The organism is Marivirga sp. (assembly GCF_051117495.1).
Classification (GTDB): domain Bacteria; phylum Bacteroidota; class Bacteroidia; order Cytophagales; family Cyclobacteriaceae; genus Marivirga.
In genome coordinates this window covers 1-57,671 of record NZ_JBNPEF010000025.1, presented here as the reverse complement: position 1 = coordinate 57,671, position 57,671 = coordinate 1, and the positions used below count along the sequence as shown (strand labels likewise).

Here is a 57,671-nt window from a genome sequence, read left to right as displayed (position 1 = left end):
CTAATCCTCCTTTTCCTCCCATTAAACCTATTAGCAATTGATCCTGACAAAGAATATATTTTAACTCCCGATTCCATTGGCTGGGAATATGAAGAGTTAACGGTTACCACAGAAGACGGATATGGTTTAAATACTTGGATTTATGCACCTAATACTGATAGTGAGAAAGATGAGGTTTTGATTTTGGCATATCCCGATGCTGGGAATATGTCCTATTTTGTATATCATGCTTCCATTTTGGCGAATTTAGGCTATACTGTCATCACCTTTGATTATCGAGGATTTGGCAAAAGTTCTGATTTTGAAATTAAGCCTAATAATCTATTCCATCTAGAGTTTTCATATGACTTAAAAGCAATGGTAGATTTTACCGATAAAAGATTTAAAGATAAAAGTCTAGGGATTTGGGGATTGTCAATGGGCACGATGGTCACGACCTATGCTTATGAGAAGATCAAGAATAAAATAGACTTTCTGATTTACGATGCATTTGTCTATAGTCCAAATGAGCATATTCAAAGGATAAAATCTCTAAAGGGAAAAGAAACTTTTTCACCAATTGAATCTGATGACTATATCCAAAAATGGAAGGCAATCAATATTCCGATTTTGCTTTTTACAGGAGAAGATGACAAAATAACCACAGCTCAGGATGCTAATTCAAATAGACATGAATTTAGTGTAAAATCAGAAATAGAAATTTATGATGGAGGGCATTTAATGGGATTTCAGCACAACAAAGAACTGGGTTTTGGAACTTGGTATTCAACCCAAATGGATGAATTTATTCAGAAAAATTGATTGCTTTAATTTAATATTTCAACAACTTTAATCAACTTGTTTCTGTTGATTAGATAAATACACAATAAAATGTTGAAGGAAAAATTAATTCAAAGGATTAAGCAAATTGAAAATGAAGATTTGCTTAAAGAGATTATAGACTTGATTGATTTTGAGTCAAGTTCTAAAGATGTTTTTCAATTATCTGATGCTCAAAAGGATGTAATTGAAAATGGAATTCAATCTATTGAATCAGAAGGGTCTCATTCAAATGAGGAGGCAAAAAGTATAGTTGAGGAATGGTTCAAAAAGAAATAAGATGGTCTAAAAGAGCCATTTATGATAAACTGGATATTTACGAATATTGGAGTAATCGTAATAAGAACTTTGATTATTGCTATAAACTTGAACAGCAATTTGATCATTCTGTATTTCAACTAAGCCTTTTTCCTGAATCTGGAAAAATCACAGATTATAAAAATGTTAGAGTTAAACCATTGAAAAAGTATTTGATCTTTTACAGAAATACATCAGATGCCATAGAGGTATTGCGATCATGGGACACTAATAAAGATTTGGAATATTTGCAATTACCTAATGATTGAAAGAAGTGTTAATTTCAATAACCTTTCTCCTCAAAATCCGATAAGCAATTATGATTTGGCTAAAAGATGTTATAAAAGACTTAAAAGAAATAGAAGAAACTACTATCAATGAGTTTCAAGATTTAAGCGAAGATGAATTAATTTGGAAACCAGCACCAGATAAATGGTCGATAGCAGAGTGTTTACAACATATCATCATTGCTAATTCGATTTACATTAAAGACATTGAGAAGCGATTGCAAAAAGCTGAAGTTAAAACGATTGAATACCCTATCAACTTTTCTATTACTGGAAAATTGTTTCTTTATGGTGTGGATCCAAAATACAAATGGAAAGTACCCGCTCCGAAGCTTTTCAAACCCGTAAAGGAAAATAAGGTGGAAAACGGAATGGAAACCGTTAAAGAATTTTTACAATTACAAGAGGAAATTATTAGCATTGCCCGCAAGGCTTGTGCTTATGATCATCAGCATGTGCATACTTATAGCCCCTTGAGTAAATTATTGAAATTTAATGTGGGCGAGCAATTGTATATTATGATGCGTCATACTAAGCGACATATCAATCAGGCGAAACGAGTGAAAAGTCAATTACCAAAAACAGTAGCATAATGGAAAATACAATAAGAAATTCAGATAGAGCACCTCTTCCTGTAGGTTTATATCCTCATGCCCGTAAAGTGGGTAACTTATTGTTTTTATCAGGAGTTGGTCCCAGAAAAAAGGATAGTAAAAGCATTCCAGGTGTAGAACTGAATGATAAAGGTGAAATTGTTTATTATGATATTGAAACCCAGTGCGAATCTGTTTTTGAAAATGTAAGGATGATATTGGAAGACTGTGGAAGTAGCTGGGATAAATTGGTGGACGTGCAAGTATTTTTAACCAATATGAAAGACGATTTTTCCTCTTTCAATAAAGTTTATGCCAAATATTTTAAAGATATTCAACCTTGCAGAACTACTGTGGAAGTGAATGCCTTACCAACTCCAATTGCCATTGAATTAAAATGTGTGGCGGAAATCTAATTATATTTCATTTGGGAGCTCTATTTTTTCATAGAAATTGTGAATCCATAAAATCAATACTCCGAATGTGATGGCCGAAACCACTAATATATCATTTAAGATGCCATCCGTGCTAAAAGAAATTTTAATTAAAATAGTAGAAATCACAAATCCTGAATTTCTTATGACAGACCGAAAACTTGAGGTATGTGTATAAGAAACCAATAACAGTAAGACATCACTTAAAATTAGTATGGTAAAAAATTCATCAAAGAATATATTATTGGTGTCCTTAATGGAATCTATGCTATGGGAGGCAGTAAAAAATACTTGATAAAAATAATCCCCAAAACTATAAACAGCCAATCCAAATAAAACAGGGATTAACAATACAGCAAATCTCTTCTTGGTTTCAATAAATTTTTGAGTCTGTTCTCTTTGAGGAATTTCTCCTTTTTGAACGGAAGCTCTTTTACCATTTAGATAGTAGAATATAAATATTAATGAGAAAATTATAAGTGAGGCTCCTATGTCGTAGGTGAACTGCAAATCATCCTTACTGCTAAACCAACTGCTTTCTAGATCTAGCTGAGATAAATCTTTAAATAACCTGCGAATTAACACCAAAAGAATGATTTCATACTGCTTACCAATATAAATGGTGATTGATTTTGGAAGAAAATATACTAATAAATACACTTCATAAACTAAAATAAACGAAAAAGGAGTATAAATAGAAGCTATTGGATTATCCAGAAGACTGCTTGAATAAGTGGATTCAAATAATCCGATTTTATTTAATATAATTAAGCTTAAATGAATAAAAAATCCAATTATGGCTATGATGATGATCACCTTTTCGCTTCTTTCTTTCATTTTTTCTGAAAGCAGGCGCTGATAAAGGTTTCCCCAGAAGACAGAGGTTTGTTTATTCATTTTAATTGTTTCAGTATTAACTAAGAAAATGACAAAACGTTTAAAATGAATGAGTTAAAACAACAGTTATTTAGGGTTTGCTTAAAAAAAGCCAACTGAAAAAGTATATTTAATATAGTGCTTTAGCCTCATGCACGCCATGTAGTGCCCGGCCGAAGATTGAGGTATAAAACATACATCTTCAATTCGCTCGATTGTACATGACGCGCCCGATACTTTTTAAGCAGACCCTATTTAATTTTAATAAATCTTGTTTTACATTAAGTTTTTGAAGAAATGGTCATGAAATTAAACTTTTACACTTCTTAATAGTTCAATTCAATGTACCGACATAGAAAAAGTCTAATGAAGTATATCTTAATTTCAGTAATATCCTTATTATTTATAAATCCAGTTTTTTGTCAAAATGCAATGGTTGAAGGGGTGGTTTCGGATCCAGATTCCGGGAAAGTGATTCCTTTTGCTCAAGTCGCTTTTTATCAAGAAAATTCTAATTCTCCTGTTACGGGTGCCACCACAAAAGATGATGGTAGTTTTAGCATTCCCATTGAACCCGGCAAATACAGAATTGTGGTTTCATTTGTAGGTTATAAAGACTATGAAGAACAAGTAAATATTCCTGAAAGTGGTTTGGATGTGGGTGAAATAGGTCTTTCTGTTGAGGAAGAAATTATGGAAGAAGTGGTGGTGAAAGGAAACGAAAGAAAAACACCCGTTTTGGCGACTATGGAAGGAATGACTATTAAACCAGACCAAACCATAGCCAATGTTGGAGGATCTTTACTGGATATTCTAAGAAATACGCCATCCGTAAATGTTTCCGATGATGGGAGTGTGTCTTTGCGTGGAAGTGGAAGCACTAATGTACTGATTGATGGTAGGAATTCAGCATTAGCTACAGATTTAGAGCAAATTCCGGCAAGTGCAATAGAAGAAGTGGAGATCATTAATAATCCCAATGCAAAATATGATGCTTCCTCAGATGGTGGTGTTATAAATATCAAGTTGAAAAGAGGGGAAGACTTGGGCACAACTGCAAGAGCAGAACTTACTATGGGAACCAGAATGCGAACCAATTCAAACGTTAGTTTATCAAGAAGGACTACCAAATTTGCGGTTTATGGTGGCTATAGCTTTAGGCAATGGCCAAGAGTGGGTAGTAGAGAAACTGAAAGAAGAAGTTCATTTGATGGTGAAAATGAACTTTTCAGACAAGAACAGGAGAGTAGAAACGAGGATCAAGAACATACAATAAATTATGGTGGTGATTATTTTTGGGGTCAAAATAAGCTGAGTATTGAGGGTGTATTTAATACGGAGGATGAAAATGATTTTCAATCCAGCAGTGCGTTTATACAAAATCTTGATACGGAAGAGTTTTTGACTCGATATGTCAGAAATAATACCGAAACTGAAGAGAATTACACCTATGACAATGCCTTGATTTATGAAAGAGATTTTGATGATAAAGATAAATTTTTCAGAGCCTCAGCAAGTGTTTCTATCCGAGATCAAGTGGAAGATCAAAATATAGCTATCTTTAACAATAGACTGATTGCTGAAGGGGATCCTAACAGAACGGAAGGAAGTACTACCGATGAATTTAGAAATACATCAGTTATTCAGGTGGACTATGCAACGCCTATTATAGGAGGTCTTTTAGAAACGGGATATAAATCAATATTCAGGAAATTTGATAATGATTATATCTATGGACTAATAGAAAATTCTGGTGAAATCAGTCCTTATGATAGTATAAGTAATAGGTTCATTTATCAAGATCAGATTCATGCATTGTATGGTATTTATTCGGATAGCTTGCCAAATTTTAATTATGCAGTCGGGTTAAGAGCAGAGCAGACAATTTTAGAGAATGAGTTATCAAATGTTAATACTTCTTTAGTAGAAGAAGAGGATCTGTTTAATAGTCAACAATATTTAAATTTCTTTCCAAGTGTACAATTAGCTTATCATGTAAATGATAATAATACAGTAAAAGCTACTTATTCCAGAAGAATTGATCGTCCTAGAGCTTGGCGTTTAAACCCATTCCCTGATTTTGCCGATTCATTAAATGTAAGGGTAGGAGAACCCAATCTTCAGCCGGAGTATATTAATTCTTTTGAACTTGGGCACATGTACCAAAATGGTGGTTTTACCTTAACAACAAATGCCTTTTACAGAAGAATAAACAATCAAGTTGATTGGATTGTAAGGGTAGAGGATGGTATTTCTTATCGAGGTCCTCAGAACTTGAATACTGGTAACTTCTATGGTTTGGAATTTATAAATACCACGGAAATAGCCAACTGGTGGAATGTTAATGCAAGTTACTCAATATTTCAATCTATTATTGATGGTACAAATATTGGAGCAGAGGAGCCTAATAGTGGACTTTCTTGGTATGCAAAGGTAACAACAGATATTAGTTTGCCTTTGGATATTAACTTACAATTCACTGGTAATTATTTTGCTCCTGAGATTGAGGCACAAGGTAGAGATTTAGCCCGTTATTATATAGATGGAAGTTTGCAAAGATATTTCTTTGATAAGCAATTGACCTTAAGTGCTAGTTTTAGGGATTTATTTGATACCCGTAATTTCAGGGGAGAAAATTTCGGTCCTGGTTTTGAACAAACTTTTACCAGAAAAAGAGAAACTCAAATTATGTTATTTACTGCGTCCTACAATTTTAAAGCGGATTAAAGTCAAAAAAATCCCACTTGTTTTGCAAGTGGGATTTAATTATATTTTTTGGGATGTTTTTATGGAATTATAGCTTTCCCCAAACATCTCCCAAATACTTCTCAAATGGAACATGTTCTAAGTCATAAGCTTCTGCAACAGCATCATAAACCACATCACCTTTTATTACATTTAATCCTAAAGCCAATTCCCTATTTTCTTGGCAAGCTTTTACCCATCCTTTATCAGCAAGTTGAATTGCATAAGGAAGTGTAGCATTGGTTAAAGCCAAAGTAGAAGTGTAAGGTACAGCTCCCGGCATATTGGCCACACAATAGTGCACTACATCATCAATGATATAAGTAGGATCTTGGTGAGTGGTCGGTTTACATGTTTCAATACATCCACCTTGATCAACGGCAACGTCAACAAGAACAGTTCCTGGTCTCATTTCTTTCAACATATCACGAGTGATTAAGTGTGGTGCTTTTCCACCTGGGATTAAAACTGCTCCAATAATTAAATCAACTCTATGCAACATCTCACGAATGTTATATTCGTTTGACATAAAAGTGTTTACGTTAGCAGGCATCACATCATCCAAATATCGTAAACGCTGTAGGCTTACATCCATGATAGTAACATCAGCGCCCATACCGGCAGCCATTTTAGCAGCATTTGTTCCTACAACGCCACCACCCATAATCATAACTTTAGCTGGACGAACACCAGGTACACCGCCTAATAGGATCCCTCTACCTTTTAATGGTTTCTCTAAGTATTTTGCGCCTTCTTGAATAGACATTCTTCCGGCTACTTCCGACATAGGTACCAAAAGCGGTAAGCTTCTATCTGGTTTCTCTACTGTTTCATAAGCCAAACAAATCGACTTATTTTTGATCATTGCTTTGGTTAAATCTTCGTAAGCCGCAAAATGGAAATAAGTAAACACCAACTGATCTTCTTTAATCAATTCATATTCTTCTTCAATAGGCTCTTTTACCTTCATAATCATCTCAGCTTTCGCATAAGTGCTTTGAATGTCAGGTAAAATTTGAGCACCTGATTCTACATAATCTGCATCCAAAAAACCACTACCTTCTCCGGCAGTAGCCTGTACAAATACTTGGTGGCCTCTTTTGACCAACTCCTGTGTACCGGCCGGTGTCAAGGCGACACGGTTTTCATTGTTTTTGATTTCTTTTGGTACCCCAATGATCATAACAAAATAATTTTAATGTTTCCTAATGGGGGCAAATATAAAGCAAACAAAAGAATTTCCTGTATTTGCTCACGGTTTTTTAAGGTGGTATATTGAATATTTTTTAAATCAAATTAATATTTTATTTTGAATACATATAGTTGGTTAATGTTTGGTGGAATATTATTTTGACAGAATGAAAAAAGCCGAAAATATAAACTGACTTATGCTTTCCAAACAGTTGTTAGGCTCAACTGTCAAATTAGGATTTGAAAGCCTCATCATTTTGGTTATTTTTGTTGAGCTTACTTAAAAAGTAAGTCTTTAAATTTGATAAAAACACAAAGCTGATGACAACCACCAAAAGCAATAAAAAGAATAAATTGAGTATTTCTAAGAAAGAAGTTCTAAACGATTTCCGTTTAGGATGGGAGAGTAGGCATGCCAGTTTGATGGGAAGAAAAGAGGTTTTTATGGGCAAGGCCAAATTTGGCATCTTTGGAGATGGTAAAGAATTGGCTCAATTGGCAATGGCTAAATCCTTTCAGAATGGAGATTTCCGTTCTGGTTACTATCGAGATCAAACTTTCATGTTTGCTATTGGTGAATTGAGCATACAGGAATATTTTGCGCAGCTTTATGCCCATACAGACGTAAATGCCGATCCTGCTTCGGCAGGAAGACTAATGAACGGTCACTTTGCTACCAGAATGTTGGATGAAGCTGGGAAATATACGAAGTTAACGGAAAGTAAAAACAGCTCTTCTGATGTTTCGCCTACTGCTGCACAAATGCCAAGATTGGTGGGTTTGGCTTTTGCTTCGAAGTTATTCAGGGAAAATAAAGAATTAAATAAAAAAGAATTTGAACAATACTCCATTAATGGAAATGAAGTGGCTTTCGGAACCATAGGTAATGCTTCTACTTCGGAAGGAATGTTTTATGAATCTATAAATGCAGCTGGGGTACTCCAAATCCCAATGTTGATTTCCATTTGGGATGATCATTATGGAATAAGTGTCCCTCAAGAATTTCATACTACAAAAGGTAGTATTTCTGAGGCCTTAGCTGGTTTTCAAAGATCAAAAGATAAAAATGGTTATGAAATCTTGACTGTCAGAGGTTGGGATTATGAAGCATTGATAGATACTTATCAAAAAGCAGCTAAAATTTCTCGTGAAGAACATGTTCCGTCAATGGTTCATGTATTGGAAATGACACAACCTCAGGGGCATTCTACTTCGGGTTCTCATGAGCGTTATAAGTCAAAAGAAAGACTGGAATGGGAGGCAGAATATGATTGTTTAAATCAATTCAGAAAATATATCCTAGATAATAAACTGGCTTCGGCAGATGAGTTGGATAAAATTGAAGAGGAAGCAAAGAAAACAGCTAAAGAGGCTAAAGATGCCGCATGGAAAGCATTTATTGGTGAAATTAAAGATCAGCAGAAAGAAGCTTTAGGCTTATTAAATAATTTAGCTGAAGAAACGGGTCAAAATGAGATTTCTGAATTAGCTTCAGAACTAAAAGCAGCCATGAATCCATTAAGATTGGATAATATAAAGGCTGTAAAAAAAGCATTGCGATTGGTTATCAAACACGAAGGAGAAGCAAAGCAAAAGCTAATTAATTGGTTGAAAGCGGTAAATGAAGAAGGACATGATCGTTACAGCTCTCATTTATATAGTGAATCGGATGAATCTGCTTTAAAAGTTGAAGTTGTAAATGCTGAGTATTCTAATGATCCTAAAAAAGTAGATGGTAGAGAAGTATTGCAGGCTTGCTTTGATGCAGCTTTAGCTCGTGACCAAAGGGTTTTTGCTTTTGGAGAGGATGTTGGAAAAATTGGAGATGTTAACCAAGCTTTTGCTGGTTTACAGGAAAAGTATGGTGATTTGCGAGTGATGGATACTGGTATTCGCGAATGTACCATCTTAGGGCAAGGAATTGGAACAGCTTTAAGAGGTTTAAGACCGATTGCTGAAATTCAATATTTGGATTATTTATTATATGCCATTCAGATTATGTCTGATGATTTGGCTAGTCTTCAATACAGAACTAAAGGCGGTCAGAAAGCACCATTAATTATCCGAACCAGAGGACACAGATTAGAAGGCGTTTGGCATTCAGGCTCGCCAATGGGTATGATTTTAAATGCAATCCGCGGGATTTATGTATTAGTTCCAAGAAATATGACTCAGGCAGCTGGATTTTACAATACAATGTTGCAATCCGATGATACTGCATTAATTATAGAATGCTTAAATGGCTATAGGCTAAAAGAATCCTTACCAGAAAATGTTGGGGAATTTACAGTTCCTTTAGGTCAGCCAGAAGTGATTAGAGAAGGAAGTGATGTAACCATAGTGACTTATGGATCAATGTGTAGAGTGGTAATGGATGCAGCCAATCAATTGGCAGATCAGGGAATTTCTTGTGAGGTAATAGATGTACAGACTTTATTGCCATTTGATATTAATCACAGCATTGTGGAATCGGTTAAGAAGACCAATAGAGTGGTCTTTGCTGATGAGGATGTTCCGGGTGGAGCTACTGGTTTTATGATGCAGAAAGTATTGGAAGAGCAGAAAGCTTATAAATACTTAGATGCGCAACCTATTACGATTTCTTCAAATGAGCACAGACCAGCATATGCTTCAGATGGAGATTATTTCAGTAAACCACAAATAGAGGATGTTTTTGAAAGAGTTTATGCCATGATGCATGAGTTTGATCCAGAGCAGTTTCCTGCTTTGTATTAATCCTTCTTTTTCATATTTGTGCCTTTATCAAAACCTGTCAGGTTTATCTAAATTAAAGTAGTAAAATGATCGTGTTTTCATCTTTAATTTTCAATTACAAACCTGACAGGTTTCATTTCTAATGCAAGCTTGGCGAAGTAGTATTAATTTTTGTCACTTTAATTAACATTTCCAAAGTTCTAAACTTTGGAAAAGTTGATTTTTTAAAAAATCCCTTCAGCAATTCTATAAATAGGGTCAGATTTACCCATTGAATAATAATGTAAACAAGGTGCTCCAAATTCAATCAATTCTTTTGATTGTTGAATGCACCATTCAATTCCCACTTCCTTTGCAGCGGCATTATCTTTACACTTTTCCAACTCATCTACCAAATCATCTGGCAAATCCAAATAAAACGTTCTCGGTAATGCAGACATTTGCTTAAGTGATGTAATAGGTTTCAAGCCAGGGATGATGGGGACATTTATCCCCTCTGCTCGACATAAATTTACAAATTCAAAGTATTTTTGATTATCGAAAAACATCTGAGTCACCACATATTCCGCTCCTCTTTCTACTTTTTGTTTTAAAATCTTTAAATCAGATTTCATACTGGGCGCTTCGAAATGCTTTTCCGGATAGCCGGCAACACCTATGCAGAAATCTGTAGGAGTAGCTGATTGCAATTCTTCGTCAATGTATCGACCGTTATTCATATCTACTACTTGCTCCATGAGTTCAATAGCATAAGCATGTCCATTGGGATCGGGAACAAATTTATTTTCTGATTTTATAGGATCTCCTCGCAAAACCAAAACTGAATCTATACCCAAGAAATCTAAATCTATTAATGCATTTTCTGTTTCTTCTTTGCTAAAGCCACCACAGATGATATGGGGCACTGTGTCGATATCGAATCGGTTTTTAATGGCAGCACAGATTCCGACCGTTCCTGGTCTTTTACGGGTGGTTCGCTTTTCTAATAAGCCGTTACCTTTATCCCGATATACATATTCCTCCCTATGGTAAGTTACATCAATAAAAGGAGGCTTAAATTCCATCAGTGGTTCAATATTTTCAAATAAAGCCTTAATATTCTGTCCTTTCAAAGGAGGTAAAATCTCAAAAGAGAATACGGTATTTTTTGCGTTATTTATATGTTCTGTTACTTTCATAAGTTAGATTTTAGATTCAAGAACCTAGAATCAAGACATGTCTATTGTCTAGGTTCTAGGATCTATATTCTGTTAGAAGTTTAGATTTGGTCGCAACCATCTTTCTATTTCTTCAAATGTCTGGTTTTTTCGTTTGGCTATGTCCTTTACTTGATCTTTTCCGATTTTTCCAAGACCAAAGTAGCGACTTTCAGGATGACCAAAATAGAATCCGCTAACTGAAGCGGTTGGCAACATGGCTAGGTTTTCGGTAAGCATGATGCCTGTTTTCTTTTCTACATCCAATAAATCAAATAAAGTGATCTTTTCGGTATGGTCAGGGCAACCAGGATAGCCTGGAGCCGGTCTGATTCCTTTATATTGTTCTTTTATCAAGCTTTCGTTATCTAATGCCTCATCTTTAGCATAGCCCCAGTATTCAGTTCTTACCTTTTTGTGCAAGAGCTCAGCAAAGGCTTCGGCTAATCTATCTGCCAATGCTTTTGCCATAATGCTATTATAATCATCATGTTCAGCTTCATATTTTGCTGTTATTTTATCCAGTCCAATTCCTGTAGTCACGGCAAAACAGCCCATGTAATCGGTATAGTTAGCTTCAGAGGGAGCTAAGAAATCAGAAAAAGCATAATTAAGATTTTTCTCACCCTTTTTATTTTGCTGTCGGAGCGTATGGAATTCAGTTAGCTTTTGCGTTTTATTGGCATCCGCAAAAACTTCTATGCTATCATGATTTTTAGTATGCGCAGGGTATAGCCCAAAAATAGCATTTGCAGACAGTAATTTATTATCAATGATTTCCTTCAACATCTGCTGCCCATCAGCAAAGAGTTTTCTAGCCTCAACACCTTTTTCAGGATCATCTAATATTTTCGGATAACGCCCTTTCATTTCCCAAGTCTGGAAAAAAGGAGTCCAGTCGATATATTCCGCTATTTCCTTAAGGTCATAATCCTTTAATACCTGTGAACCAATTTTTTTAGGAGCATGCGGTTGATAACTGTCCCAATCAACTTGATATTTATTGGAACGTGCTTCATCTATGCTTACATAATTCTTGGCTTCACCTCTTTTGCCATGGCCGGCTTTTGCTTCAGCATATTCCTTTTCTATTTCTTTATAAAATTCTTCTTTATCTTTCCCTAAAAGCTTACCCGCGACTGTCACAGATCTAGAAGCATCATTTACGTGAATTACTGGCCCATTATAATTCGGTTTAATTTTCACGGCAGTATGAATACGAGAAGTAGTAGCTCCCCCAATCATAACCGGAGTTTTTAAGCCTCTTTTTTCCATTTCCTCCACCACGTAAATCATTTCATCTAATGAAGGTGTAATCAATCCGCTCAATCCTATGATGTCAACTTGGTGCTTTTCGGCTTCTTCCAATATTTTATTTAAAGGCACCATCACCCCCAAATCAATAATCTCATAATTATTGCAAGCCAAAACTACACCTACTATATTCTTACCTATATCATGTACATCGCCTTTTACGGTGGCCATTAGAATTTTGCCTTTTCCGGCCTTCTGCTCTCCCGATGGGTTTGCTTTCTTTTCTGCTTCTATATAGGGTAAAAGGTAAGCCACCGCCTTTTTCATTACCCTAGCACTTTTGACCACTTGAGGTAAAAACATTTTACCAGCACCAAATAAATCACCCACCACATTCATTCCGTCCATCAATGGACCTTCAATAACATCTAAAGGTTTTGCTGCTTTTTGTCTAGCCTCTTCAGTGTCTGAATCAATAAATTCTGTGATTCCTTTCACTAAGGAATGTTCTAATCTTTTATTAACCTCTAAACTTCTCCATTCTTGGGCTGCTTTTTCAGCTTTCTCCCCCGGCTTTAAATTTTCAGCATAGGCCATTAATCGCTCGGTTGCATCTGATCTGCGGTTGAACAATAAATCCTCTACATAATCCAGTAATTCTTTATCGATTTCATCATAAACCTCCAACATTCCCGGATTGACTATCCCCATGTCCAAGCCGGCCTTGATAGCGTGATATAGAAAAGCCGAATGCATGGCTTCTCTTACCACATTATTTCCTCTAAATGAAAAAGAGATATTACTGACTCCACCACTAGTTTTGGCATGTGGTAAATTTTCTTTTATCCATTTAACCGCATTGATAAAATCCACTGCATAATTATCATGCTCCTCCATTCCTGTTCCAATAGTAAGGATGTTGGGGTCAAAGATGATGTCTTCAGGGGGGAATTCTGCCTCATTGACTAGTAAATCATAGCAACGCTTACAAACTTCGATTTTTCTTTCAAATGTATCCGCTTGACCTACTTCATCAAAAGCCATTACCACTACAGCCGATCCATAACTTTTGATTTTTTTGGCTTTGGCAATAAAATCTTCTTCTCCTTCTTTAAGACTGATGGAGTTAACAATTCCTTTACCTTGTAAGCATTTTAGGCCTGCCTCAATCACTTCCCATTTGGATGAATCAATCATAAAAGGAAGCCGTGCTATATCTGGTTCAGAAGCAATAAGATTGACGAAATTTGGAAGTACATTGACCGCATCCAACATACCATCATCCATATTGATGTCGATAATTTGAGCCCCACCTTCTACTTGGTCAACGGCAATGTCAACAGCCTCTTCAAATTTCTCATCACGGATAAGTCTGGCAAATTTTTTAGAACCCGAAACATTGGTTCTTTCACCAATATTAACAAAATTCAGTTCAGGAGTGATGGATAAAGGCTCCAGTCCACTTAATCGCATTAATTTTTTCTGACCGGAAATTTTATGTGGCTTCGAATTTTTTGCGTAGTCAGCTATGGCTTTTATATGTTCGGGTTGAGTACCACAACATCCGCCAATAATATTGACCAATCCTTCATCAAAATAACTTTTGATAATCCCGCTCATTTGACCAGGTGTTTCATCATACTCACCAAATTCATTGGGCAGACCAGCATTAGGATGGCAGGAAATGGCTACATCCGCAATTCTGGCCAATTGTTGCAAATAGACTTTTAATTGGTCGGCACCCAGCGCACAATTGAAGCCTACGCTTAGCAGAGGAAAATGACGAATACTATTCCAAAAGGCTTCTACTGTTTGCCCAGAAAGCGTTCTACCACTGGCATCGGTTATAGTTCCGGAAACCATAACCGGAATATCAATACCTTTCTCATCTTTCAATTCCTGAATGGCCATTAAAGCGGCTTTGCAATTGAGAGTGTCAAAAACAGTCTCTACCAGAAATATATCTACTCCACCAGCAGCCAAGGCCTCAGCTTGTTCTTTATAAGCTATTTTCAGTTCATCAAATGAGGTGGCTCTATACCCAGGTCTGTTTACATCTGGCGATAAAGAGGCTGTTCTGTTGGTGGGGCCAATAGAACCCGCTACAAATCTTGGCCTATCTGTAAACTCTTCCGTAACTTCTTTAGCTAATCTTGCAGATTGCTCATTGAGTTCCCATACCAAATCTTCCATTTGGTAATCGGCCATGGCAATAGTAGTTCCACTAAACGTATTAGTTTCAATGATATCTGCTCCGGCATTAAGATACGCTCTGTGAATATCTTTAATGATTTTAGGTTGGGTTAAAGAAAGTAAATCATTATTACCTTTTAAATCTGAAGCGTAATCAGCAAAACGTTCTCCACGGTAATCGGCTTCCGTGAGTTTATAGTTTTGAATCATAGTGCCCATTGCACCATCCAACACTAAAATTCTTTCCTTTAAAATATCTTTTGAAAATCGACTCATTCTGAATATTTAATTATTTGCATCCAGAAAGGGCCGTGAGAAAGGCTGTTTCTTATCTTTTCCTGACCTATGATTTGGTCAAGATGGGAGTTAGCACCGTTTCCTTTTGCTAATGCATTGGAAGGGTTGCTAAGACTTCAAAGGGCCCAATCCCTCAGTCTTTCTGGATAAGTATTCCAAAGTAAAGCATAAAAACTTAAATGGTAAAGTGAAAGTTCAAAATTTTATTTTTGAATGGATTATTTGAGGAGGGTTTAAATTTCTTTAACCATGATTTCATACAGGAATCCAATCAGAATAGCAAAACCAAAGCTAAGTAATGTTCCAATTAGAATGTATTCAGTGAGTTTTCGGTCTTTTGCGCGTGACAAATCACCAAATCGAAATACGGATTTGGCAGCGATTAAAAATCCTATGGCTTGCCATTCTTGCATTACAACAAAAGAAAAAACAAAAAGCCTTTCTAAAATGCCAATGTATTTCCCTGCTTTTGATAATGAATCTTTATCTGAATCTTCCGGTAAATCCCATTTCGACATGATTACTTTTATCAATACGGCTACTCCATAAGTAAGTATTAGAATACATAACGCCAGAAAATAAATAGAATCGGAAAGATGAAAATTGAAAACTAATTCTTGGGGATAATAATGCCAGCTCATAGCTAGCATGACTGATAAATGGGCTAGTTGATCCAAGCTAAATAGATATCGAGAATTGATTCTTTCTTCAAGATGGATTTTAATGAGGTCAATTACATAATGACTCATAGGAATTACAATAAAGGCTAACCAAAATTCAATATTGAATTTAAATAAAAGCAATAATATAATACAATGAATGGCAATATGGAAATAAAGGAATTTTGATTTCGCTTTATTTAGTTGTTTATCTTTGATCCATTGGTCGGATTGAAATACAAAATCACCTAATACATGAGCAATTAAGGTTTTGAGGAGAAATGTAATCATAGTAGTTGGGTTTGCTTCTTATAATACTCAAGTACTCTTTGCAGGCCATCGTATCCACTTCTGTCCAGAGAAATACTTATGGTGCTTTGAGTTTTTTCTAATAGTTTGGCAAGTTGGTTTTGATTTTTATCAGGGTTTTCGATGCTTGTTTTTATAAGTTCAGCCTGGCTTTTAGTCCATTTGTCTGCAATTAAAAGTACTAATTCAAGCATTATATTTAAAGGCTCATCCCAGTTAGCATCATTTGATTTAATTGCGATATTACTTTTCTTTAGCGACTCAAAGCATAAGCCAGAATTTCGATAGGCAGCACCATTTGATTCTGATATTTTTTCAGATATATTATCTTCCTTTCCGACTCCAATCCCCATTCTGACATCCTTGTTTTTAATTTGTTTAATGGTGGCTTTGATATGGAAGGCGGCTATAATTGCTTTTTCAAGGGGGAGTTTCAACTGAAAGCTGTCTCCCCTATAGATTTCCCATTTTTCTGGACTATTTCCATATTGACTTAAAACTGATTTCAGTTCTTTTAACCAATTTACAGATGCTTTTTCAGTGGAATTAATAATGTCTCCTGTTATGACTGCTATCATTAGAATGCTTTAACTAGTATAAATATCGTTATTATCATCAATAAATAAAAATATTGATGTATTTATCGATAATAATTAATATTGATGTTTATGTAAATAATTTTTTTTAAATTATAGTGCTATTTTTGAAATATTATAACATAATAGCGTTATTTAATTTGACTATCAAGCCTAATTACTTTGAAAAATTTTATCAGAATTATTTATCTTCTGTTATTTATAGCAATACCTATAAAACTTTTCCCCCAATCCTATTCCAGACAATCTAAAGTTCATATATCTGCATTCCCTGGTTTTAGTAATCATACAGTAAATGAGATATCTAATCATTATAAACTGTCACTAAATCTAACATCGGGAGTTACAGGAAGTGTAAGCGGTATTGAATTAGGACTTATTTCCAATTATAATTATGATAAGTTTCAGGGTATTCAGTTCGCTGGTTTTGCCAATATTTCAGGAGTTAATAATAAGCTTAACCCGAAGGAGAAATTAGAGAGTACATTTAAGGGCTTTCAATTTGCCACAATCGCCAATAAAACATTTGGGGATGGGACAGGAGCTCAAATTTCAACGTTTAATACAGCAGAATCAGGTTTTACGGGTTTTCAGTTAGGTTTTCTTACCAACAAATCAAGATATTTAGAAGGAGCTCAAATAGCAGGATTAATTAATACATCTAAAATCGGGATGGTAGGTTTTCAGATTTCTCCTTTATTTAATTATTCAGATGGGCAGACCAATGGCTTGCAATTAGGATTGTTCAATTATGCACGCACTGCAGGTTTTGGTCATGAGTTTAGTAGTCTTTTAAGCGATACTTGGCAGATTGGTTTAATCAATTTTAGCAAAGTAAATAATGGTAATCAGATCGGTTTGATTAACATAAGCCGAAAAAATAACGGAGTGCCTTTAGGCCTGTTGAATATTGATGCAAGTGAAGGTCGCCTAAGTTTCAGGTCAACAGATTTGTTTTTATCTAATGTCTCCATAGCCACAGGAAGTCGTTTTTTTAGCAATATGCTGCAATTTGGTTATAATTTCTCTATCAATGGATTGCCAGTTTGGGGAATGTCCTATGGATTAGAAAAGGAATGGAGTAATCCGGAAAAAACAAAATTTGTTTCTATAAGTGCTGTTGTATGGCAGCAAAAAGCAAAAGAAATGAAATTCTTAAAGGGACCAAAAATACTAAGGTCAGAATTAATCTATGGCTTTGAACTTACTAAGTTAAGAGACTTAGAAATAGGAGTCGCTATAAATTACAAATTAGCTACAGTAGAAACTCAAGAACCATCCTTATTGACCATGGGTAATTTCTTTCCGGGTATTGTGTTGGGGATACAATAAAAAATGGCAGTCGATTAAACTGCCATTTTCATATCTTTAATTTTGAATTCGGTTATTCGTCTTTCTTGGCTTTCTCTTTATTCTTTACTTCAATTAAATCTCCATCTTTTAATGTTTTCGAAATAGCTAAGAATGGTCCTTTTACCACTTTCTGTCCAGGTTCTAAACCATCTATTTGAATGAATTCAAAATCGCTGATGCCGGTTTTTACTTCCGTCATTTTTACTGTATTATCATCCAGTACTACAAAAACTACTTCTTTCTCTTTTTTAGGAGTTCTTATATCTACCTCTTTAGCAGCTGAATCGTTCTTATTTTCCGGAGTTCTTAAAGTAACGGAAGAAAGCGGAACAGTTAAAATATCCTTTTTGGTCTCGGTCATGATTTCCACACTGGCTGTCATGCCTGGCCTAAATGGAGAATCTCCTTCTTCAGTGATTAAATCCTCATAAGAAGAATTCAAGATTTTTACTTTTACTTCAAACTCGGTAACCGCATCTTGTGAAGCTTTTTCATTTGCCGTATTCGCTATGGCAGTTACGACCCCTTTGAATTCTTTTTCCATATAAGTATAAGAATCTACTTCTATGTTAGCTGTATCACCAATATTGATTCTGATGATGTCATTTTCATTCACATCTACCCGAACTTCCATATTATTCAAATTGGCAATACGCATCATCTCTGTTCCTGCCATTTGCTGGGTTCCAACCACACGTTCCCCTAACTCAACACTCAATTTTGAAACAGTACCATCCACCGGAGAGTAAATGGTAGTTCGTCTTAAGTTTTCACTAGCTTCATCAACGGTTGCCTGACTACTTTTCACAGTGTATCTGGCAGCTAATACGCTTTTTTCTGCTGCTAATTTATCATTTTGGGAGACTTGGTAATTCGCAAGAGCAGATTCATAATCTGCCGTGGAAATCACCTTTTCTTCATAAAGTTTTTTCTGACGCTCAAAGATTTGTTTTGTTTGCGTCAATTGTGCTTTAGCTCTCTCTAAAGCAGCCTCGGCTTGAGCTAAGGCTGCTTTTTGCTGGTTTAAATTTGCTTGAGCTCTTTCTAAAGCACTCTGAAAATTATCCGGTCTGATTTTTACCAATAAATCGTCTTTCTTTACTGGATCTCCTTCCTCAACTGCCAATTCAGTAATTTCTCCTGCCACATCCGGGCTAAGTTTTACTTCTACTACAGGTTGAACCGTTCCACTAGCATTTACTTTTTCAATAATGGTTCTTTTTTGTACTTCATCAACTTCCACCGTTGTAGAAGGAGGTTGTCCGATTACCCCAGATTTTTTTCCTATAATGGCCGCTACTATTAAGATAACGACAATCCCAATTAGGATATATAATGTTTTTTTATTTGATTTTTTCTTAGCCATGGTTAAAAGTTTAAAGGTTTCCCTTGATAAAAGTCCAGTACTTTAAGTTTAAATATATAATCGTATTTTGCTCGAATGAGATCGGATTTTACTCTTTCGAAGTCATTTTTTATTTGTGTGAATTCAACCGCATCTGTTGCACCAAGCTCCAATCGTTGTTCTGCATTTTTAAAAGTTAGTTCCGAAGCTTCAAAACTATTTTTTAAAGCTTCATAGGATTTTGCGGCTGCTTTTACATCTAAATAAGCCTGCTCTATGGTTTGTTGCAATTGGTTCTTAGCAGCTGTTAATTGATATTCGCTTCTTTTCTGATTGATAATGGCTTGTTCTACACTATTTTTAACCTGAAATTTATTAAAGATAGGAATGTTCAAACTTAATCCTAAAAATCTTCTTTGGTTAAAGTCCAATTGATTCCAATACGTGTTTTCAGTAAATTCTGATGGAACTTCCTGTTGTGTTACTACGACTTCACCAGTATTTTGAACGACCCCAACAGGTCTGGTAATGGTAACGTTTTCAGAACCTAAAACCGGGAATTGTTCGGGTGCCGCATCAGAATAATTCGTGGATATTCCAGCATTTAGACTTAAAGAAGGATAATATCCACTTCTGGCAACGCCTATTCCTCTAACAGCGCTTTCTTTTCTGTACTTAGCCGCTTTTATCACCGGTTGATTTTGCAAGGCATATTGATAAACATTTGTGGATGTTTCCATTAATTCACCTTCATTAGGTTCCGGTAAATCTGGGATTTCAATATCAAATGGTTGTTCTGCAGGAATCTGTAAGGCTTGCTTTAATTGAAGATAAGAAATGTTTAAATTATTTTCAGCACGCACGACTTCTAATTCATCATTAGCTTTTTGTTGTCTGATTTGCAATAGGTCTGCCTGTGCTAATGCACCAATTTCCACTTGTTTTTCTACTCGATTTTCTTGACTTTCTGTGGTTTGCAACCTTAACTGAGCAGTTTCAAGCAATTCTTTATTGAATAGAATATTGGTGTAAAATGTCACTACATCCAATGTCACATTATTCTGAACATTGGCTAAATCCTGTTGAGCGGCCATTTGTCCATATTGATCCCTTTTTATACTATTATACCTTTGAAACCCATCAAATAATGGAAGGCTCGCATTTAGACCAGCATTTTGAGAATTAATTCCTCTGTCAATAATAGTGTTGGTAAAAGGATCAATCGAACGACCTGTAGAGGTGTTTACCCCCAAACTCCCATTCATATTGGGCAAATTGCTCATTTTAGAGCCAAACAGATTGATTTCTGCATTTTCAACATCTAATCCTGATTGTTTTACTTGCAGGTTATTTTCTAAAGCATAGTCAATACATTTTTGTAAAGACCATTTATCTTGTGCGTTGGCGCTAAGTACAACAAACAAGAAAAAAATTGATAAATAAATTCTAAGCATAATTAGTTAATAGTTTACATGTCAATATCGGGTATATAGATCACGTTTTTTACCCAATCCAAATTTTTCAAATATTCTAAGGTAATGGGTTTCAGTCCACTATCCATTTCTATAGCCAAACAAGCAATATCTTTTTTGCCTTTTCTGGATACACTCATGGTAGCAATATTGACCTTGTCATGAGTAATGATACTCGTGATAAAGGCAATACTTCCCTCTCTGTCGTCAGCAGTAATGATAAGCGTATGCAAGGCAGCAGAAATATTGGCAGTAAATCCATTTACTTTGGAAATGTTGATGACACCTCCCCCTAAACTTTCTCCAATAACCTCCACCTTGTTATCGCCATTCGCTAGGTTCACTTTAATCGTATTGGGATGATAAGTTCCTGCACTTCCAATAGATTTAAATGTATATTTTAATCCTGCCTCTTTTGCCAATTCAAATGATTGTTTGATTCTAACATCATCTGTCATTAAATTTAGCAGTCCACCTATAATGGCTTTATCACTGCCATGGCCTTCATAAGTTCTGGCAAATGAATTATAAAAAGTGATTATAGCCTCTTCCGGTTCCGCTCCCAAAACTTTAATAGCTGCACGTGCAATACGAACAACTCCTGCAGTGTGAGAACTTGAAGGGCCTATCATTACTGGTCCGATCATATCAAAAATACTGCTTCTTTCTCCCATTTCTTAAAATAAAACCCAATATTAGACAATTAATTGCAGCGGCAAAAGTATTATTGATGAATGGATTATGGAAGTTTTAAAAGCGATATAAGCATGATTAATTACAATGGTAAATTAACACCCTCAGATTCAGTGTCTTTGGATATATCGAACCGTGCGTTTCAATATGGAGATGGGATTTTCGAAACAATTATTTTTGATGGCAATAAAATAAAATTTCAAGAAGAGCACTGGGAAAGAATAATAGAGGGCGTAAAAGGATTGAAAATGGAAATTTCTTTTACAAAATCTGAGTTCGAAGAAATGCAATTAAATTTATTAGAAGCTAATAATTTAATAGGGCATTATGCTAGGATGAAACTTATCATTTGGCGCAAAACCGGAGGATTATACGCTCCTACAGAATCGGAAGCTGAATTTATTCTGATGGCTCAAAAAACTGAGAAAAGAGAATTGCAGAAACTGCAAAAGGTAGGTTTAGCACATTCAGTATTTTTGCAAAAATCAGCTTATAGTCATTTGAAAACAGTATCAGCTTTGCCTTATGTATTGGCGGGAATTGAAAAAAAAGAACGTGAGTTGGAAGAGCTCATTTTAACAAATGAAGACGGATATATTGCAGAAGCATCTTCTTCCAATATTTATTTTTTGGATTATGAAAATCGTGTGATTTACACACCTAATTTGAATACAGGATGCGTAAATGGTGTCAGTAGAAGGTATTTATTTAAAAATGCTTTAAAATTTGATTTAAATATTAAAGAGGTGATGTGGAAACCGGAAGAATTAAATTCTGATCTATCCGTTTTCACCATTAATGTAGCTGGGGTCAATTGTATTCAAAAAATCAATAAAACAAAAATGGGGGATTGTACAGAAGGTTTGAAGTTGTTGGAGGAGATTTTTAGGTGGTAGATTATAAATCCGAAAATTCAGGGATTTCCTCCTCAAAAACCAGTTTACTGGCATCAGGTCTAAAGCAATAATGCTCCATTCCATTGGTGATAATCATGTACTTAGCCTGAAATTTACTGTAGTAATTTGCAATTTGTGAAAAAGTTTTGTCTGTAATTTTCACATCAGGAGCCTTACATTCCACTAATAAATGAGGCTTCATTGCCCTATTATAAACCACCAAATCAGTTCTTTTATTTCGCTCATAATATTTCAGACCCGATTCCATTTTAATCAAGCTTGCTGGATAGGATTTATGATGAATTAAGAATTGCAAAAAGTGTTGCCGTACCCATTCTTCGGGTGTTAAAACCAAATATTTCTTCCTGATGGGGTCAAAAATATGTATCTTGCCGTCCATTTTACGCAAGTTCACATCATAAGGCGGAAGGTTTAATTTTTGCATTGGTTTCGCTTAACTTTGTGGCAATTTAAATTTAATTTCAAACAAAAAATAAAGTTCACCTAAATCTGTCAGGTTTTTTGTCATTAATTAGTGGTATAATAAAACGAAAAACTGATTATTCTAAAACCTTAAACTTGACAGGTTTTATAACAAGCAAAGCATAAATGAAGACAAAAAAAGAAATAGTAGATAACTGGTTGCCTCGTTATACGGGAACAGGCTTAGATGAATTTGGAGATTATATTTTATTGACCAATTTCATTAATTATGTGGAGATGTTTGCTAAACAGTATGATGTGGAGATTAAGGGAAGAGATAAACCAATGCAGACCGCTACTGCTGAAGGTATTACCATTATAAATTTTGGAATGGGAAGCTCCGTTGCCGCAACGGTTATGGATTTACTTTCCTCTATCATGCCAAAAGCTGTTCTATTTTTAGGGAAATGCGGAGGTATTAAAAAGAAATCTAAAATTGGTGATTTGATTTTGCCCTTAGCGGGGATTAGAGGAGAAGGTACCAGCAATGATTATATGCCACCTGAAGTACCAGCCTTACCGTCTTTCCGTTTGCAAAGAGCCGTTTCATCCATGATTAAAAAACATGAAATGGATTATTATACCGGAACTGTTTTTACCACTAACAGAAGAGTATGGGAGCATGATGATGAATTTAAAGATTACTTAAGAAGAATAAGGGCGATGGCTGTGGATATGGAAACGGCTACTATATTTTCTGTAGGCTTTGTTAATAGTATCCCAAGAGGTGCTTTGCTTTTGGTTTCTGATAATCCGATGACACCTGAAGGAGTGAAGACAGCCCAAAGTGATCAAAAAGTAACGGGCAGTTATGTCAATTACCACCTTCAAATTGGTATTGATTCATTAATTGAATTAAAAAATTCAGGAGAGTCAGTAAAACATTTGAAATTCACTGAAACATTGTTTGATCAGGATTGATATTTATTTATTTAAAACTCATTTCAGAATGTCATGCCTGGATTTTATGAAGTGAAACGAAATAAAATATCAGGAATCTCTTGAGATAATGGTCGGTGTGCCACCGATCAGGGAGTGCGTCCCTATGGTTGGTGGCTCACCAACCATTTTTATCACATAAGCTAACGGATTTTAAACTTAATCATAAAAATGAACAAATACTTACTCAGTTTTATATTAGTAGTCTTTTTATGTTCTTGCACTAGCAGAGAAAAGGTAGATGCCATCTTTTTCAATGGAAATATTTATACAGTCAATGATAAATTCGAAAAAGCAGAAGCCTTTGCCATTAAAGATGGAAAATTCTTAGCTATTGGAAGCTCCAAAGATATTCGAAATCAATATCAAGCCGAAAAGGAAATTGACTTGTTGGAGGCTCCTGTTTATCCTGGCTTTATCGATGGACATGCACATTTTATTCGCTACGCTAAAGATTTAGGAGATGTGAATCTAGTAGGGACAAAAACATTTGAAGAATTAATCCAGCGCTTGCAAAAGCATGCTAAAAAGTATCCAAATGCACCAGCACTATTAGGTCAAGGATGGGATCAGAATAATTGGGAAGGTAAACAATTCCCTACTAAAGATACATTGGATATTTTATTTCCTGATAAGGTGGTGATGCTAAGAAGAGTGGATGCTCATGCCATTTTAACTAATCAAAAAGGTTTGGATTTGGCTGGGGTAACTTCCAGAACCAAAGTTTCTGGAGGGGAAATATTGATAAATAATGGTAAGCCTAGTGGTGTTTTGATTGATAATGCCATGAATCTTTTGACAGATAAAATGCCGGAAATGGATAGGAGTCAAAAGTTGGAATTGATTCAGCAAGCTCAGGATAATTGCTTTGCCGTGGGCATTACTTCATTGGCAGAAGCAGGACTGGATAAATCTCAAATTAATTTGTTGGATGAAATGCAAAAGGATAGCCTTTTAAAAATGCGTATTTATGCCATGATAAATCCAACTGCTGAAAATATGGAATACTATTTCAGCAATGGCCATTACAAAACAGACTATCTAAATGTGCGATCTTTCAAAATTTACGGAGATGGTGCTCTAGGTTCAAGAGGAGCATGTCTTATTGCACCCTATTCTGATGATGAAGATAATTATGGCTTTTTGAGAAGTAAGCCTGAAGTTTTTGACAGCCTTGCAAAAGTGATTTTTGCAAAGGATTTCCAAATGAATACGCATTGCATAGGCGATTCTGCCAATAGAGCAATAACCAATATCTATGCGAAATATCTGAAAGGGAAAAACGACAGAAGATGGAGAATAGAGCATGCGCAGGTTCTAGCTGAAAATGATTTTAGTAAATTCGGGGATTACAATATCTTGCCTTCTGTTCAGCCTACTCATGCCACTTCTGATATGGATTGGGCGCATGAAAGACTGGGAGAGGAGAGAGTGAAAAATGCGTATGCCTATCAAGAACTATTAAAGCAAAATGGAAAATTGGTATTAGGTTCTGATTTTCCAGTTGAAGATATAAATCCTATTTATGGATTTCATGCAGCTGTTGCCCGTCAGGATGATGATAATTTACCTGAAGGTGGCTTTCAGCCAGAAAATTCTTTAATCAGGGAAGAAGCTTTAAGGGGAATGACATCCTGGGCTGCATTTGGCCAATTTGAAGAAAAAGAAAAGGGTAGCATTACTAAAGGGAAGTGGGCTGATTTCGTAATCTTAGACCAAGATATTATGGAAGCCCCATATGAGGAATTGAGAGATACGAAAGTTATTCTAACCTATTCAGCTGGTGAAAAAGTTTATGAATTAAAATAATGAATAGAGACATAACCATTGCAGAAGCGCAAGAACAAGTAGATGAATGGATTAAGACCATAGGGGTTCGTTATTTCAGCGAATTAACCAATATGACCATACTTACTGAAGAAGTTGGGGAGTTGGCTCGAATTATGGCCAGAAAATATGGTGAACAATCCTTTAAAGAGAGTGAAAAAGATTCAGATTTGGGAGATGAAATGGCTGATGTGCTTTGGGTATTAATTTGCCTGGCTAATCAAACAGGAGTTAATCTGACTGAAGCCTTACAGAAAAATATTGAAAAAAAGACTAAGCGAGATAAAGATAGGCATAAGGGTAATGAGAAATTGAATTAGACTATCATGAGGAATTACATTTTAATATTATTTATCGTAAGTTTTGCTGGATGTACTTCAGATCAAGAAGAATTACCCACAAAGAAATTTATAGAGTCTGTTTATATGCTTGAACAAAAAACAAATAATTCTTGGCAAGTAGATTTAAATGGTGGATTATCAGAAGAAAACCCATATTTTCATTTTATGCATGAAAATGAACTTGCTTTGGGGTTTCTTCAGTGGAACTTGATAGATGAAAAGATTCCTGATTCTATTAAATTTTCTACTAAAAGTCCTGAAGAAGTTCATAAGGATTTTATAAGTTTTACCCAGCAGGATAACGATATAATCACAGCAATACAATTATTTATCTATCCTGAAAAATTCAAAGACAAGCATCAAATCAATATAGACAGTTTAGTAAGCTTGAGTTCGAAATTGTTTTTTGTTACCGCTACTGAAGAGGGAAATGTTGGTTGGAAACTGTGTGCTGGTAAAAGCAAGTTTCCTAAAATTTATGGGGAATCGAAAAGCTATGCGTCCGTTGCCCTTCAAGCACTATGTTTTCAAGCGGTATTTGAAGAGAAATATTCTAATCCTGAGAAAACAGTTTGGTCCTCATTTAATCAAAAAATTCCTGAAGTTTCAGCAGAAATGAATAGCATCGAATATGATAATTACATAGATAAGGCAAACCAATTAATGTGGGCAAAAATGTCTGAATCTGAAGAGTTAAAGGATTTGCTTGTTGGTTTAACAACTAATGAGCATTCAAAATTATACTTCAAAGTAATTGACGAATAACTAAATGATAACTTTAGTTAAATTTAAGTAGTGAGGTAGAGTATTAATTTTAGAGATGAAAAAAGAAGAAATAGCTGAAGATCTTAAGGAAAAAGCAGATTTAACGAGTGCTGATTTAGACTATTTCTTTAAAAAAGTAGAATTTAAATCACTTCAAAAAAATGAGCACTTGATTCGGACTGGAGACCAAAATGTCCATTTTGTTTTAATTCAATCTGGTTGTTTGATGACCTACTTCAAAGACCAAAATGAGCATGTGCATGCTATTCAATTTGGTCAGGAAATGTGGTGGACTGGTGATTTAGACGCTATCTTCAATCAACACCAATCTAATTACGCTATTAAGGCTTTAGCCCCTTCAGAAGTTTATTTATTGAGTAAAGAGGATTTTGAAGACCTTAATAAAAAACATCCTGCTTTTGAGAGTTATTTTAGAAGGCTTTTTCAAAATGCATTAATTAGCCATCAGAAACGGATTATAAGGAATATATCTTTTTCAGCTGAAGAGAAATATTTAGAATTCGTAAAGCTGCACCCTAGATTGGAGTTGCTTGTTCCTCAAAAGTATATTGCTTCTTATATGGGCATCACTCCAGAATTTCTCAGCAAACTCAAACGAAAATTGGCACAATCTTAAAATTTTGAACCTATCTAGGAAAAAGGCGTTTTATTTAGAATTCTTTTAAATAATCTTTACCCCTAAATTCCAAAATCATGGTTTTAATTCATATAGTAACCAACACGGAACAACAAGCAATCGAAATAACAGATTTGCTTATTGAAAGAAAATTAATCCTCAATGCATTAATGATTGAAAAAGCAAAGATGCGTAAGCGATTAAAAGATGGAACTTATGAAACTCGCCCTCAAACTTTGGTTATTGGAAAGACTAAAGGACTTCTTTTTAATGATATAGATCTGCTCTTGAGGGAAAAATATAGTAAAGAAATGCCAACACTCTATTCTATTGCTATTGTAAATATGGATTGGGACCAGGCAGATGAACTGATGGCAGAAACACTTAAAATATGAAGTTTTCCAATAGCTCAATTACCGCAATCTTAAACTAAGTTAAGATTTATGTTCATATAGTAAACATTTGTTTAAATAGTAGAACAACCTCTATTTTCTATGGTTATCTTCATACTTATAAATTAAAATTTTACTACTATGAAATAGTCATAAATGTAGTACGCCAACCGAAATGAATATAACAGGTCATTGAAGGTTGGTTAACTAGGATGGTAAACCTTGACTATTACATGTGGCAACTTAAAAACAATTATATACACATGAATCCGAACGAATATATTACGGGCTTGCACCACTTAACCGTGAGTGTAGGAAGCGCCCAGGAAGACATTGATTTCGTGACCCAAGTAATGGGGATGCGAATGATTAAGCAAACAGTTTTATTTGATGGCTCTGCGAGTGTTTATCATTTGTATTACGCGAATGCAGATGCTGAGGTTGGTTCCGTATGGACTACGTTTCCATTCAAAAAAGCAGGAGTTTACGGTAAGAAAGGCTCAGGCCAAATTGAAGTATCAGGCTTTTCTGTTCATCCTGATGCAATACCATTCTGGAAAGAGCATTTGGATAAACACAAAGTGAAGAATTCAGGAATTCTAGAGCGATTTGGTCAGAAAATGATTCATTTTGAAGATCCTTCTGGAGTTGGAATTGGCGTTTTTGGTGATGCCAATGATAATAGAAATGCCTGGCAAACAGATGAAATCTCTAAAGATAATGGTATCAGAGGATTGCATAGTGCAGTTTTATCTGTCAGAGAAGTAGAAATGATGGATAAGTACTTAACTGAAACGCTTGGTTTTAACAAGGTAGGTCAAGAAGGTCAATATCATCGCTACCACATTAAAGATGGAGGAGCTAGAAGAGTAATTGAACTGCATCATGAGCCAGATTTACCTCAAGGAAGCTGGACATTTGGAGTGGGGATTCCTCACCATATTGCTTTTGCCACTGCAAATGACGAGCAAAGTGCTGAATTGAAAGCTTACATTGAGGGAACAGGTTATACGGATGTGACGGAAATTAAGGACAGAAACTATTTCCATTCGATTTATACCAGAACTCCAGGCGGTCAACTATTTGAATTTGCTACTTCCGATATAGGATTTGCAGTAGATGAGCCAGCCGATTTACTAGGCCATGAATTATTATTACCTCCATTCTTTGAAGATAGAAGAGAGGAATTAATTAAGCCTTTAGAGAAAATTACAGTACCTCATTATTTGAAAGACTAATGTTCTTCTAAAGAATTGAATTTGAAAAGCATATCTTGAGTTATTGGGGTATGCTTTTTTATATTAAAAATTTAATATTGATTTTCTTTTATAACCTTGACAGGTTAAAAGTTGGTCAGGGGTAATGAAAATATTATAAATAATATCAGGAAATTGGTATTCCGAATTGAAAAATAATTGCATCAAAGATTTCATTTTTAGTTTTGTCATCTTGAATAAAACCATATTTCTTTGATAACCTCTTTTTATCTATTGAACGAATTTGATGACACAATAATATAGACTCATTTTCAAGGCCATAACTATTTTCTTTTAATAAAACTTCATTAGGATATATATCTCGACCTTCTTTCCTGCTAGTGATTGGAATTACATTTACAACATTTAGTAAATCGTTTATGTAGTCTTCACTTATTATGAGAACTGGTCTAGATTTGCCTTGTTCCGAACCAATAACAGGGTCTAAATTTGCTCTAAAGATTGACCATTTCGAAAAGTTCATAAAGCATCAGAATCTGCAAATTTGAAGTCATAATTAACTTCCTTAATATCTGCCAGAAATAAAGGGTCTTTGGAAGCTTTTTTCATCAGTTCTATTTTTTTTTGATGGTCATTTAAGTCTTCTTCAATTGTAACAACTACATTTGAGATGTCATTAAAATTTTTTGGCAAATCAATTATAAGTTGATTATTCTTGACCTTATATTTCTTCTTAAATGTTTTCATTTCATGAAATTTAAATAATTAAACGGAATTTCACAAAAGTCAGTTCAGCCTTATCATTTAAATTTCTGGATTGCTAAAATTCATTTTAACATTATTACTTATTTCAATCCATTTAAAAATTCTACTCCAGTAATTTTCTCCACTTCTTCTAAACTTACTCCTGGCATTAACTCCACCAACTTAAAACCGGATTCACCCATTTTGAAAACGGCTTTATCCGTTATCACCATATCCACAGCATTCATAGCGGTAATGGGTAATTCGCATGATTTTACCAACTTCGGACTACCATCTTTATTGTTGTGGTTCATGGTAATAATGAGCTTTTTAGAACCGGAAGCTAAATCCATCGCACCACCTACTCCTAGTAGAGGTTTTCCAGGAACAGCCCAGTTGGCTAAATTTCCTTTTTCATCTACTTCCAATCCGCCCATAATGGCAACATCCACATGTTTGCCTCTTATCATACCGAATGAGGTAGCTGTATCAAAATAACTGGCACCTTTCACAGCTGTCACGGGGATTTTCCCTGCATTAACAGGATTTGTCATGGCTCCGCTACCATCCGCTGGTTCGGGGCCAACGCCTAACATTCCGTTTTCGGTGTGGAGGATAATGCCGTCTTTTTCTTTAATCAAATCAGCCACTAAAGTAGGAATTCCAATTCCAAGATTGACAATATCTCCTTTTTGCAATTCTTTCAATGCCCTTCGAGCAATATTCAGCCTGTCTTCACCGGCTTTTTTACTTCCTACTGATGCAGAAGAACCTAAATGTTCCTTCTGTAATTTGGCTTCAACCAGAAAATCCACAAAGCAAGCTTGGGTATGGATTTGATTTGGGTCTAATTCACCCACTGGCACAATTTCTTCTACTTCGGCTATCACAATATCAGCAGCGGTAGCCATAGCAGGATTGAAGTTTTGCTCGGTCATTCGGTAAGTTAAATTTCCAGCTGTATCAGCTTTCCAGGCTCTGATAAAAGCTACATTTCCTCTTATTCCTTCTACAAAAACCTGCTCTATACCATTGATGACTTTGGTTTCCATTTTTTCAGCCAAAACGGTTCCTGCTGAAGTTGGAGTATAGAATCCACCAATTCCCATTCCACCCGCTCTAATGGCTTCACCTAAGGTACCTTGAGGTAATAAATCATATTCTACTTTGCCATCTTGTGCCCATTTAACTGCATTCGGATTACTAGTGAAATAAGAGCCAATCATTTTCTTGAGCTGGCCATTGGTTAATAACCTATCACCACCCAAACCTGGCTCTCCCACATTGTTTCCAATATAGGTTAAGTCTTTGGGGCTGGTTTCCGCTAATGCATGCAATAAGTGAACAGGTGCGCCTGTCATACCGAAACCTCCGCATAAAATGGTATCATTATTTTTAACTTTGCTAGCAGCTTCTTTTGCATTAATAATGGGTATATTCTTCATTTGTATATTCTTGTTTTACGGTCAAAATATAACTCATTATATGAACATAAGTTTATTATAAGAACAAATATTTAAAAATTAAGTTAGATATTTACGGAATGGAACCATCTATCAAAAAATCAGACTTTGTACAATCTCTTGAAAAAGGATTGAAAGTAATAGCAGCCTTTGATGCAGAAAATGATAAAATGACCTTAACGGAAGTATCCAAAAAGGTGGACTTGACCAGGGCAAATGCAAGGAGGATTTTATTGACACTTCAGTATTTAGGATTTGTGCAAACAGAAGATGGAAAGCAATTTAGCTTAAGTCCGAAGGTGTTGACATTGGGCTATTCCTACTTATCCTCTTTACCCTTTCAGGAATTGGCTAAACCCTATTTGAAAACACTAGCTCAAGAAGTGAATGAATCATGTTCTATGTCGGTTTTAGATGGCTATGATATTGTGTATGTAGCCAGAGTACAAACAAACCGAATTATGACGATTTCTTTAGGAGTTGGTACTCGGTTGCCCGTTTATGCGACTTCCATGGGAAGGGTTTTGTTAGCTGGCTTAGCTGATCATGAAATGCAAGAATTTATTAGAGGAATTAAAGCGGAACAATTAACCCCTAATACGATTACTGATTCAGAGAAATTGATTGAACGCATACAATTAGTGAGAGAAAGAGGATGGGCTTTGGCTGACCAAGAATTGGAAATTGGGGTTCGTTCAATTGCCTGTCCGATTAAAGATAAAAATGGAAAAACCATTGCTGCATTGAATATTAGCGGACATGCCAGCAGAGTGAGCAAAGATGAAATGTTGGAGAGATTTCTCCCACATTTAAAGAGCACAGTAGCTCAAATTGAAAATGCAATACATAAATTATAAATCATGGACTTTATATATACATCATATCCTAATCAAGTATTTTTTGGAAAAGGTAAAACTGCTGAATTGCCTACTATTTTAGCCGATTACAAAAAAGTAATGGCGATGGGAGAGGAGCGCTGGGCTTCTCAAATTAATGCAGTGAGTGATGCATTAGGAAAAGAAAAACTTTACTATTTTCCTGAAATCATTCAACATGTTCCCCAAAAGTTGGTAGATAAAGCCATGGTGAAATTGAAAGAGGAAAAGCCGGATGTTTTATTAGCATTTGGAGGAGGATCAGCTATTGGTTTGGCAAAAGCTTTAGCTCTTGAGACAAAGTTGCCAATTGTGGCAGTTCCTACTACATATTCTGGTTCAGAGCAAACCAACATTTGGGGAATTAGCTCAGAGGAAGGCAAAACCACTGGGAAATCTATGGATGTTATGCCAAAAGTGGTGGTTTATGATTCAGAATTGACTGCTGGCTTACCTTTAAGTCTTGCCGTAACTAGTGGCATGAATGCCATGGCTCATTTAATGGAAGCTATTTATGCTCCTAATGGAAATCCAGTAACTCGGCATCATGCCTTGTTAGGGGTAGAAAAAATTAAGTCAGGTTTAGAAGAAGTGGCTCGTGAACAAAAACTGACTGAGCAAGCCAATATCGATATTCAGTTTGGGGCTTATTTAGCCGGGAAATGCCTGTGTGAAGTAAGCATGTCATTGCACCATAAAATGGCGCATGTATTGGGCGGTTCGTTCAAATTGGAGCATTCTTATGTCCACACCGTTTTACAGTCGTTTGTTTTAAACTACCAATGGGAGTACCTCTCCAAAGAAATAAAAGGCGATTTTGTACAAGTTTTAGGTACTGAGCCTGCTCATAAATTGCAAGAACTTTCAGCAAAAGCAGGAGGACCAACCGATTTAAAAAGCATAGGTTTCAAAATGGAAGATATCGAGAAAGCAGTGGAAACTGTGCTAGCTAAACCTTACGAAAATGTAGCCCCACTTGAAAAAGCTAAATTAGTGGATATGTTGCAGCATGCTTATGAGGGAAGTTTGGAGGGGTAGAATTATCTTTTCAAACTTATGTCTATTAATTTTATTTTAGAGTTATTGAAATCCAAAATTATAAGTCAGTTATCTTTTTAATCGCATTAATTAAAAAAATCGTATATTAGAATATGACTCAGAAAGAAAGTATAATTAATAAAATTCAACGTCTTTCAGATAAAAAATATCCTGATGCAGAAATCTATTTGTTTGGTTCGCAAGCAAGAGGAAATGCCTCTGTTTCCTCTGATTGGGATTTGCTAGTTTTGATGAATTCTGATAAAGTACCTTTTACCACTGAAACAAAGATGATGGATGAATTCTATGATATAGAATTGTAAACCGGTCAAATAATTTCCCCTTTAATTTATTCAAAAAGAGAATGGGAAGATAAATATAAAATTACTCCTCTCTACAACAGTATTTTAAATGAAGGTATTCGAATCAAATGAGTAGCTCAAACCAAGATTTGATAAAATATCGTCTGGAACGTGCTAAGGAAACTCTCGAGGATGCGAAGTTATTAGCTCGCAATAATAGATGGAATTCTGCTATTAACAGGCTTTATTATTCAGCTTATTATGCAGTCACAGCTCTATTATTAAAAGATAATCATTATTCTACTACACATAATGAAGCTAAAAGTATATTTTCGGAACATTTCATTAAAACGGGACTATTCACAACTGAAATAGGTAGAATATATTCTCAATTATTTACTTGGAGACAAAAGGGAGATTATTCTGATTTATTCGATTTTACCGAAGAAAAAGTAACACCTTATTTTCAACCTGTTACTGATTTAATTAAATCAATAGAAGAGCATCTTGACTAATTTTATTCTACAATAACTTCTTTTTCTTTAATATTTCGCAAGTAATCTTTTAAAATTATTCCAAACCTTCCTTTGTAAAATTTGTTGTATGTACATATATTGTTGTTGTATTAAATATTGGATGATGTCTGAAAATTTACACCTTTTTGAGAACACTATTTTTGAAGGAGCTTCATTAGAAGATGCTAAAAGTGCCATTATTATGACGCATGGTAGGGGAGATGATTCTTCTAAAATGCAGGAATTAGTAAAAAGTTTAAATATTGCGGATGATATGGCTGTAGTTTTTCCTATTGCCACTAATAATACTTGGTACCCAAAAGGATTTATGGAAGATTGGAGCGAAAATCAACCTTGGTTGGATTCTGCGTTGAAAAACCTAGCTAATATTATCAAGCATTTGAATGATCATGGTATTTCGAACGATAAAATATTTGTTTTAGGGTTTTCTCAAGGAGCCTGTCTAAATTTGGAATATACAACTCGAAATGCTCAAAAATATGCAGGTATTGCTGTTTTGAGTGGAGGTTTGATTGGTCCGCATATTGAAAAAAGCAACTACAGCGGAGATTTTCAAGGCACGGAGATTTTTATAGGTTGTAGCAATATTGACCATCATATTCCAGAACACCGCTTACATGAGTCGGAAGAGGTGGTGGCCCCAATGGGTGCTAAAGTAGATAAAAGAGTTTATGAGGGGATGGACCATATTATTTGCGAGGATGAAATTCAGAAAGTCAATGAAATGTTAACCTCATTATAAAATATCAGAAAATGAACTTTAAGGGAATAATAAAAGGATTACATCATATCACCGCAACAGTTAGCGATGCGCAAGAAGATTATGATTTTTATACCAAAATATTAGGTCAACGTCTGATTAAGGAGACGGTTAATTTCGATAATGAAAATGTTTATCATTTTTATTACGGCAATGAAATCGGTTCGCCCTCCACTATTTTCACTACTTTTCCCTATAAAGGTCAAGGTGTGAGAGATGGAATAATCGGTTCTGGACAGGTTTTTGAAACTGTATTTTCTGCGCCTGAAAACAGCTTGTCTTTTTGGAAAGAAAGATTGAAAAGCAATGGTATAAATTTCTCAAAACTTGAAAGCTTTGGAAAAGAAAAGCTTCAATTTAAAGACCCTTCAGGTCTAAATATTGCGATTATTGAAGATGCTGATGATAAAAGAACTCCTGTTTGGAAGACCGAAGATATTTCAGAAAAAGAAAATCTTATTGGTATTCATCATGTGTTATTAGCTATTGCTGATGTTGAGGAAACTTTAAAGTTTTTAAGTGTATTTGGCTACGAAGAAACAGCCAGAGAAGGTGATTCCGTTCACTTGAATAGCAGTATTGGTGGTGCTGGCAATTCCCTAGTGGTTATGAATGCTGGAGATTTACCAAAAGGAAAAAATGGAATTGGGACGGTGCATCATGTAGCTCATAGAGTGGAAAAAATTGAGGATTCGCTGAAAATCAGAGATTACTTAGTGAATGAGTTAGGCTTGAAAGTGACTGAAGTTAAAGATAGAAAGTATTTTCAATCTATATATTTCAGAATACCTGGAGGTGTTTTGTTTGAAGTGGCAACAGAAGGACCTGGTTTTCTAGTAGATGAAAGCAATGAAGAATTGGGGAGCACATTGAAATTACCAGATTGGCAAGAACCACATCGAGCTAAAATTGAAGCGGGTTTAATGGAGTATCAAAAATAATTCAATTTCATTCATAGAGATGGCAAAATCTACAGTATTCCTAATGCTCTTGGTCTTTTTGGCTGGGGCAATTTTACCTATTCAAGCAGGATTTAATATTCAAATTGGTAAAACAGTACAACAACCAGTTTTTGCAGCTTTTGCCTCTTTTTTAATAGGTACAATTGCGCTTTTTATCTATTTATTAGCTATTAAATTCAACTTTAATACCGTATCAGCAACTCAATCTGTTTCCCCTATATTCTGGACAGCTGGAATTTTGGGTGCTTTTTATGTGGCTTCAGTTATTATTATAGCCCCAAAATTAGGAACTGCTTTAACCTTTTCGCTAATAGTGGGAGGATAAATGATAATCTCCTTGATTTTAGACCATTTTGGTTTATTGGGATTCTCAGTTAAGGAAATTAACTGGCAACGGGTTTTAGGCGTTGTGTTTTTGGTTTTGGGTGTATTGTTGATTAGAAAATATTAAGATGCTTTTTGCTCATACACTTTCTTAAATCCTTCCAATCCCTTTTCAGTTAAAGTGGGTCTGACCAGATTAAAGAAGACTTGCATATAGTAATCAATTTTTTCTTGGTCTTTGCCCTTGTAGAATACTTCAGCATCTGAAATCCAAGAATTACTTACCATTAATAAAGCGTGAATTAGCATTTCTTTTTGCTTTTCATCTTTAAAGGCTTTCATATATCCATTAGCAATTAAAAATCCAGATATGGTATCCAAAATATTCCACCTTTGGTCAAATTGGTCTTGAGCGTGTTTCTTGATGTGATCAAAATGCCGCACAACTTTAGTAATTCCCAAATAGATAAACTTATACTTGTAGATTTCTTCAAAGAGAATCTTAAGTCGGCTTAACATAAATTCTAAGTTGATGACTTCTTCCTTGATATTTTTAAACTGCTGCTCTACATTCTTTTGCATATTAAGATAGAGTTGTAGAATAATATCATCCTTCTTCGGGAAATGATAGCATAAATTTCCATAACTAATCCCCATTTCTTCTGCTATAGATTTGCTGGATATAGCAGAAATTCCATGAGTATTGAATAGTATGCGAGCGGTTTCTAATATCTTTTCTTTCGTCTTCATTTGAATGGAAATCTCACACAATATTAAGCATTTTTAATTCCTAAATTAAATATTAGGCAAACATGCCTAATTCTAAGATTTCTTTATTACATTTGCTAGGCATAAATGCCTAAATTATAAAGATGTTAAAGGAGGGATTAAATAAATACCTAAAATCAGCTGAATTTATAAATGCTGACCATCCTGATGTTCAGCAATTTGCAAAGGATGTTACTTTTGGTGCAAAAAAGGATGTTGAAAAGGTAAAATACTTATACTACGCTGTTCGTGATGGCTTTAGATATGATCCCTACAGGCTTCATTTCTCCAAAGAAGATATGAAAGCTAGTAGTTTGCTTAAAAGAGATTATGGTTATTGCGTAGAAAAAAGTTGTCTATTTGCTACAGCTTGCCGCGTAATTGGAATCCCGGCTCGATTGGGTTTTGCCAATGTCCGAAACCATATAGGTACTGCAAAACTTGAGGCAATTCTTAATACTGATATATTGGTTTTTCACGGCTATGCTGAAATTTATTTACATGATAAATGGATTAAAGTGACCCCTGTTTTTAATAGAGAACTTTGTGAAAAGCTTAATGTAAAACCCTTGGAATTTAATCCAGATGATGATTCCATTTTCCAAGAGTATAATGAAAATGGAGGGAAATTTATGGAGTATCTCCATCAATATGGTCATTTCGCAGATATTCCTTATCAATTATTCATGGATGAATTATTAAAGCATTACCCTCATTTAGCAGTCCAAATACAAGAAAGAAACTTATTACTTATCAAATAAAAACTATGGAAACTAAAGAAAAGCAAATCCCTTCACAAACTGGTGGTTCATTTTTAATCAATAAAATACCAGAAAATATTTTTATAGAATCTGATTTTTCAGAAGAACAGAAAATGATGGTAGCTTCTGCAAAAGAATTTGTAGAGCAAGAAGTTTTACCATTAGCTGACGAATTAGAAAAGAAAAAAGATTTATCCCAAACTATTGAGTTGCTGCATAAAGCAGGTGATTTAGGGCTACTAGGTTTAGGTGTTTCTGAAAATTATGGTGGAATAGAAGTGAGTTTTAATACTACCTTAAGGGTAATTGAGGAAATGGCGAAAACGACTGAGTTTTCCCCAGCCATTGGTGTTCAAACCAGCATCGGAATCGCTCCAATTTTATTATATGGTAATGAAAAGCAGAAAGCTCAATATATTCCTGATATGGTTTCGGGAAAGTCAAAAGGTTGCTATTGCCTGACAGAACCTGATGCCGGTTCTGATGCCAATTCTGGTAAAACCAAAGCGATTTATAATGAAGCTGAAAAAGCCTATTATTTGACAGGACAGAAAATGTGGATTACGAATGCAGGAATAGCAGATGTGTTTACCGTTTTTGCCAAGATTGAAGATGATCAAAATTTATCCGCATTTATAGTAGAAAAGGGCTACGAAGGTTTGACTTTAGGAGAAGAAGAGGATAAAATGGGTATTAGAGCTTCTTCAACTCGACAAGTATTTTTGAATGATGTTAAAGTTCCTGAAGAAAACCTTTTGGGCAAAAGAGGAGAGGGCTTTAAAATGGCATTAAATGTTTTGAGTACGGGCAGAATAAAACTCGGAATCGGTGGATTAGGTGTTTCTAAAAAGGCAATTAATTATGCAGTTGAATATTCCGTAAACCGTAAACAATTTGGTCAATCCATAAGCTCATTTGGTGCTATACAGCAAAAGCTGGCTAAAATGGTAGTCAAAACTTATGCGCTTCAAGCTGCTGCTTACAGAACCGGAGAACTAATTGACCAAAAAGAACAAGAATACCTAAAATCAGGAATGTCTGTCGAGGAAGCAAAACCAAAAGCGGTTGTTGCTTATGGAATTGAATGTGCTATCATCAAAGTGTTCGGTACTGAAGCGCAGGATTTTGCAGTAGATGAAGGCTTACAAATTTACGGTGGAATGGGTTTTTCCGAAGAAGCACCTATGGCTCGATTATATCGTGACTCAAGAATCAGCAGGATATTCGAAGGCACCAATGAAATCAACCGCATGTTGATTGTGGATATGCTGTTGAAAAAGGCTATGAATGGAGAGCTGGATTTAATGAATGCTGCCACAGCTCTTCAAAAGGAACTGACCAATATTCCTTCTTTAACACCAAATGAAAATACTGATAACTTAGAACATGCAACTCAGGTATTAGAAAACTTAAAGAAAATCACTTTAATCATAGCCGGAGCAGCAGCCCAAAAGCTGATGATGAAGCTGAAAGATGAGCAAGAAATTTTAATGAATGTAGCCGATATGCTAATTCAAATTTATATGGTGGAATCTGTTATAGTGAAAACCAAGAGAATTAAAGAAACTTTAGGTGAAGAAGCGAGTGCTACTCAAATCGATATCTGTCAATTATTTATGCTGGAGGCGGTAAAAGAAATTAAAAATTCAGCAGAAGAAGCCTTATGGTCATTTTCAGAGGGAGATGAATTGAAAATGATGCAAATGGCATTAAAGCGTTTTACTAAAACAGAAGCTTTCAATGTAAAAGATGTTAGAAGGCGAGTAGCCCAAAGACTTCTTGATGAAGGGGAATATAAGTTTTAGTTCTTTTATTAATTTTAGAAAATTATATCTCATAAAAGAGAGATGTATCCAATCTCTCTTTTGTTAAATTTTTCTATCATTGGTCAATAAATTATAGTATATAAGAATTTATTTTATTAAGGTTTTCATAGAAATCTTAATATTTACCTTCTCACACTAACTCCGTATCCAATAATTTTAACACTTCCCATAAGTTTTCCATCATAATCAATATCTTCTACCTTAGGTTGCTTTTTTTCATTCTTTTTATTAGTGTAAATTAATGGGAAAGCTATTTTAGATTTCACAGTTTCCCCTTTATAAACTGCTGGAATCCAATATTCAGGAATTGATGCAGTCACTTCTAAGATACCTTCTTCAAAATATTCTTTGTGTTTGCCAATGATATTTTTTTTAACCAATACTCCTTTTTCGTCAAATTCTAGTTCCAATAAAATTATTGTATTGATATTTTTCTTCGCAGCATCCGAAGAATAGGTGCTTGAAAGGTTCATTGCCAAAAAATCATATAGATAAAAATGACTTCCCAAATATCTTATTTGCCTGTCTGGCTTAAGACTTTTCCATTTATCATCGTATAGTAGATAAGAAGAGGTGTCTTTATTGATGTGGATTAATTTATTTGAATCATAATCAAAAGAGACGGCTATTTCATCTTTTGAATCATAGTAATGCCAGATCCCTACTCTATATCCATTTTCTACTTTTCCTTTTTGGTACGGTTCATCAATTTCTTGAATTTGAGCTAAGAGATTTAAATTTAATAAGATTAGTATGGGTAGAAATAGTCGTTTCATTATCAGTGTTTTGGTTTGTTTTTAAATTCATTAAAATATGAAATTACAAAAAATTATCAATATGAGAATTTTTCGAATTAAAAGTGATAAGCATCCTATTTTCCTATAAATCAATTTCTTTGTTCACCTAGCCTTTAGACGGACTACCGGATATCAATTTTCTATAAGTTGAATTTTTCATTTTTAATGGCTGAAACCAGTCCAATTGCTGAGCTTCAATCTTTAGCTTCCATGGAAACTTCCGTTCTGACCTTCGGTCTGATTTAGCTGACAGTTGTCCAACTTCGAGTTTCCAACTCTTCATAGTATATTTGATAATGCCAATCCCCCCTTTGGGTGTTTGGGGGCTTTTGAGGGTTAGAGGGCTATTCTGTTAAATTAAACTTCCCTACGTAAAAATTAGGATCCACCAAGATATCCGCATTCTCAGGCAAATTTTCTAGCGCCTTAAAGCTTTTGGAATTGGGTTGAAGCCATTCTGCTTCCCCATTAATGAAAATTCTTATCGGCATTTCAAATCCATCAACGGTATTTTCCCATTTGTAAAGCAATTGGTTTTCTAATACCCTGAAAGTGAAAGTAGGGATTTGCGTAGTTCTTAAATATTGGTCAAAAACTTTATCCAAAGATTTGCCATATGATTCTGAAATATAATTCTCTATTTGTTCAGTAGTGACTGTTTGGTGATAAAATTCCTTATTCAATCCTCTCAAAGTTTGTCGCCATTTTTCATCATCATCAAAAAGTTGTCTGATAAGGTGAAGCATATTCCCACCTTTGTAATACATATCGCCTGAGCCTTCGTAAGAAACACCATATTCTCCGATAATCGGCCGGTCATTTTGAATAGAGGAACGGACTCCTTGCACGTAAGCATTGGCCGCCAAAGAATCGTAATGATAATCTAAAAATAGGTTTTCAGAATAGTGCGTAAATCCTTCATGAATCCACATATCCGCTACATCTTTGTAGGTAATATTATTGGCAAACCATTCATGACCTGATTCATGGATGATGATGAAATCGAATTTCAAGCCCCAGCCGGTTTGGCTTAAATCTCTTCCTCTGTAGCCATTTTTGAACTCATTGCCATAAGTCACAGAACTTTGATGTTCCATTCCCAAATAAGGGGCTTCCACTAATTTATAACTGTCTTCATAAAAAGGGTAGGGGCCAAACCAATATTCAAAGGCTTCTAACATTCTGGGTACTTCCTGAAATTGCTTTTTAGCCTTTTCCAGATTATAGCTTAAAACCCAATAACTACAATCTAATATTCCTTTTTCGCCTTTATACTTTTCAGAGAAATTTACATAATCACCAATATTGAGATTAACCCCATAATTATTGATCGGATTGCTTACAAACCAATGAAAAGTTTGGCTGTTTTTATGCTCCTCGACTTCTCTTAATCTTCCATTCGATACATCCACCAATGGCTTGGGTACATTCACACTAATGAGCATGCTGTCCGGTTCATCAGCAGGATGCTCTTTACAAGGCCACCATACACTAGCGCCTATTCCTTGATTGGCTGTAGCTATAAAATGCTGTCCATTTTGGTCTTTCTTCCAGGTAAATCCACCATCCCAAGGAGCATTTTTTGCGACTCTGGGGTTACCGGAATAGTAAACCGTTAATTCATTCAATTCACCTTTTTTTTGTTTTTCTTTTAATTGGATAAAATGGGCATTAAACTCTGTATTAAATTGTAGCTTTTTACCATTTTGAATAATACTGTCAATCTGCATAGGTTCTTGTAAATCTATTTGCATGATTTGATGAGGCTTTAATACTTTGTATCGAATCAAATTACTACCTGATATTTATTTTTTATCTGGCTTTACTTCAGTTTGCAGGTGGTAATATTTTAAATCCCACCAAATCCTTTGTTCCGTGAGCCCGCCTTTGAGACTGTCAGTCCTAGTAAATTGCTTTTGTGCATATAGCAATGAGCTGAAAAAAGATAATAAAAGGATTGCAACGGTCTTAAAAGGTGAATTCTGCATATGAATTTATTGATCAATTAGAAATTTTGGATGAAAGGTAAATATACTGAAGATATGTTGTTTTCAAATCATTATGGCAGATACCTATAAATAGGTATTTCGACAAAAATTTTTCATTATTCTACTGAAATTATCATCTTGCATAGGTATGAAGATAAAATTGATCAGATTCTTAATCTTGGGCTCTTTAGCACTATTCATGTCAGTATTGGGGCATGCTCAAACTTCTTGGGATGAGTCTTTTACTGCTTTACAAAAGGCTGAAAAGGAAGGCCAATTAGAATTAGCCCAATCATTATTAAATAAGGCATTAGATCAAGCTGAAAATACTTATGGCAAAAAGCATCAAGCTTATGTATTCACATTGCATTTGGGTATTAAATTGTCTTTCAATACAAAGGATTATGAAGCGGGTTTAGCTTTGGCCAAAGAAGAGCTTCAATTGATGAATGAGATTACTTTTGACCAACAAACGCAGTTCTATATTCAATTATTAAATTTTTTAGCACAATTAAATCTTCAAACAAATAACATTTCTGAGGCAAAAAGCTATTCTAAGGATTATATGGAAGTCCTTCAGAAGGAAGATCAAAACTCTTTAAATCATGCCTTGGCGATTTATGATTATGCTTCTTTATTATACCAAAATAATGAAGCGGATGCCTTAGATTATTTTCAAGAGGCACTACCAATTTTGAATCAGTATATTGCTCAAGCTGGAACGCAATATTTGTACTCGCTTTATTATATAGCAAACCTTCTTCAAGAGGATAGTAAATTAGATGAGGCGGCCGGTTATTTTGATAAAGTGATTGGGATTACCCAGGACAATGATTTACAATCTTCCGACTTATGGAAAATTTCAGCTTATCAAAGGGCGCTTATTTATCAGGAGAATAGCCAAAACGATAGGGCAATATCATTTTATGAAATATTGGTTGAGCAATTAGAAAATGATAAGGATATAGATCGGGAAATATATAGTAGTGCAAAGAATAATTTAGGTGTTCTTTATCAGAAAACAGGCCAAACCCAAAAAGGGGAATCATTATTAGCATTAAGCGGCAATGATTTGCAAAGCCAGCTCAATAGTGCAGCAGTTGCTTTTAATAATGGAGAATATAGCACTGCCCTTGCCTTATACAGTACTGCCAATGATTCCCTAAAAATGGAAAAACAGGAAGACAGTCTCCAATCTGCTAAAATTTTGGCGCAGAAGGCATTGGTTTTTAATACCATGGGAAAAATAGATTCTGCTTTAAATTTATTGCTAGGAGTAGATAAAAAGATATTAAATAATATTTCAGGTAAGCATGAAGAAAAGGCTTTGGTCTATAAAAATACAGGTGATTTATATTTGGAGCTTGCTGATTTCGATTCAGCTGAATTATTTTTAAACAGAGCATTAAAACAGTTTGAAGGTAGTAATAAATTCAAAACTGAACTTGAGATTCAAATAAGAAATAGCTTAGGGGTTTTAGAGCAAAACAAGACCAATATTGAAAAGGCTGCTGAATATTTTTTAGGAAATCTAAAATTGATTGAAGAGGCACTTGGCAAAAAAACTGTAGAATATGCCAACACATTGAATAATTTAGGTTCATTGCGATTGGAAGATGGTGATTATGGTTTAGCCGAATCCTATTTTAAGGATGCGGGATTTATTTTTAAATCGATCTTTGATCAAAATCATGAAAGCAATGCTAAAGTTTACGAAAATTTAGGAACCGTTGCGCAAAGCCGTTCACAGTTCAGAAAGGCAGATTCCTTATTTCAGTTAGCTGAGAAAATCTATATAAAAAATTTAGGTGAATCTCATCCATCGCTATTAAATGTATTTTCAAAATTGGCATTGGTAAAATTGGCAGAAGCTGACTATCCCACTTCAGAACAGTATTTCAGAAAAACACTTGATTTATCTAAAACAGTTTTCGGCAATCAAAGTGTGGCAAATGCAGATGCCCTTTCCGGAATGGGCCTATATTATCAAAGCACTGGGAATTTGAAAGAGGCAAAAAGCAATTTGGAGAAAGCTATTGATACCTATGTGAATAAATTAGGCAAACTTCATCCTTCTTATGTTTCTTCAATTGAAAACTTATCATCTATATTCCAAAGCGAAGGAGAAGTGGAAAAAGCACTACCCTTACTCAATGAAGCTTTGAGATTGGATTCTATTATTTATGGTGTTCACCATCCAAAATATGCTACTACCTTGCATAATTTAGCATCTTTATATTTATCAAATGAAGATTATGAAAAGGCGGAAGATTTATATGAAAAATCATTGGTTATTGATGAGACTGTTTATGGTGTTGAAAACCCAACATTTGCAAGCACACAGTATAATTTAGCTGTCCTTTACCAAAAACAAGGAAAGCATATAAAAGCAGATTCACTTTTTTCAAAAGTAACAAAATTAAGAAGGGATGTGTTGGGTGAGAGCCATCCTGATTACATTTTCACGCTCTACGGATGGGGTATTTTAAAGCAAGTGGAAAATGAAATTGATTCTGCTTATGCCTTATTTAATTCATCTGTAAATAGTTATTTGTACCTGTTTAAGGAATATTTCCCCTCTATGAGCGAGAGTGAAAAATCTGCTTTTTACCATAAGGTGACTCCTGTATTTGAGGCCTATAAAGATTTTGCCATTGAGAATTACAAGACAATCCCTAAATTAAAAAAAGATTTATTTGATTTGCAATTGACCACAAAAGCTATGTTGCTCAATGCTTCAGCAAAGATGAGGAATAAAATCCTAAACAGTGGTGATCAAGAATTGGTAACATTATTTAAAAACTGGCAAGACAAGAAAGAAAAAGCCATACAGTATTATTCCTATACCAAGGAAGAGTTAATAGCGCAAAATATTGATTTAGAAGAATTGGAAACATCCATAAACAATATGGAAAAGGAGCTGAGCTTACAATCTAATTTATTTAATGCCGGATTTGGTTCAGACATTATTAATTGGAAAAAATTACAGCAAAACTTAGCTCCAAATACAGGAGTTATTGAGTTGGTCCGAGTTAAAAAAAGTTTGAAAAATGACTCTATTATCTATGCCGGACTGATTTTAACTGATACCATGGAGGAACCTGAAATAGCAGTATTACAGGAAGGGAGGAGAATCGAAAAGCAATATTTTAACGCCTATCAAAACCTGATTAAATTCAAATTGATGGATAAGATTTCCTATGAAAACCTTTGGGAATGGGTAGATCAAAAAATCCCGGAAGGATTGGATAAACTTTTCATCAGCCCTGATGGAATTTACAACAAAATCAACATCAATACTTTATACAGTGAGAATCTAAATCAATACCTTTTAGAAAAGGAAAATATCAGGATTATTACAAGTGCTCGGGACTTAATAAAAGATAGAAAATCCGAAGGATATGCAATCCCGAAAATGGATGAAAAAGAGCTTAATACGCCATCATTACCAAGTTTAGTCCTTATAGGATCACCGGATTTTTCTTTAGGTAGATCAGAAGACGAAATGAATTTAACGGCACAAAATGTTGGCCTCATGAGGAATTTTACCGGTGGAATTCCTGCACTTCCAGGAACGAAAATTGAGATAAATGCCATTGATTCCATGACCAGGTCTAACAATTGGGAAGTACAAAAATATCTTGATCAAGAGGCTAATGAAATCTTGATTGATAGTTTGACTGCTCCTAATATTTTGCATATTGCCACTCATGGTTTTTTTAAGACCTATGATGCTGATAAAAAAATTTCAGGAGTAGATAATCAAGGAAACGAGGAAAACCCATTATTAAGATCGGGTATTTTGCTTTCTGGAGCGTCCATAGGCTTGGCTGGTGGTTTGCCTTACGAAAACAGTTTTGAAGACGGCTTACTGACGGCTTATGAGACCATGAACTTGAATCTTGAAGGAACCGAATTAGTGGTACTTTCGGCTTGTGAAACCGGATTAGGAGATGTTAAGAATGGAGAGGGCGTATATGGACTGCAAAGAGCATTTTTAGTGGCAGGAGCTGAAAATTTAATCATGAGTTTGTGGACAGTAAATGACTACACGACCCAGCTTTTGATGACCGAATTTTATAAACATTGGACTGAAGGAGATGATAAATTCACATCATTTCGAAAGGCGCAAATGAAAATAAAAGAGGAGTTTCCACAACCCTACTATTGGGCGGCCTTTACAATTATCGGAGAATAGATTATGAAGTATTGTAAGAAAATATATTTGTCCATCATTTTTTCTTTAGTTTGCTTTTTGGGGCTTTCACAATCTCAAAAGGATTCCATTGAACAGGTGCTTGATTCAATTTATCCTAAGCAAATTGTAAGCGAAATCAGTACCGAGAATTTTACCGAATATGCACCCAGTATTAGCGCAAACGGCAGAACTTTAATTTACGAATCCAATAAAGATGGGTCTTGGAAATTATATTTGACCCGTGAGGAAAATGGCGTATGGACTGATGAAATTTCTTTGGACAGTATTAATAATTTCGGAGATTCTATTGATGTGATTAGTGGCCCCAATTTTAGCTATGATGGAAATAGAATATATTTTCATGCTTCATTTGACGGTGGACAAGGCTCAGAGGATATTTATTATTCAGAAAGAATTGGTGATAGTTGGTCTAAACCGCAGAATTTAGGGTCTGAAATAAATACCAGAAGTTTTGATGGTTTCCCCACCATAACTACTGACGGGAAAACACTTTATTTTGCCCGAAATAGTAAAAATACTCCAGAGGGTGTAACTGAATTTTGTTATGAATTATATGTTACGCATAAAACAGATTCTGGCTGGACAGAACCCAAAGTATTGCCATACCCCGTTAATTTAGGTTGTGAGAAGGCTCCTAAAATTATGGCAGATAACAGGACATTGATTTTCGCATCCTTAAGGGAAAGCGGCATGGGAGGTTTTGATTTGTATCAAACCCAATTAAATGCCGATGGTGACTGGAAAAGCCCTGTTCCGCTTGAATACGTGAACACTACTGATAATGACCTGTTTTCTTGTATTTCTGCTTCCGGAGAAATCATGTACTTTTCTAAAAAGGATGATATTTACAGTGTAAAAATTCCAGAAGAATATCGTCAATTTCAAAATGTAACTATTCAGGGGTTAATAAGAGATGCAGATAGTCAAAATCCACTTTCGGCTTCCCTAAGAATTACTGATGCCAACACTTCTGAACTGATTACAAGCTTTGATAATAATCCATCTGATGGTTATTATTCCATAGTACTTTCCGCAGGAAGGGCCTATAATTTGGAAGTGAGAAAAGATGATTTTAGCAGTGCCCTTTATTATTATGATCTGCGGGATATTGAAAGTTACCAAGAATATGAAAAAAATATAGATTTGTTCACTACTGCTCATTTGAATGTAAATATCTATGACATTGAATTATATGATCCTTTAAAAGCCACCATCACCGTAAAAAATGATATAGGCAGAACAGTAGATGTAGTGGAATCGGATGGTGAAAACTGGAAAACACAAGTTGATTTACCGATCGGTAGTGCTTACAATATTACAGTTGAAAGTGAGAATTTCAAATCCAAAAACTTTTCAATTGATTTAAAAGGCTTGATTTTGTACAGAGAATATGAACAAGATATTGAATTGGTTCCTGAAAAAGTAGGAGTGCCCATTAATGTTAATGATTTATTAAGTGGAGGATCAGTTTCCTCATCTCAACTGATTATCAGAAATAAAACCAGAAATGAGGAGATTGTGATATCAGGTAACCAAACCATTAATTTGAGAGTGGGTGACCGATATATGGTGGAAGCTTCCAGTGATAGAGGATATGCTTTTAATTCTACGGAGATTGGGATTACCAAGGAGGGAAAGTTACAAACAATTGATGAGGAGACTGGTGAAGTTCAGGAAGACAGCAAAGGTGTTGAGTTAAAATTACAGCCGCTGGCTAAAGATGCCAATCTTACCTTAAAGGACATCTATTTTGAGTCCAATTCTTCCGATCTTTTTGAAAGCAGTTTTGAAGAATTGGATAGGGTAATAAAGTTAATGCAGTCTTATCCTAGCATGAAAATCGAGATTGCGGCTCATACTGATGATATTGGAGCTGCTTCTTATAATGTGCGATTATCCAAAGAAAGAGCAAACAGTGTAATCGACTATATTACGAGTAATAATATTAAAGAAGATAGATTAATTTCTGAGGGTTATGGCGAATCAAATCCAGTTGTTCCAAATGATTCCGATGAAAATAGGGCTAAAAACCGCAGAGTGGAACTGAAAATTTTGGATATTAAATTGGCTCAAAACGATTAAGAAAAATGAAAAAGTTAATATATATCGTATCGTTTTTAATCTTATTGCCTAATGTGAATTATGCCCAAGTAGAATTGGATTATGATGACGACATAAATCCTTACTTTTTAGGCGATAGTAGTGAATTGGTTTTTCCTCTTTTGTACGATTTTTTTAAAAGCAATAATGATCATCCGGCAACTAATATCCAACTGTCCCTAATTTTTGAAGAAAGATACAAAAGTGCTCACCCTATTTCAGACTATGAGGCGGCCATTTCAAATGCAGAAAGAGCAAAATTATTATTCGGGCGATCGAGGGATTTAATTGATGACAGGGAGGTCAGAAGAAATGCCTGGCATTATCCGAATTTCACCAATGAATTTAAAAGAAATGGAAAGCCAGTTGTTGAGTTTGAGACCATTCAACTTGTGCATCAAAAAGGGCTAAAGGAAGCGGATTCCTTCTTGACCTATATGCCACCTATCTACGAGAATTTCATGAAGATGGTGGAACAATATGATTTGGCTTCCAAAAATTTTGTAAGAATTAACGGAGATTATAATTCTTTAAAGGATATTTACCTTCTTTATGATAAAGAATTGGAGGCTAGATTCGAGTTGGTGAAGAATAGTTATGACTCAACCCTCTATTATTTTAAAAAGTATAAAGAGGCGGCCAATGCATATCCTCCATTTGATCTAAATCAAAAATTGTCTTTTAATAAAATTCAAACTTATAGATTGGATGGATTGGTAATCCAAACCGATTTTTTGGTTGATAACATTCAGTTATGGGATTATGCTACTTGGGTCAATCAAGTTAAAAAAGTCATTGACACTGAAATAAGTCAATTAAGAAATGACATTGAAAAAATAGAAAGTAAACTTGAAAATAGTTTTGCTAGAATGAATGATTGGGCACCTAACGATTCTATAGACGTTGACCCAATTGAAAGAAAATCTATTTACAAAATTAGAAAATATGATTTAAATTCTCCTGTGGCCAATGTGTTTCAGTATAAGGACGATAAACTTGATTTACTTAATGAGCAGAAAAATTTATTAGTCTATGATACAGCTGAAGAAATCTCCTATCAAGTGAAATTATATGCTATTAATAGAGTTTTTCAGCAAACCATAACCCTAGAAAGTGATCTTGAGAAGTATAGTAGTGAGGTCCTCGCAAGTAATTTAAATAAGAATAAAGATTTTTACGAAAACCATTACAACGGCATTGAAGATTTTAAAACTTATTTTAATTCTGAAGCTACTGAATTGCTTAAAATAAGAGGTGAAACGGCCAATAGACTGAAAACACAGATTATCGATCAATATGAAAATCCTTTTAATCAAGAGATACCGAAATATAGAGGCATAAATTACGAATGGCAAAACCCATTAAACGAGTATGATTCCTTGGTGAAAAATATGGCATATATTAATTTTTCTAGAACTAATGTAAATGATTTAGAATATATAGGGGGTTATTATTTCAATCAGGATAGTGTGCCACAGGCATTTTATGGTGCTAAGAATGGCACCAACATTCAATGGTATAATGCTGTTCCGTCAAAATATGAATCAAATAAAGCATGGCAAAAAGTTACGAACATAAATGTAGTCGGAGGCGGTGATTTAAACTATTTACTTTTTGAGAGTCATATAGATTCGTTGGATTTTGTAAATCACATTATAGTGTCCGATGAAAAAGGTGAGATTAAGAATGATATTATGGTTGATACACAAGAAAAACCTGTTGAGTTAATTTCACTACGAAATAGTAATCTCCAATTGGCTTTTTATCAGGGTGATGGCTTAGGGGATGCTTTGTGGCCTAGTTTTATGACAATTGTGAAATTCCATCCTGATAGTTCTGAATATACAAGTAAGGAAATTGATATAGATGGAAAATTTGAAGGGGTCTTTCAAACAGATGCTGGAATTATTTTGGTTTCTTCATCTGAGGATGGAAAGAACCTCTATTCATCTCTTTTTGATAGTGATTTTAATAGCTTGAAGAAAAATACATTTAGTTTTAAGGAAGCTTTAAATATTAAATATACCTACCAAATAAGTGAAAGTAGCTTACATTTATTGAATGGAAAGGGTGAAACAGGTCATGTTGTACTGACTGATGAGTTAGCATTACGTTATTCCGATATTCCACTAACCCAGGATGGTATATAAAAAAGCAAGAAAGCAGGGGCTTTCTTGCCATTAATTTTTCAGTTAAAGTAATTTTAATCCTACGCTAAGCATGATTTGATTAACTCTTACCTTTCCTTCGTCATTACCTAAAATGGCTTGATTACTAAGGTTGCCTTCATACCTCAAATCAACAATCAGTTTTGAGATATCTAATCCAATCCCAGCTTGATATGCAAATACTGCACTTTTATATTCTGAAACTGAATCATCAAAATCAACTTCATCACCGAGATTAAAGCTAGCGACAGGCCCAGCATTTACTCGGAAAGGCCCCATTTTCCAACCAAATAGGATTGGCATATCGATTTTGTTTTGATTAAATTCTAGGGTTTTCACATCATTAGGATCGGTGGCATCTGTATATTCACCATTAACGGAATTAAAATATGCTTCTGGTTGAATGTAGAATCCAGTTATCTTTATTCTGGCAAACACTCCGCCATGATAACTGTATTTAGAATCCCCTGCTTGGTAAGCATCAACGTTATCCTTTAAACTTAATGTAGTATTACTGATACCCAATTTAGGACCAACGGTAAAAATTTGTGCCTTGGCACTCATCCCAATAAAAAATAATAATGCTGTTAATGTTAAAATCCTTTTCATCTTGATTAATTTTAGTGTTTGAATGAGTATAACGTTTTTTATGACAAATGTTATACTTTCAACGATTAAATCCATGAATATTAAGACGAAAGTAGAATCCCATTTGCATGATATTTTATCCAAAAGAAAAGAATTAGGTGGATATCGTTATTTAAGAAAAATTGATGAAAAATTCATTGATTTCAGCTCCAATGATTATTTAGGTTTAGCTAGAATTAGGGAGATCAATGACGTACCTTCAAAATTTGTGGATAATGGTGCGGCAGGCTCACGATTATTAAGCGGAAATAAATACTATCATGAAGCATTAGAGCATTATTTGTCTGATTTTTTTAGTGCTCCAGCCTCTTTAATTTTCAATTCAGGATATATGGCCAATTTGGGCGTTTTATCATCTGTACCTCAAAAAGGTGATACTGTTTTGATGGACGAGCTTTCTCATATTTGCATTAAGGAAGGAGTAAGGTTGAGCAGGGCTAAATATTATAATTTTAAGCATAATGATTTAAATGATTTGGAGTTAAAACTTCAAAAAGCGAAAGGTAATATATTTATAGTAGTGGAATCAGTCTATTCAATGGATGGAGACCAAGCACCCTTGGAACATATAGTGGAATTGACCCAAAGATATGAAGCGGCCGTTATTGTGGATGAGGCTCATTCAACAGGTCTATATGGCGAAAGCGGTTTTGGCTTATGCTGTGATTTAGGAATTGAAGATAAAATATTAGCTCGGATTTACACATTTGGAAAGGCAACGGGAGCTCATGGTGCAGCAGTTTGCGGGGGTGAAATTTTGAAAGAATATTTGATTAATTATAGCAGACAATTTATTTATACTACTGCATTACCTCATCATAGTATTTTGTCAATCCATAATGCACTGGAGTATCGAAAGCAACATCCTGAGCTATGGAAAAAACTTAGAAGTAATATTGAGCTTTTCAGAAATAATCTCAATCCTTCAATTCCCAAATTAAATAGTTTTCATCCCATTCAAGGAATTATTTTGAATAATTCTGAAAACACTATAACGTTTTCTAAGTATTTAAATAAATTCGGTTTTGACATTAGACCGATTTTAAGTCCAACTGTACCTAAAGGAAAAGAAAGGGTCAGGATATGCTTACATGCTTTCAATTCTGAGGAAGAAATTACAAATTTGTGTCACCACATCAATAAGTATTTTAAATAAGTCTAATAGGCAATTACATGAGGAAGTTTAATTTCATTTAAATACTCATAACACATTATCAATCATTTGATTATTAATTATAAGAAGCTAGAAATGAATTACTTTATAACAGCCATAGGCACGGATAGCGGTAAATCACTTTTCAGTGCCATCATTTGTGAGGCATTGGAAGCCGATTATTGGAAACCTATTCAAGCAGGCTATCCAAGGGATACTGATTATGTGGGAGGTTTATTAAGTAATCTAAAATCAGATTTAATACCTGAGAAATACGTACTGAATACACCAGCATCTCCACATTATGCCGCTGAGGTCGATAAGGTTAGATTAGAAGTTGAGGATTTTGACATTCCAAAAACTGATAATGAACATTTGGTTATTGAAGGGGCTGGGGGAGTTTTGGTTCCCATAAATGAAAAAGAATTTGTTATTGACTTTCCTCAATCATGGAAAACCTCCGTAATATTAGTAGCGAATCTTTATTTAGGTAGTATAAATCATACATTATTAACTATTAATGAGTTAAAGCGTAGGGGAGTTGATGTGAGGGGGATTGTTTTCAATGGTCCCTCAAATCCAGCAAGTGAAGATATTATACTTCGGCACAGTGGCTATTCTTGTTTGTTAAGGATTAAAGAAGAAAAAGTAATTAATCATGAAGTGGTCAGAAGGTATGCTGCAGCTTTAAAAAAGAATTTATGAATTGGTTAGAAAGAGATAGTGAGAGTATTTGGCATCCTTTTACGCAATTGGTCAATGGATTTGATCATATTATGGTGGAGAAAGCAGAAGGCATGTATCTACATACTTCTGACGGCAGGAAAATCATGGATGCCATTTCAAGTTGGTGGGTCAATTTACATGGACATAGTCATCCTAGAATAGCAGAGGCAGTGGCTAAGCAAGCTCAAAACTTGGAACATGTCATTTTCGCAGGTTTTACTCATGAACCCGCGATTGAATTAGCTGAAAACTTACTTTCCATATTACCTAAAAACCAATCTAAAATATTTTATTCCGACAATGGAAGTACCGCAAATGAAGTGGCTTTAAAAATGGCGTTTCAATATTGGTACAATAAAGGACATGAGGAAAGAAAAAAAGTTATCGCTTTTGAAGGTGCCTATCATGGCGATACTTTTGGCGCTATGTCGGTAGGGGATAGGGGCCCATTTTCGGCACCATTTTCTCCTTTTCTTTTTGAAGTGGAATTCCTGCCAATGCCAACTCAAGGTAAGGATGATGAACTGATTCAGCAGTTTTATCAATTAGTGGATTCTGGACAAGTGGCCGCATTTATTTTTGAGCCTTTAGTGTTGGGTTCTGCAGGAATGAAAATGTATGCTGCCGAGCTCTTGGATAAGCTAATCAATATAGCGCAAGATCATGATGTGATCTGCATAGCGGATGAGGTATTTACAGGTTTTGGCAGGACTGGAAAATATTTTGCTTCTGATTATTTGGAAAACAAGCCAGATATTTTCTGTCTTTCAAAAGGTTTAACGGGTGGTACCATGGCTCTTGGCGTGACTTCATGCACAGCCAAAATTATGGATCCATATAAAAGTTCTGATATTATGAAAACCTTTTTTCATGGCCATAGCTTTACAGCAAATCCCATTGCTTGCGCAGCCTCCATTGCAAGTTTTGAATTATTGGTGGAAGAAAGCACCCAAGCTCAAATATCTAAAATAAGCGAATGGCAAAAAGACTTTAATGCACATATCTCGAAGCATCCTAAAGTGCTAAATAGCCGAGTGCTAGGAACTATATTTGCATTGGAATTAAAAACGGATTCGGATACTTCCTATGTCAATGAAGTTCGTCATAAACTCTATCCTTTCTTTCTTGAGCGTAATATTTTACTTCGCCCTTTAGGAAATGTGATCTATATTTTGCCTCCATACATCATCAAAAAAGAGGAGATTGATAAAGTTTATGGGGCTGTAGAAGAGATGTTAGAGAGTTTGTAGTAGATACTATTTTATCAATTCGCTGAATAGACTTTAATAATCTAATTTGGAATTGATGCTTCCTTACAGGTACAAAAAGACGATAAGTTTAATATGTTTCTACTTCTTTGAAAGTTGCTCACTTTTTAAAAAAATATTTTCAATATTTCCTCACCCTTTTCGATGCTCCTTGGCATTTAGATTATAAATTTGTCTTATGGATTATTTAAGTCATTTGAATCCACCGCAGAGAGAAGGTGTTGAGAATTTAGAAGGCCCCACTATGATTATAGCGGGTGCCGGTTCCGGAAAAACCAGAGTACTGACCTACAGAATTGCGCACTTGATTACTACTAAAAATGTGGATCCCTTTAGTATTTTGGCCTTAACATTTACCAATAAAGCCGCACGTGAAATGCGCGATAGGATTGAAAGGGTAGTGGGTACCGATGCCCGAAATCTTTGGATGGGAACATTTCACTCCGTTTTTGCCCGAATACTAAGGGCTGAGGCTGATAAATTAGGTTACCCGAGCAATTTCACCATTTATGATACGGAAGATTCGAAATCATTAATTCGCGCCATTGTCCGGGAGATGGGCTTGGATGATAAAGTTTATAAACAAAACATCATCTATAATAGAATTTCAGGAGCTAAGAACAATTTGGTTTCCTGGCAGAATTACATGAACAATTCCATTTATGTTTCAGAAGATGAGCAAGCACAGAAACCTAAAATGGGGGCAATCTATAAAGAATATGTGCAACGCTGTTTCCGCTCGGGAGCCATGGATTTTGATGATTTATTGTTTAATACCAATGTGCTCTTCCGTGATCATTTGGACGTGTTGAATAAATATCAACAGCGTTTCAAATACGTTATGATAGATGAGTTTCAAGACACCAATATTTCGCAATACCTGATTACCAAAAGACTTTCGTCTGTTCATCAAAACATTTGTGTGGTAGGGGATGATGCACAAAGTATTTATGCTTTTCGTGGTGCCAATATTCAGAATATTTTAAACTTCGAAAAAGATTATCCTGACTTAAGGGTAATTAAATTGGAGCAGAATTACCGTAGTACGCAGAATATTGTAAATGCTGCTAATTCTGTAATTCTAAAGAATGCTGCTCAGTTGAAGAAAAATATTTGGACGCAGAATGATGATGGTGAGTTGGTTCACCTTATAAAGTCCACTTCCGATAATGAAGAGGGTAGATTAGTGGCATCTTCTATTTTTGAGGATAAGAATAATAAAAAACTTGAAAATAAGGATTTTGCTATTCTTTACAGAACCAACAGCCAATCCCGTGCTATGGAGGAAGCACTTAGAAAAAGTAATATTCCTTACAGGATTTACGGTGGTTTATCTTTCTACCAACGAAAAGAAATCAAGGATTTGTTGGCTTATCTACGTTTTACCATCAACCATAATGACGAACAATCCTTTAGACGTATTATCAATTTACCTAAAAGGGGGATAGGCGCTTCATCGGTTGATAAAATTGTGGTGGCCGCTTATGAGAATGAACTGGGAATCTGGGAAGTATTACAGAAAAGTCAAAGAGTATTACCTAGCCGAGCCGCTAATGCGGTGGATAATTTTGTGACCCTCATTAAATCTTTCAAAATAAGATTAGAGAGAGCAGATGCTTATGATACGGCTGCTTTTATTGCCAAGCAAAGTGGTTTATTGAAGGAATTATATGACGATAAAACCATAGAAGGCTTAAACCGATACGAGAACGTTCAGGAATTGCTTAATGCCATTAAAGAATTTGTGGATGATGAACAACAAGAGGATAAATCTCTGGAGGCTTTCATTGCGGATGTGGCTTTATTGACCGATGCGGACAATGAGGATAAAGATAATAACGATCATGTCAATTTAATGACCATTCACTCCGCCAAAGGACTGGAGTTCAAGCATGTTTTCATTGTGGGAATGGAAGAGGATTTATTTCCTTCACAGATGATGTTAAACAGCCGTGCAGATTTGGAAGAGGAGCGCAGGTTGTTTTATGTTGCACTCACTAGGGCAATGGAAAAAGTTACATTGAGCTATGCCCTTACCCGTTATCGTTTTGGTAGATTGAAGAATTGCGAGCCTAGCCGTTTTATAGAGGAAATTGATCCTGAATTTGTAAAGGTAGATAGAAAATTCAACCGCTCCGAACCAATGGGTAATTTGAATAATGGCAGTAGCAATAGTGTTTATGCCAAAAACTTAGTGGCACAGCGAAAAACAGAAAGGAAAGCAGTACCACCGGGCAAGAAACTACATACTCCATCGCCCGATTTCGCTCCTAGTGATACTCGTACATTGGATACTGGCATGAAGGTAGAACATCCTAAATTTGGATTTGGAGAAGTTAAGAAAATGGATGTGCAAGGGGCCAATAGAAAAGCCACTATTGAATTTGAGAATTTTGGTGAAAAAACACTCTTACTGACTTTTGCTAAGTTACGGATAATGGAAAGTTGATTTTTAAAATCAATTTAGCTTTTCTTAAGATTTAAAACTTTATAAATACTTATTTAGGCAATATTGTGATATAAATATGTTTGTATATTATCTCGACTAAGTAAATCACCTAATCTAAATTTCCGAATAGCACTAATGTTTGGAAGATGGAATCTTGTGACATTTGAATATAAATAAAAATCAAAATTCAATTGTTATGAAAACGTATCCAAATATTCTAAAGCCGGTTAAACAATATGTTCTGATTGGAATCATCGTTTTGATCACCCTATTTGGTTTAACCTTGAAAGCAAATGCGCAAAGTACATTATTAGCTAATAATGTAGATAAAATCAATAATGCCATGACTGTACAATTGGCAGATTATGATTATGATATAATCATTCCTAAAATAACCACTGAAGAATTGAATTCCATAACGGATGCCGTATTTAATCAATTGGTTTACGTTGCGGATGGTAAAACTGGATACTATTTTTATATGGGGGGCGAATGGGAGACACAAAACATAAGAGAAGTATTCGAATTGATAGATAGTAATTTGCATCTTCAAGAACCTAGTGCTGAAAGCTTAATAATAATGGCGGACAAGGACGATTCTAAGACGCTTTTAGATTATAACCACCATGTTAAAAATATTTATCAGAATTTTGTGTTTGATGAAAAGGATAAAGCATTAGCAATTTATTTATACTAATAATAGTTTTTATAGTGATAGGTTTTTAAGTCGTAAAAGGCAATGTGTTGATTCGCATTGCCTTTTTTGATTCTATCTTTTTGGGTTCAGGGTGTATTACCTCTAGCTGATGAAAATTTCAGTTGAAGGATGACCAGTCTTTAGCTAAAAAGACACTATCCCAAAAAGTGTGTAACTAAAAATTTTGTAGATAGGGTTAAGATTCATTCAATCTGACCCTATCTTCAAATATAATAAGAAAACTGTTAAGTATTACTCCCCAGTTTCTAATAGGCTGA

General features: G+C 35.0%; 48 protein-coding genes, 2 pseudogenes and 1 riboswitch (1 of these 51 running past the window's edge). Of the genes and pseudogenes, 33 read left to right on the top strand and 17 right to left on the bottom strand.

Going from position 1 to position 57,671, the window contains the following annotated elements; genetic code table 11:
- From ACFE0M_RS13255 to ACFE0M_RS13235, 5 genes are all read left to right on the top strand, one after another.
- Positions 1-801, top strand: the 3' portion of a protein-coding gene (locus ACFE0M_RS13255; RefSeq protein ID WP_434546256.1) for an alpha/beta hydrolase. Its footprint begins 12 nt before the window's first position; the window shows 801 of its 813 coding nt (coding positions 13-813); its start codon lies beyond the left edge, outside the window; its stop codon occupies positions 799-801.
- Between the two features lie 69 nt (positions 802-870).
- Positions 871-1,098 carry a hypothetical protein gene (locus ACFE0M_RS13250; protein ID WP_434546255.1) on the top strand — a complete coding sequence of 76 codons (228 nt, stop codon included), beginning with the start codon at positions 871-873 and terminating at the stop codon, positions 1,096-1,098.
- Positions 1,080-1,385 carry a type II toxin-antitoxin system RelE/ParE family toxin gene (locus ACFE0M_RS13245; RefSeq protein WP_434546254.1) on the top strand — a complete coding sequence of 102 codons (306 nt, stop codon included), beginning with the start codon at positions 1,080-1,082 and terminating at the stop codon, positions 1,383-1,385. The genes ACFE0M_RS13250 and ACFE0M_RS13245 overlap by 19 nt, the downstream gene beginning before the upstream one ends.
- A gap of 50 nt (positions 1,386-1,435) precedes the next feature.
- Positions 1,436-1,996 carry a DinB family protein gene (locus ACFE0M_RS13240; protein WP_434546253.1) on the top strand — a complete coding sequence of 187 codons (561 nt, stop codon included), beginning with the start codon at positions 1,436-1,438 and terminating at the stop codon, positions 1,994-1,996.
- The gene (locus ACFE0M_RS13235) at positions 1,996-2,412 is read left to right on the top strand and encodes a RidA family protein (protein ID WP_434546252.1); all 417 of its coding nucleotides are present in this window, start codon (positions 1,996-1,998) and stop codon (positions 2,410-2,412) included. Before ACFE0M_RS13240 ends, ACFE0M_RS13235 begins: the two co-directional genes overlap by 1 nt.
- Here the strand turns inward: ACFE0M_RS13235 and ACFE0M_RS13230 are convergent, their stop codons facing one another.
- Entirely contained in the window at positions 2,413-3,327 is a 915-nt protein-coding gene (locus tag ACFE0M_RS13230) for a hypothetical protein (RefSeq protein WP_434546251.1), read from the bottom strand.
- 345 nt (positions 3,328-3,672) lie between these two features.
- Between ACFE0M_RS13230 and ACFE0M_RS13225 the strand changes: the two genes are divergently transcribed.
- On the top strand, positions 3,673-6,033 hold the full coding sequence (locus ACFE0M_RS13225; protein WP_434546250.1) for a TonB-dependent receptor domain-containing protein: 2,361 nt from the start codon (positions 3,673-3,675) through the stop codon (positions 6,031-6,033).
- 67 nt (positions 6,034-6,100) lie between these two features.
- Here ACFE0M_RS13225 and ald read toward each other — a convergent pair whose 3' ends face one another.
- Positions 6,101-7,234, bottom strand: coding sequence for an alanine dehydrogenase (gene ald / locus ACFE0M_RS13220; RefSeq protein WP_434546249.1), 1,134 nt, complete (start codon positions 7,232-7,234; stop codon positions 6,101-6,103).
- 329 nt (positions 7,235-7,563) lie between these two features.
- Here ald and ACFE0M_RS13215 point away from each other — a divergent pair, with 329 nt between their 5' ends.
- Positions 7,564-9,978 (top strand): alpha-ketoacid dehydrogenase subunit alpha/beta, encoded by a 2,415-nt coding sequence (locus tag ACFE0M_RS13215; RefSeq protein WP_434546248.1) that lies wholly within the window; start codon positions 7,564-7,566, stop codon positions 9,976-9,978.
- A gap of 203 nt (positions 9,979-10,181) precedes the next feature.
- Here ACFE0M_RS13215 and metF read toward each other — a convergent pair whose 3' ends face one another.
- The 4 genes from metF to ACFE0M_RS13195 all read right to left on the bottom strand — a co-directional run bounded on the left by metF (position 10,182) and on the right by ACFE0M_RS13195 (position 16,443).
- Positions 10,182-11,135, bottom strand: coding sequence for a methylenetetrahydrofolate reductase [NAD(P)H] (gene metF / locus ACFE0M_RS13210; RefSeq protein ID WP_434546247.1), 954 nt, complete (start codon positions 11,133-11,135; stop codon positions 10,182-10,184).
- A gap of 72 nt (positions 11,136-11,207) precedes the next feature.
- A complete protein-coding gene (gene metH / locus ACFE0M_RS13205) occupies positions 11,208-14,876 on the bottom strand; it encodes a methionine synthase (protein WP_434546246.1) in 3,669 nt (1,222 codons plus the stop codon).
- A gap of 49 nt (positions 14,877-14,925) precedes the next feature.
- Positions 14,926-15,050, bottom strand: a riboswitch (SAM riboswitch).
- Between the two features lie 80 nt (positions 15,051-15,130).
- Positions 15,131-15,847: a DUF3307 domain-containing protein gene (locus ACFE0M_RS13200; protein WP_434546245.1), complete on the bottom strand. Its 717-nt coding sequence runs from the start codon at positions 15,845-15,847 to the stop codon at positions 15,131-15,133.
- A complete protein-coding gene (locus tag ACFE0M_RS13195) occupies positions 15,844-16,443 on the bottom strand; it encodes a SatD family protein (protein WP_434546244.1) in 600 nt (199 codons plus the stop codon). The genes ACFE0M_RS13200 and ACFE0M_RS13195 overlap by 4 nt, the downstream gene beginning before the upstream one ends.
- Before the next feature lie 180 nt (positions 16,444-16,623).
- On the opposite strand from ACFE0M_RS13195, the gene ACFE0M_RS13190 reads away from it, so the two are divergent.
- Entirely contained in the window at positions 16,624-17,793 is a 1,170-nt protein-coding gene (locus ACFE0M_RS13190) for a hypothetical protein (protein WP_434546243.1), read from the top strand.
- A 52-nt stretch (positions 17,794-17,845) separates the two neighbouring features.
- Here ACFE0M_RS13190 and ACFE0M_RS13185 read toward each other — a convergent pair whose 3' ends face one another.
- The 3 genes from ACFE0M_RS13185 to sdaAB are packed head-to-tail and all read right to left on the bottom strand — an operon-like array spanning position 17,846 to position 21,305.
- The gene (locus ACFE0M_RS13185) at positions 17,846-19,180 is read right to left on the bottom strand and encodes an efflux RND transporter periplasmic adaptor subunit (protein ID WP_434546242.1); all 1,335 of its coding nucleotides are present in this window, start codon (positions 19,178-19,180) and stop codon (positions 17,846-17,848) included.
- 2 nt (positions 19,181-19,182) lie between these two features.
- A complete protein-coding gene (locus tag ACFE0M_RS13180; protein WP_434546241.1) occupies positions 19,183-20,613 on the bottom strand; it encodes a TolC family protein in 1,431 nt (476 codons plus the stop codon).
- Positions 20,614-20,627: 14 nt separating this feature from the next.
- Entirely contained in the window at positions 20,628-21,305 is a 678-nt protein-coding gene (sdaAB, locus tag ACFE0M_RS13175; protein WP_434546240.1) for an L-serine ammonia-lyase, iron-sulfur-dependent subunit beta, read from the bottom strand.
- A gap of 93 nt (positions 21,306-21,398) precedes the next feature.
- Between sdaAB and ACFE0M_RS13170 the strand changes: the two genes are divergently transcribed.
- Positions 21,399-22,220, top strand: coding sequence for an aminotransferase class IV (locus ACFE0M_RS13170; RefSeq protein ID WP_434546239.1), 822 nt, complete (start codon positions 21,399-21,401; stop codon positions 22,218-22,220).
- Position 22,221: 1 nt separating this feature from the next.
- Here the strand turns inward: ACFE0M_RS13170 and ACFE0M_RS13165 are convergent, their stop codons facing one another.
- Complete coding sequence (locus tag ACFE0M_RS13165) at positions 22,222-22,665, bottom strand: type I restriction enzyme HsdR N-terminal domain-containing protein (RefSeq protein ID WP_434546238.1); 444 nt, start codon at positions 22,663-22,665, stop codon at positions 22,222-22,224.
- A gap of 164 nt (positions 22,666-22,829) precedes the next feature.
- Between ACFE0M_RS13165 and ACFE0M_RS13160 the strand changes: the two genes are divergently transcribed.
- The 7 genes from ACFE0M_RS13160 (at position 22,830) to ACFE0M_RS13130 (ending at position 28,842) form a co-directional block, all read left to right on the top strand.
- Positions 22,830-23,624 (top strand): AMP nucleosidase, encoded by a 795-nt coding sequence (locus ACFE0M_RS13160; RefSeq protein WP_434546237.1) that lies wholly within the window; start codon positions 22,830-22,832, stop codon positions 23,622-23,624.
- Positions 23,625-23,813: 189 nt separating this feature from the next.
- A complete protein-coding gene (locus ACFE0M_RS13155; protein ID WP_434546236.1) occupies positions 23,814-25,451 on the top strand; it encodes an amidohydrolase in 1,638 nt (545 codons plus the stop codon).
- A complete protein-coding gene (locus tag ACFE0M_RS13150; protein ID WP_434546235.1) occupies positions 25,451-25,789 on the top strand; it encodes a nucleotide pyrophosphohydrolase in 339 nt (112 codons plus the stop codon). Before ACFE0M_RS13155 ends, ACFE0M_RS13150 begins: the two co-directional genes overlap by 1 nt.
- A 6-nt stretch (positions 25,790-25,795) precedes the next feature.
- The gene (locus ACFE0M_RS13145; RefSeq protein WP_434546234.1) at positions 25,796-26,575 is read left to right on the top strand and encodes a hypothetical protein; all 780 of its coding nucleotides are present in this window, start codon (positions 25,796-25,798) and stop codon (positions 26,573-26,575) included.
- Positions 26,576-26,630: 55 nt separating this feature from the next.
- Positions 26,631-27,212: a Crp/Fnr family transcriptional regulator gene (locus ACFE0M_RS13140; protein WP_434546233.1), complete on the top strand. Its 582-nt coding sequence runs from the start codon at positions 26,631-26,633 to the stop codon at positions 27,210-27,212.
- A 77-nt stretch (positions 27,213-27,289) separates the two neighbouring features.
- Positions 27,290-27,607: a hypothetical protein gene (locus ACFE0M_RS13135; protein WP_434546232.1), complete on the top strand. Its 318-nt coding sequence runs from the start codon at positions 27,290-27,292 to the stop codon at positions 27,605-27,607.
- A gap of 260 nt (positions 27,608-27,867) precedes the next feature.
- Complete coding sequence (locus ACFE0M_RS13130; protein ID WP_434546231.1) at positions 27,868-28,842, top strand: VOC family protein; 975 nt, start codon at positions 27,868-27,870, stop codon at positions 28,840-28,842.
- A gap of 145 nt (positions 28,843-28,987) precedes the next feature.
- On the opposite strand, the gene ACFE0M_RS13125 is transcribed toward ACFE0M_RS13130, so the two are convergent.
- The 3 genes from ACFE0M_RS13125 to ACFE0M_RS13115 form a co-directional block, all read right to left on the bottom strand.
- Positions 28,988-29,344 carry a type II toxin-antitoxin system PemK/MazF family toxin gene (locus tag ACFE0M_RS13125; RefSeq protein WP_434546230.1) on the bottom strand — a complete coding sequence of 119 codons (357 nt, stop codon included), beginning with the start codon at positions 29,342-29,344 and terminating at the stop codon, positions 28,988-28,990.
- Complete coding sequence (locus tag ACFE0M_RS13120) at positions 29,341-29,568, bottom strand: hypothetical protein (protein ID WP_434546229.1); 228 nt, start codon at positions 29,566-29,568, stop codon at positions 29,341-29,343. Before ACFE0M_RS13120 ends, ACFE0M_RS13125 begins: the two co-directional genes overlap by 4 nt.
- A gap of 98 nt (positions 29,569-29,666) precedes the next feature.
- Positions 29,667-31,010 carry a 3-oxoacid CoA-transferase gene (locus ACFE0M_RS13115; protein ID WP_434546228.1) on the bottom strand — a complete coding sequence of 448 codons (1,344 nt, stop codon included), beginning with the start codon at positions 31,008-31,010 and terminating at the stop codon, positions 29,667-29,669.
- 98 nt (positions 31,011-31,108) lie between these two features.
- On the opposite strand from ACFE0M_RS13115, the gene ACFE0M_RS13110 reads away from it, so the two are divergent.
- The 7 genes and pseudogenes from ACFE0M_RS13110 to ACFE0M_RS13080 all read left to right on the top strand — a co-directional run bounded on the left by ACFE0M_RS13110 (position 31,109) and on the right by ACFE0M_RS13080 (position 35,952).
- Entirely contained in the window at positions 31,109-31,885 is a 777-nt protein-coding gene (locus ACFE0M_RS13110; protein ID WP_434546227.1) for an IclR family transcriptional regulator, read from the top strand.
- 3 nt (positions 31,886-31,888) lie between these two features.
- Positions 31,889-32,941, top strand: coding sequence for a maleylacetate reductase (locus ACFE0M_RS13105; protein ID WP_434546226.1), 1,053 nt, complete (start codon positions 31,889-31,891; stop codon positions 32,939-32,941).
- Positions 32,942-33,054: 113 nt separating this feature from the next.
- On the top strand, positions 33,055-33,264 hold the full coding sequence (locus ACFE0M_RS13100) for a nucleotidyltransferase domain-containing protein (protein WP_434546225.1): 210 nt from the start codon (positions 33,055-33,057) through the stop codon (positions 33,262-33,264).
- A 107-nt stretch (positions 33,265-33,371) separates the two neighbouring features.
- Positions 33,372-33,758: a HEPN domain-containing protein gene (locus ACFE0M_RS13095; RefSeq protein WP_434546224.1), complete on the top strand. Its 387-nt coding sequence runs from the start codon at positions 33,372-33,374 to the stop codon at positions 33,756-33,758.
- Positions 33,759-33,882: 124 nt separating this feature from the next.
- A complete protein-coding gene (locus tag ACFE0M_RS13090) occupies positions 33,883-34,521 on the top strand; it encodes an alpha/beta hydrolase (RefSeq protein WP_434546223.1) in 639 nt (212 codons plus the stop codon).
- Positions 34,522-34,532: 11 nt separating this feature from the next.
- Complete coding sequence (locus tag ACFE0M_RS13085; protein WP_434546222.1) at positions 34,533-35,480, top strand: ring-cleaving dioxygenase; 948 nt, start codon at positions 34,533-34,535, stop codon at positions 35,478-35,480.
- Between the two features lie 19 nt (positions 35,481-35,499).
- A pseudogene (locus tag ACFE0M_RS13080) lies at positions 35,500-35,952 on the top strand (DMT family transporter).
- Here ACFE0M_RS13080 and ACFE0M_RS13075 read toward each other — a convergent pair.
- On the bottom strand, positions 35,949-36,575 hold the full coding sequence (locus ACFE0M_RS13075) for a TetR/AcrR family transcriptional regulator (RefSeq protein WP_434546221.1): 627 nt from the start codon (positions 36,573-36,575) through the stop codon (positions 35,949-35,951). The pseudogene ACFE0M_RS13080 and the gene ACFE0M_RS13075 overlap by 4 nt on opposite strands.
- A gap of 122 nt (positions 36,576-36,697) precedes the next feature.
- On the opposite strand from ACFE0M_RS13075, the gene ACFE0M_RS13070 reads away from it, so the two are divergent.
- Together ACFE0M_RS13070 and ACFE0M_RS13065 are read left to right on the top strand one after the other, a co-directional pair.
- A complete protein-coding gene (locus ACFE0M_RS13070) occupies positions 36,698-37,354 on the top strand; it encodes a transglutaminase-like domain-containing protein (protein WP_434546220.1) in 657 nt (218 codons plus the stop codon).
- A gap of 5 nt (positions 37,355-37,359) precedes the next feature.
- Positions 37,360-39,159, top strand: coding sequence for an acyl-CoA dehydrogenase family protein (locus tag ACFE0M_RS13065; protein WP_434546219.1), 1,800 nt, complete (start codon positions 37,360-37,362; stop codon positions 39,157-39,159).
- Between the two features lie 143 nt (positions 39,160-39,302).
- On the opposite strand, the gene ACFE0M_RS13060 is transcribed toward ACFE0M_RS13065, so the two are convergent.
- Entirely contained in the window at positions 39,303-39,956 is a 654-nt protein-coding gene (locus ACFE0M_RS13060; RefSeq protein ID WP_434546218.1) for a hypothetical protein, read from the bottom strand.
- A gap of 365 nt (positions 39,957-40,321) precedes the next feature.
- A pseudogene (locus tag ACFE0M_RS13055) lies at positions 40,322-41,965 on the bottom strand (M1 family metallopeptidase).
- A 148-nt stretch (positions 41,966-42,113) separates the two neighbouring features.
- Here ACFE0M_RS13055 and ACFE0M_RS13050 point away from each other — a divergent pair.
- Genes ACFE0M_RS13050 through ACFE0M_RS13040 form a run of 3 tightly spaced genes read left to right on the top strand, consistent with a single transcriptional unit; the run spans position 42,114 to position 50,434 of the window.
- Positions 42,114-46,163, top strand: coding sequence for a tetratricopeptide repeat protein (locus ACFE0M_RS13050; protein WP_434546217.1), 4,050 nt, complete (start codon positions 42,114-42,116; stop codon positions 46,161-46,163).
- A gap of 3 nt (positions 46,164-46,166) precedes the next feature.
- Entirely contained in the window at positions 46,167-48,266 is a 2,100-nt protein-coding gene (locus ACFE0M_RS13045) for an OmpA family protein (RefSeq protein ID WP_434546216.1), read from the top strand.
- Between the two features lie 5 nt (positions 48,267-48,271).
- Complete coding sequence (locus tag ACFE0M_RS13040; RefSeq protein WP_434546215.1) at positions 48,272-50,434, top strand: hypothetical protein; 2,163 nt, start codon at positions 48,272-48,274, stop codon at positions 50,432-50,434.
- Positions 50,435-50,476: 42 nt separating this feature from the next.
- On the opposite strand, the gene ACFE0M_RS13035 is transcribed toward ACFE0M_RS13040, so the two are convergent.
- Positions 50,477-51,061 carry a porin family protein gene (locus tag ACFE0M_RS13035; RefSeq protein WP_434546214.1) on the bottom strand — a complete coding sequence of 195 codons (585 nt, stop codon included), beginning with the start codon at positions 51,059-51,061 and terminating at the stop codon, positions 50,477-50,479.
- Positions 51,062-51,134: 73 nt separating this feature from the next.
- Between ACFE0M_RS13035 and ACFE0M_RS13030 the strand changes: the two genes are divergently transcribed.
- The 5 genes from ACFE0M_RS13030 to ACFE0M_RS13010 all read left to right on the top strand — a co-directional run bounded on the left by ACFE0M_RS13030 (position 51,135) and on the right by ACFE0M_RS13010 (position 57,393).
- Positions 51,135-52,256: an aminotransferase class I/II-fold pyridoxal phosphate-dependent enzyme gene (locus ACFE0M_RS13030; protein WP_434546213.1), complete on the top strand. Its 1,122-nt coding sequence runs from the start codon at positions 51,135-51,137 to the stop codon at positions 52,254-52,256.
- 93 nt (positions 52,257-52,349) lie between these two features.
- Complete coding sequence (gene bioD, locus ACFE0M_RS13025) at positions 52,350-52,958, top strand: dethiobiotin synthase (RefSeq protein ID WP_434546212.1); 609 nt, start codon at positions 52,350-52,352, stop codon at positions 52,956-52,958.
- Entirely contained in the window at positions 52,955-54,229 is a 1,275-nt protein-coding gene (bioA, locus tag ACFE0M_RS13020; protein WP_434546211.1) for an adenosylmethionine--8-amino-7-oxononanoate transaminase, read from the top strand. The genes bioD and bioA overlap by 4 nt, the downstream gene beginning before the upstream one ends.
- 196 nt (positions 54,230-54,425) lie before the next feature.
- Positions 54,426-56,696: an ATP-dependent helicase gene (locus ACFE0M_RS13015; RefSeq protein WP_434546210.1), complete on the top strand. Its 2,271-nt coding sequence runs from the start codon at positions 54,426-54,428 to the stop codon at positions 56,694-56,696.
- A 196-nt stretch (positions 56,697-56,892) separates the two neighbouring features.
- Positions 56,893-57,393, top strand: a complete 501-nt coding sequence (locus tag ACFE0M_RS13010; protein ID WP_434546209.1) for a hypothetical protein — start codon at positions 56,893-56,895, stop codon at positions 57,391-57,393.
- Positions 57,394-57,671: the final 278 nt, after the last annotated feature.

Coding starts and splice junctions, on each gene's coding strand:
- ACFE0M_RS13010 (WP_434546209.1), top strand. CDS start 56,893: ATGAAAACGTATCCAAATATTCTAAAGCCGGTTAAACAATATGTTCTG.
- ACFE0M_RS13115 (WP_434546228.1), bottom strand. CDS start 31,010: ATGAAGAATATACCCATTATTAATGCAAAAGAAGCTGCTAGCAAAGTT.
- ACFE0M_RS13035 (WP_434546214.1), bottom strand. CDS start 51,061: ATGAAAAGGATTTTAACATTAACAGCATTATTATTTTTTATTGGGATG.
- ACFE0M_RS13230 (WP_434546251.1), bottom strand. CDS start 3,327: ATGAATAAACAAACCTCTGTCTTCTGGGGAAACCTTTATCAGCGCCTG.
- ACFE0M_RS13065 (WP_434546219.1), top strand. CDS start 37,360: ATGGAAACTAAAGAAAAGCAAATCCCTTCACAAACTGGTGGTTCATTT.
- ACFE0M_RS13060 (WP_434546218.1), bottom strand. CDS start 39,956: ATGAAACGACTATTTCTACCCATACTAATCTTATTAAATTTAAATCTC.
- ACFE0M_RS13130 (WP_434546231.1), top strand. CDS start 27,868: ATGAATCCGAACGAATATATTACGGGCTTGCACCACTTAACCGTGAGT.
- ACFE0M_RS13015 (WP_434546210.1), top strand. CDS start 54,426: ATGGATTATTTAAGTCATTTGAATCCACCGCAGAGAGAAGGTGTTGAG.
- ACFE0M_RS13095 (WP_434546224.1), top strand. CDS start 33,372: ATGAGTAGCTCAAACCAAGATTTGATAAAATATCGTCTGGAACGTGCT.
- ACFE0M_RS13075 (WP_434546221.1), bottom strand. CDS start 36,575: ATGAAGACGAAAGAAAAGATATTAGAAACCGCTCGCATACTATTCAAT.
- ACFE0M_RS13240 (WP_434546253.1), top strand. CDS start 1,436: ATGATTTGGCTAAAAGATGTTATAAAAGACTTAAAAGAAATAGAAGAA.
- ACFE0M_RS13250 (WP_434546255.1), top strand. CDS start 871: ATGTTGAAGGAAAAATTAATTCAAAGGATTAAGCAAATTGAAAATGAA.
- ACFE0M_RS13225 (WP_434546250.1), top strand. CDS start 3,673: ATGAAGTATATCTTAATTTCAGTAATATCCTTATTATTTATAAATCCA.
- ACFE0M_RS13145 (WP_434546234.1), top strand. CDS start 25,796: ATGAGGAATTACATTTTAATATTATTTATCGTAAGTTTTGCTGGATGT.
- sdaAB (WP_434546240.1), bottom strand. CDS start 21,305: ATGGGAGAAAGAAGCAGTATTTTTGATATGATCGGACCAGTAATGATA.
- ACFE0M_RS13150 (WP_434546235.1), top strand. CDS start 25,451: ATGAATAGAGACATAACCATTGCAGAAGCGCAAGAACAAGTAGATGAA.
- ACFE0M_RS13160 (WP_434546237.1), top strand. CDS start 22,830: ATGAAGACAAAAAAAGAAATAGTAGATAACTGGTTGCCTCGTTATACG.
- ACFE0M_RS13040 (WP_434546215.1), top strand. CDS start 48,272: ATGAAAAAGTTAATATATATCGTATCGTTTTTAATCTTATTGCCTAAT.
- ACFE0M_RS13085 (WP_434546222.1), top strand. CDS start 34,533: ATGAACTTTAAGGGAATAATAAAAGGATTACATCATATCACCGCAACA.
- ACFE0M_RS13180 (WP_434546241.1), bottom strand. CDS start 20,613: ATGCTTAGAATTTATTTATCAATTTTTTTCTTGTTTGTTGTACTTAGC.
- bioA (WP_434546211.1), top strand. CDS start 52,955: ATGAATTGGTTAGAAAGAGATAGTGAGAGTATTTGGCATCCTTTTACG.
- ACFE0M_RS13090 (WP_434546223.1), top strand. CDS start 33,883: ATGTCTGAAAATTTACACCTTTTTGAGAACACTATTTTTGAAGGAGCT.
- ACFE0M_RS13050 (WP_434546217.1), top strand. CDS start 42,114: ATGAAGATAAAATTGATCAGATTCTTAATCTTGGGCTCTTTAGCACTA.
- ACFE0M_RS13070 (WP_434546220.1), top strand. CDS start 36,698: ATGTTAAAGGAGGGATTAAATAAATACCTAAAATCAGCTGAATTTATA.
- ACFE0M_RS13125 (WP_434546230.1), bottom strand. CDS start 29,344: ATGAACTTTTCGAAATGGTCAATCTTTAGAGCAAATTTAGACCCTGTT.
- ACFE0M_RS13170 (WP_434546239.1), top strand. CDS start 21,399: ATGATTAATTACAATGGTAAATTAACACCCTCAGATTCAGTGTCTTTG.
- ACFE0M_RS13135 (WP_434546232.1), top strand. CDS start 27,290: ATGGTTTTAATTCATATAGTAACCAACACGGAACAACAAGCAATCGAA.
- metH (WP_434546246.1), bottom strand. CDS start 14,876: ATGAGTCGATTTTCAAAAGATATTTTAAAGGAAAGAATTTTAGTGTTG.
- ACFE0M_RS13245 (WP_434546254.1), top strand. CDS start 1,080: ATGGTTCAAAAAGAAATAAGATGGTCTAAAAGAGCCATTTATGATAAA.
- ACFE0M_RS13100 (WP_434546225.1), top strand. CDS start 33,055: ATGACTCAGAAAGAAAGTATAATTAATAAAATTCAACGTCTTTCAGAT.
- metF (WP_434546247.1), bottom strand. CDS start 11,135: ATGAAAGTAACAGAACATATAAATAACGCAAAAAATACCGTATTCTCT.
- ACFE0M_RS13195 (WP_434546244.1), bottom strand. CDS start 16,443: ATGATAGCAGTCATAACAGGAGACATTATTAATTCCACTGAAAAAGCA.
- ACFE0M_RS13140 (WP_434546233.1), top strand. CDS start 26,631: ATGAAAAAAGAAGAAATAGCTGAAGATCTTAAGGAAAAAGCAGATTTA.
- ACFE0M_RS13215 (WP_434546248.1), top strand. CDS start 7,564: ATGACAACCACCAAAAGCAATAAAAAGAATAAATTGAGTATTTCTAAG.
- ACFE0M_RS13110 (WP_434546227.1), top strand. CDS start 31,109: ATGGAACCATCTATCAAAAAATCAGACTTTGTACAATCTCTTGAAAAA.
- ACFE0M_RS13200 (WP_434546245.1), bottom strand. CDS start 15,847: ATGATTACATTTCTCCTCAAAACCTTAATTGCTCATGTATTAGGTGAT.
- ACFE0M_RS13120 (WP_434546229.1), bottom strand. CDS start 29,568: ATGAAAACATTTAAGAAGAAATATAAGGTCAAGAATAATCAACTTATA.
- bioD (WP_434546212.1), top strand. CDS start 52,350: ATGAATTACTTTATAACAGCCATAGGCACGGATAGCGGTAAATCACTT.
- ald (WP_434546249.1), bottom strand. CDS start 7,234: ATGATCATTGGGGTACCAAAAGAAATCAAAAACAATGAAAACCGTGTC.
- ACFE0M_RS13165 (WP_434546238.1), bottom strand. CDS start 22,665: ATGCAAAAATTAAACCTTCCGCCTTATGATGTGAACTTGCGTAAAATG.
- ACFE0M_RS13105 (WP_434546226.1), top strand. CDS start 31,889: ATGGACTTTATATATACATCATATCCTAATCAAGTATTTTTTGGAAAA.
- ACFE0M_RS13235 (WP_434546252.1), top strand. CDS start 1,996: ATGGAAAATACAATAAGAAATTCAGATAGAGCACCTCTTCCTGTAGGT.
- ACFE0M_RS13185 (WP_434546242.1), bottom strand. CDS start 19,180: ATGGCTAAGAAAAAATCAAATAAAAAAACATTATATATCCTAATTGGG.
- ACFE0M_RS13045 (WP_434546216.1), top strand. CDS start 46,167: ATGAAGTATTGTAAGAAAATATATTTGTCCATCATTTTTTCTTTAGTT.
- ACFE0M_RS13030 (WP_434546213.1), top strand. CDS start 51,135: ATGAATATTAAGACGAAAGTAGAATCCCATTTGCATGATATTTTATCC.
- ACFE0M_RS13155 (WP_434546236.1), top strand. CDS start 23,814: ATGAACAAATACTTACTCAGTTTTATATTAGTAGTCTTTTTATGTTCT.